The organism is Micromonospora sp. WMMD987 (assembly GCF_029581435.1).
Lineage (GTDB): Bacteria > Actinomycetota > Actinomycetes > Mycobacteriales > Micromonosporaceae > Micromonospora > Micromonospora rifamycinica.
On record NZ_CP120861.1, the window covers coordinates 2127058 to 2183737 of the forward strand.

The 56680-nt window shown below is 73.8% G+C and carries 53 protein-coding genes and 1 pseudogene (2 of these 54 running past the window's edge); 24 read left to right on the forward strand and 30 right to left on the reverse strand.

Annotated features, from left to right (window positions below; all coding sequences use genetic code 11):
* Window positions 1-129, forward strand: the 3' portion of a protein-coding gene (locus O7612_RS09350) for a VOC family protein (RefSeq protein ID WP_282272269.1). 258 nt of this gene lie to the left of the window's left edge; the window shows 129 of its 387 coding nt (coding positions 259-387); its start codon lies beyond the left edge, outside the window; the stop codon is at window positions 127-129.
* A gap of 148 nt (window positions 130-277) precedes the next feature.
* On the opposite strand, the gene O7612_RS09355 is transcribed toward O7612_RS09350, so the two are convergent.
* The 6 genes from O7612_RS09355 to O7612_RS09380 all read right to left on the reverse strand — a co-directional run bounded on the left by O7612_RS09355 (window position 278) and on the right by O7612_RS09380 (window position 8078).
* Entirely contained in the window at window positions 278-994 is a 717-nt protein-coding gene (locus tag O7612_RS09355) for a hypothetical protein (RefSeq protein ID WP_282272272.1), read from the reverse strand.
* A gap of 103 nt (window positions 995-1097) precedes the next feature.
* The gene (locus O7612_RS09360) at window positions 1098-2309 is read right to left on the reverse strand and encodes a hypothetical protein (RefSeq protein WP_282272274.1); all 1212 of its coding nucleotides are present in this window, start codon (window positions 2307-2309) and stop codon (window positions 1098-1100) included.
* A 167-nt stretch (window positions 2310-2476) separates the two neighbouring features.
* On the reverse strand, window positions 2477-4543 hold the full coding sequence (locus tag O7612_RS09365) for a 3-hydroxyacyl-CoA dehydrogenase NAD-binding domain-containing protein (RefSeq protein WP_282272276.1): 2067 nt from the start codon (window positions 4541-4543) through the stop codon (window positions 2477-2479).
* On the reverse strand, window positions 4540-5736 hold the full coding sequence (locus tag O7612_RS09370) for a thiolase family protein (protein WP_282272278.1): 1197 nt from the start codon (window positions 5734-5736) through the stop codon (window positions 4540-4542). The genes O7612_RS09365 and O7612_RS09370 overlap by 4 nt, the downstream gene beginning before the upstream one ends.
* Window positions 5737-5948: 212 nt before the next feature.
* Window positions 5949-7265 carry a ribonuclease D gene (locus tag O7612_RS09375; protein WP_282272280.1) on the reverse strand — a complete coding sequence of 439 codons (1317 nt, stop codon included), beginning with the start codon at window positions 7263-7265 and terminating at the stop codon, window positions 5949-5951.
* A gap of 240 nt (window positions 7266-7505) precedes the next feature.
* A complete protein-coding gene (locus O7612_RS09380) occupies window positions 7506-8078 on the reverse strand; it encodes a DUF3000 domain-containing protein (protein ID WP_067307411.1) in 573 nt (190 codons plus the stop codon).
* 155 nt (window positions 8079-8233) lie between these two features.
* On the opposite strand from O7612_RS09380, the gene hemE reads away from it, so the two are divergent.
* The 3 genes from hemE to hemQ are packed head-to-tail and all read left to right on the forward strand — an operon-like array spanning window position 8234 to window position 11451.
* Entirely contained in the window at window positions 8234-9331 is a 1098-nt protein-coding gene (gene hemE / locus O7612_RS09385) for a uroporphyrinogen decarboxylase (protein ID WP_282272283.1), read from the forward strand.
* A gap of 3 nt (window positions 9332-9334) precedes the next feature.
* On the forward strand, window positions 9335-10741 hold the full coding sequence (gene hemG / locus O7612_RS09390; RefSeq protein WP_282272285.1) for a protoporphyrinogen oxidase: 1407 nt from the start codon (window positions 9335-9337) through the stop codon (window positions 10739-10741).
* Window positions 10738-11451 (forward strand): hydrogen peroxide-dependent heme synthase, encoded by a 714-nt coding sequence (gene hemQ / locus O7612_RS09395; RefSeq protein ID WP_282272287.1) that lies wholly within the window; start codon window positions 10738-10740, stop codon window positions 11449-11451. Before hemG ends, hemQ begins: the two co-directional genes overlap by 4 nt.
* 256 nt (window positions 11452-11707) lie before the next feature.
* Here the strand turns inward: hemQ and O7612_RS09400 are convergent, their stop codons facing one another.
* The 3 genes from O7612_RS09400 to O7612_RS09410 all read right to left on the reverse strand — a co-directional run bounded on the left by O7612_RS09400 (window position 11708) and on the right by O7612_RS09410 (window position 14152).
* Window positions 11708-12823: a lytic polysaccharide monooxygenase gene (locus tag O7612_RS09400; protein WP_282272289.1), complete on the reverse strand. Its 1116-nt coding sequence runs from the start codon at window positions 12821-12823 to the stop codon at window positions 11708-11710.
* A 420-nt stretch (window positions 12824-13243) separates the two neighbouring features.
* Window positions 13244-13690 (reverse strand): GNAT family N-acetyltransferase, encoded by a 447-nt coding sequence (locus tag O7612_RS09405; protein WP_282272290.1) that lies wholly within the window; start codon window positions 13688-13690, stop codon window positions 13244-13246.
* Window positions 13691-13894: 204 nt separating this feature from the next.
* A complete protein-coding gene (locus O7612_RS09410; protein WP_067307431.1) occupies window positions 13895-14152 on the reverse strand; it encodes a Prokaryotic metallothionein in 258 nt (85 codons plus the stop codon).
* Between the two features lie 156 nt (window positions 14153-14308).
* On the opposite strand from O7612_RS09410, the gene O7612_RS09415 reads away from it, so the two are divergent.
* Complete coding sequence (locus O7612_RS09415; RefSeq protein WP_067307434.1) at window positions 14309-14584, forward strand: isoamylase early set domain-containing protein; 276 nt, start codon at window positions 14309-14311, stop codon at window positions 14582-14584.
* Between the two features lie 29 nt (window positions 14585-14613).
* On the opposite strand, the gene msrB is transcribed toward O7612_RS09415, so the two are convergent.
* Window positions 14614-15024 carry a peptide-methionine (R)-S-oxide reductase MsrB gene (msrB, locus tag O7612_RS09420; RefSeq protein WP_282272296.1) on the reverse strand — a complete coding sequence of 137 codons (411 nt, stop codon included), beginning with the start codon at window positions 15022-15024 and terminating at the stop codon, window positions 14614-14616.
* Between the two features lie 47 nt (window positions 15025-15071).
* On the opposite strand from msrB, the gene ligD reads away from it, so the two are divergent.
* Entirely contained in the window at window positions 15072-16103 is a 1032-nt protein-coding gene (gene ligD, locus O7612_RS09425) for a non-homologous end-joining DNA ligase (protein WP_282272298.1), read from the forward strand.
* A gap of 273 nt (window positions 16104-16376) precedes the next feature.
* Complete coding sequence (locus O7612_RS09430; RefSeq protein ID WP_282272300.1) at window positions 16377-16532, forward strand: hypothetical protein; 156 nt, start codon at window positions 16377-16379, stop codon at window positions 16530-16532.
* A gap of 205 nt (window positions 16533-16737) precedes the next feature.
* Here O7612_RS09430 and O7612_RS09435 read toward each other — a convergent pair.
* A pseudogene (locus O7612_RS09435) lies at window positions 16738-16956 on the reverse strand (hypothetical protein); the annotation flags it as partial.
* 154 nt (window positions 16957-17110) lie between these two features.
* Between O7612_RS09435 and O7612_RS09440 the strand changes: the two are divergent.
* Window positions 17111-17299 carry a hypothetical protein gene (locus O7612_RS09440; protein ID WP_157517526.1) on the forward strand — a complete coding sequence of 63 codons (189 nt, stop codon included), beginning with the start codon at window positions 17111-17113 and terminating at the stop codon, window positions 17297-17299.
* Between the two features lie 19 nt (window positions 17300-17318).
* Here the strand turns inward: O7612_RS09440 and O7612_RS09445 are convergent, their stop codons facing one another.
* From O7612_RS09445 to O7612_RS09455, 3 genes are all read right to left on the reverse strand, one after another.
* Window positions 17319-17504 (reverse strand): hypothetical protein, encoded by a 186-nt coding sequence (locus O7612_RS09445; protein WP_282272305.1) that lies wholly within the window; start codon window positions 17502-17504, stop codon window positions 17319-17321.
* Window positions 17501-18604: an XRE family transcriptional regulator gene (locus tag O7612_RS09450; protein ID WP_282272307.1), complete on the reverse strand. Its 1104-nt coding sequence runs from the start codon at window positions 18602-18604 to the stop codon at window positions 17501-17503. The genes O7612_RS09445 and O7612_RS09450 overlap by 4 nt, the downstream gene beginning before the upstream one ends.
* Window positions 18605-18687: 83 nt before the next feature.
* A complete protein-coding gene (locus O7612_RS09455; RefSeq protein ID WP_282272309.1) occupies window positions 18688-18981 on the reverse strand; it encodes a hypothetical protein in 294 nt (97 codons plus the stop codon).
* Window positions 18982-19128: 147 nt separating this feature from the next.
* Here O7612_RS09455 and O7612_RS09460 point away from each other — a divergent pair, with 147 nt between their 5' ends.
* Genes O7612_RS09460 through O7612_RS09475 form a run of 4 tightly spaced genes read left to right on the forward strand, consistent with a single transcriptional unit; the run spans window position 19129 to window position 26749 of the window.
* Complete coding sequence (locus O7612_RS09460; RefSeq protein WP_282272311.1) at window positions 19129-22308, forward strand: FtsX-like permease family protein; 3180 nt, start codon at window positions 19129-19131, stop codon at window positions 22306-22308.
* A gap of 43 nt (window positions 22309-22351) precedes the next feature.
* On the forward strand, window positions 22352-25036 hold the full coding sequence (locus tag O7612_RS09465; RefSeq protein WP_282272312.1) for an FtsX-like permease family protein: 2685 nt from the start codon (window positions 22352-22354) through the stop codon (window positions 25034-25036).
* A 1-nt stretch (window position 25037) separates the two neighbouring features.
* Complete coding sequence (locus O7612_RS09470) at window positions 25038-26036, forward strand: ABC transporter ATP-binding protein (RefSeq protein WP_282272314.1); 999 nt, start codon at window positions 25038-25040, stop codon at window positions 26034-26036.
* The gene (locus tag O7612_RS09475) at window positions 26033-26749 is read left to right on the forward strand and encodes an ABC transporter ATP-binding protein (RefSeq protein WP_282272316.1); all 717 of its coding nucleotides are present in this window, start codon (window positions 26033-26035) and stop codon (window positions 26747-26749) included. Before O7612_RS09470 ends, O7612_RS09475 begins: the two co-directional genes overlap by 4 nt.
* A 76-nt stretch (window positions 26750-26825) precedes the next feature.
* On the opposite strand, the gene O7612_RS09480 is transcribed toward O7612_RS09475, so the two are convergent.
* Window positions 26826-27278 (reverse strand): GNAT family N-acetyltransferase, encoded by a 453-nt coding sequence (locus O7612_RS09480; RefSeq protein ID WP_067307460.1) that lies wholly within the window; start codon window positions 27276-27278, stop codon window positions 26826-26828.
* A 74-nt stretch (window positions 27279-27352) separates the two neighbouring features.
* Here O7612_RS09480 and O7612_RS09485 point away from each other — a divergent pair, with 74 nt between their 5' ends.
* Entirely contained in the window at window positions 27353-27850 is a 498-nt protein-coding gene (locus tag O7612_RS09485) for a potassium channel family protein (RefSeq protein WP_282272319.1), read from the forward strand.
* A 24-nt stretch (window positions 27851-27874) separates the two neighbouring features.
* On the opposite strand, the gene O7612_RS09490 is transcribed toward O7612_RS09485, so the two are convergent.
* The gene (locus tag O7612_RS09490; RefSeq protein ID WP_282272321.1) at window positions 27875-29455 is read right to left on the reverse strand and encodes an alpha/beta hydrolase; all 1581 of its coding nucleotides are present in this window, start codon (window positions 29453-29455) and stop codon (window positions 27875-27877) included.
* Window positions 29456-29487: 32 nt separating this feature from the next.
* Window positions 29488-30603 (reverse strand): ATP-dependent DNA ligase, encoded by a 1116-nt coding sequence (locus O7612_RS09495; RefSeq protein ID WP_282272323.1) that lies wholly within the window; start codon window positions 30601-30603, stop codon window positions 29488-29490.
* A gap of 272 nt (window positions 30604-30875) precedes the next feature.
* On the opposite strand from O7612_RS09495, the gene O7612_RS09500 reads away from it, so the two are divergent.
* Both O7612_RS09500 and O7612_RS09505 read left to right on the forward strand, forming a co-directional pair.
* Window positions 30876-31298: an SRPBCC family protein gene (locus O7612_RS09500; RefSeq protein WP_282272325.1), complete on the forward strand. Its 423-nt coding sequence runs from the start codon at window positions 30876-30878 to the stop codon at window positions 31296-31298.
* Between the two features lie 126 nt (window positions 31299-31424).
* Complete coding sequence (locus O7612_RS09505) at window positions 31425-31922, forward strand: DUF1990 domain-containing protein (protein ID WP_282272327.1); 498 nt, start codon at window positions 31425-31427, stop codon at window positions 31920-31922.
* Window positions 31923-32035: 113 nt separating this feature from the next.
* Here the strand turns inward: O7612_RS09505 and O7612_RS09510 are convergent, their stop codons facing one another.
* The 10 genes from O7612_RS09510 to O7612_RS09555 all read right to left on the reverse strand — a co-directional run bounded on the left by O7612_RS09510 (window position 32036) and on the right by O7612_RS09555 (window position 43721).
* Window positions 32036-32956 (reverse strand): DNA-3-methyladenine glycosylase 2 family protein, encoded by a 921-nt coding sequence (locus O7612_RS09510; RefSeq protein WP_282272329.1) that lies wholly within the window; start codon window positions 32954-32956, stop codon window positions 32036-32038.
* Between the two features lie 503 nt (window positions 32957-33459).
* A complete protein-coding gene (locus tag O7612_RS09515; protein ID WP_282272331.1) occupies window positions 33460-34128 on the reverse strand; it encodes a hypothetical protein in 669 nt (222 codons plus the stop codon).
* A 208-nt stretch (window positions 34129-34336) separates the two neighbouring features.
* Complete coding sequence (locus O7612_RS09520; protein ID WP_282272333.1) at window positions 34337-35119, reverse strand: zf-HC2 domain-containing protein; 783 nt, start codon at window positions 35117-35119, stop codon at window positions 34337-34339.
* The gene (locus O7612_RS09525) at window positions 35116-35820 is read right to left on the reverse strand and encodes a sigma-70 family RNA polymerase sigma factor (protein WP_282272335.1); all 705 of its coding nucleotides are present in this window, start codon (window positions 35818-35820) and stop codon (window positions 35116-35118) included. The genes O7612_RS09520 and O7612_RS09525 overlap by 4 nt, the downstream gene beginning before the upstream one ends.
* 82 nt (window positions 35821-35902) lie before the next feature.
* Window positions 35903-36760, reverse strand: a complete 858-nt coding sequence (locus O7612_RS09530) for a fused MFS/spermidine synthase (RefSeq protein WP_282272337.1) — start codon at window positions 36758-36760, stop codon at window positions 35903-35905.
* 52 nt (window positions 36761-36812) lie between these two features.
* A complete protein-coding gene (locus tag O7612_RS09535; protein WP_282272339.1) occupies window positions 36813-37781 on the reverse strand; it encodes a hypothetical protein in 969 nt (322 codons plus the stop codon).
* Between the two features lie 133 nt (window positions 37782-37914).
* Window positions 37915-40389: an SMC family ATPase gene (locus O7612_RS09540; RefSeq protein ID WP_282272340.1), complete on the reverse strand. Its 2475-nt coding sequence runs from the start codon at window positions 40387-40389 to the stop codon at window positions 37915-37917.
* A complete protein-coding gene (locus tag O7612_RS09545) occupies window positions 40389-41537 on the reverse strand; it encodes an exonuclease SbcCD subunit D (protein WP_282272343.1) in 1149 nt (382 codons plus the stop codon). Before O7612_RS09545 ends, O7612_RS09540 begins: the two co-directional genes overlap by 1 nt.
* Window positions 41538-41550: 13 nt before the next feature.
* Window positions 41551-43311 (reverse strand): ATP-binding protein, encoded by a 1761-nt coding sequence (locus tag O7612_RS09550; protein WP_282272345.1) that lies wholly within the window; start codon window positions 43309-43311, stop codon window positions 41551-41553.
* Window positions 43312-43493: 182 nt separating this feature from the next.
* Window positions 43494-43721, reverse strand: coding sequence for a hypothetical protein (locus O7612_RS09555; RefSeq protein ID WP_282272347.1), 228 nt, complete (start codon window positions 43719-43721; stop codon window positions 43494-43496).
* 32 nt (window positions 43722-43753) lie between these two features.
* Here O7612_RS09555 and O7612_RS09560 point away from each other — a divergent pair, with 32 nt between their 5' ends.
* A complete protein-coding gene (locus O7612_RS09560) occupies window positions 43754-45295 on the forward strand; it encodes a M4 family metallopeptidase (RefSeq protein WP_282272351.1) in 1542 nt (513 codons plus the stop codon).
* A 233-nt stretch (window positions 45296-45528) separates the two neighbouring features.
* Here the strand turns inward: O7612_RS09560 and O7612_RS09565 are convergent, their stop codons facing one another.
* Window positions 45529-46314, reverse strand: coding sequence for a pyrimidine reductase family protein (locus O7612_RS09565; RefSeq protein WP_282272352.1), 786 nt, complete (start codon window positions 46312-46314; stop codon window positions 45529-45531).
* Window positions 46315-46464: 150 nt separating this feature from the next.
* Between O7612_RS09565 and O7612_RS09570 the strand changes: the two genes are divergently transcribed.
* The 6 genes from O7612_RS09570 to O7612_RS09595 all read left to right on the forward strand — a co-directional run bounded on the left by O7612_RS09570 (window position 46465) and on the right by O7612_RS09595 (window position 53071).
* On the forward strand, window positions 46465-47010 hold the full coding sequence (locus O7612_RS09570; protein ID WP_282272353.1) for a plasmid pRiA4b ORF-3 family protein: 546 nt from the start codon (window positions 46465-46467) through the stop codon (window positions 47008-47010).
* Window positions 47011-47272: 262 nt separating this feature from the next.
* A complete protein-coding gene (locus O7612_RS09575; protein ID WP_282272355.1) occupies window positions 47273-48565 on the forward strand; it encodes an extracellular solute-binding protein in 1293 nt (430 codons plus the stop codon).
* 115 nt (window positions 48566-48680) lie between these two features.
* The gene (locus O7612_RS09580; protein WP_282272357.1) at window positions 48681-49649 is read left to right on the forward strand and encodes a sugar ABC transporter permease; all 969 of its coding nucleotides are present in this window, start codon (window positions 48681-48683) and stop codon (window positions 49647-49649) included.
* Between the two features lie 10 nt (window positions 49650-49659).
* The gene (locus O7612_RS09585) at window positions 49660-50502 is read left to right on the forward strand and encodes a carbohydrate ABC transporter permease (protein WP_282272359.1); all 843 of its coding nucleotides are present in this window, start codon (window positions 49660-49662) and stop codon (window positions 50500-50502) included.
* Window positions 50499-51932, forward strand: a complete 1434-nt coding sequence (locus tag O7612_RS09590; RefSeq protein WP_282272360.1) for a GH1 family beta-glucosidase — start codon at window positions 50499-50501, stop codon at window positions 51930-51932. Before O7612_RS09585 ends, O7612_RS09590 begins: the two co-directional genes overlap by 4 nt.
* A 92-nt stretch (window positions 51933-52024) precedes the next feature.
* Window positions 52025-53071, forward strand: a complete 1047-nt coding sequence (locus O7612_RS09595; protein ID WP_067310851.1) for a LacI family DNA-binding transcriptional regulator — start codon at window positions 52025-52027, stop codon at window positions 53069-53071.
* Between the two features lie 103 nt (window positions 53072-53174).
* Here O7612_RS09595 and O7612_RS09600 read toward each other — a convergent pair whose 3' ends face one another.
* Window positions 53175-54386 carry an acyl-CoA dehydrogenase family protein gene (locus O7612_RS09600; RefSeq protein ID WP_282272362.1) on the reverse strand — a complete coding sequence of 404 codons (1212 nt, stop codon included), beginning with the start codon at window positions 54384-54386 and terminating at the stop codon, window positions 53175-53177.
* Window positions 54386-55468, reverse strand: a complete 1083-nt coding sequence (locus O7612_RS09605) for a phosphotransferase family protein (protein WP_282272363.1) — start codon at window positions 55466-55468, stop codon at window positions 54386-54388. Before O7612_RS09605 ends, O7612_RS09600 begins: the two co-directional genes overlap by 1 nt.
* 152 nt (window positions 55469-55620) lie before the next feature.
* On the opposite strand from O7612_RS09605, the gene O7612_RS09610 reads away from it, so the two are divergent.
* Both O7612_RS09610 and O7612_RS09615 read left to right on the forward strand, forming a co-directional pair.
* Complete coding sequence (locus tag O7612_RS09610) at window positions 55621-56322, forward strand: amino acid-binding protein (RefSeq protein WP_282272364.1); 702 nt, start codon at window positions 55621-55623, stop codon at window positions 56320-56322.
* 89 nt (window positions 56323-56411) lie between these two features.
* Window positions 56412-56680, forward strand: the 5' portion of a protein-coding gene (locus O7612_RS09615) for a GNAT family N-acetyltransferase (protein WP_282273858.1). It continues 856 nt past the right edge of the window; the window shows 269 of its 1125 coding nt (coding positions 1-269); the start codon lies at window positions 56412-56414; the stop codon falls past the right edge of the window.

The following is a 56680-nucleotide window of genomic DNA, read 5'->3' on the forward strand; positions in this document are numbered from 1 at the left end:
GTCGGTGCCGTCCAGGTCGACGACCAGCGTCGGGCGGACGGCACCGGCTGGGTGGTGCTGGCCGACCCGGAGGGCAACGAGTTCTGCGTGCTGCGCAGCGCCGCCGAGCGGGCCGCCCCGACCGGCTGACGGCGCTACCCGCGCCCACCGGCAAGCTGACGCACGGGCCGCGTCCACCGGCAAGCTGACGGCGCTACCCGCGCTCACCGCGCGGCGTGACGGCGCAGGCCCCGCCCACCGAGTGGCGGGCGGGGCCTGTCCGGTCGACCGGGGTGGGTCAGCCCTTGTTCTCGATCTGCCCGCGCATCGTGACGAACTCGGACTTCAGGTCGGCGGCCGACTTGTAGTACTGCACGATCAGGCCGACGCTGCCCTTGTCGGCCCAGACGCAGACGCCCAGCGGGACGCTCTCGCTCTTGCCGTCGCCGCACCGGGCCTCGCCACCGAGCGGGCCGGCGTCGACGCTGGCCATGTTGGTGACGTTCAGTTCGGTGGTGATGCCCTTGACGGCGTCGTCCAGTTCCTTCTTCGGGTCGGCCATCACACCGGACGCCGCCGCGATCATCAGCAGGTCCTGCTTGGTGGGGTCGCCGTAGAAGGCGCCGGCGGTGCTCGTCTCGCCCTGCACGGACTTCTTCATCTCGGTGACCAGCCCGTCGGCGACCGCCTTCAGGGCCGGGTCGGTGACCTGCGGGCGGCCGGCGAGGGTGGCCGGGGCGGAGACCGTCGTGTTGGCGGCGGCCACGACCTCCTTGACGTCGTCCTTGAGGGCGAAGGCGGCGATGGCGGCGCCGCCGAGGCAGAGCACCAGCAGCACCGCGAGCACGATCAGCACGATCTTGCCGGTGGACCGCTTCTTCGCCGGGGCGACCGGCGGCGGTCCCGCGTACTGCGGTGCGCCGACGGCGTCCGGCTGCTGCGGTGACGGGTGACCGCCCTGCGGCGTACCGCCGTCCGGGGCGGAGGCGTACGGGCTGGTCGGGGGCTGGGACATCAGGTCTACTCCAGAAATTCGTGGGTGAGGCCGGATGATCTTAGCCAGGGCGACCGACATCCGCCGCTCCGCGCCGGACGGCCGCCCACCGTCGTACGCCGGATCAGTCCCGCTTCTCGATCTGGCCCCGGAGGGAGGCGAACTCGGACCGCGCCTTGGCCGCCGAGGAGAAGTACATGACGATCATGCCGACGCTGCCGTGGTCGGCCCAGACGCAGACGCCGAGCGCGATGCCGGACGCCTTGCCGTCACCGCACTTGGCCACCCCGCCCAGCGGTCCCGGCTCGATGGTCGACATCTTGGTGACCGCCAGCGAGGTGCCCAGACCCTTGACCGCGTCGTCCAGCTCCTGTTCCGGCAGGATGACCGGGCCGGACGCGCCCGCCATCATCACCATGTTGCGGCCGGCCGCGCTGCCGTAGAAGGCGCTCACCGCGCCGGTCTCGTTGCGTACCTCGGACTTCATGTCGCGGACCATCTGGTCGGCGATCCGACGCAGCTCCGGGTCGGTGCTCTTGGCCCGGCCACCGAGGGTGGACGGCGTCACCAGCCGGATCGGGCCGGGGTCGTCGACCTCGTCGGACGGGGTGGGCTCGGGGGTCGGGCTGTCCGTCTCGACGGGGGTGGGGGTCGGGCTGGGCGAGGTCGCCACGGTGGGCGAGGGCGTCGGATCGGTCCTCTTGCCCTGGTCGTCGTCGAGCGCCACCCAGACGAGGCCGCCGCCGCCGAGGCAGAGCACCAGCAGACCGGCCAGCCCGAGGGTGAGCAGCAGCGGCAGCTTCGACCGCTGCGGGGCCGGTCCGTGCGGAGGGCTGAACGGCGCACCGGCGAAGCCGGCGTACTGCTGCTGGGCCGGATCGGGGTAGCCGCCGGCACCGGGGCCACCCGGATAGCCGGGCTGCGGGGCGCCCGGGTAACCGGGCTGCTGCGGGGCACCGGGGTAGCCGGGCTGCGGGGCACCCGGGTAACCGGACGCCCCGGGGTAGCCCGACGGCGGGGTGCCGGGCGGGCCCGAGTGCCCGACGCCGGGGTAGCCGCCGCCCTGACCCGGGTCCGACTGCGACCAGCCGCCGTACTGCGGGCCGGGGTAGGCCTCGGCCGGTGGCCCGGACTGCGGGTCGACCGGCCAACCACCGGGCTGGCCGGAGGGTGCCGACGGGTACGGCGTGGTGGGCCAGCCGCCGCCCGGTGGCGGGGTGTGCTGGCCGCCTGCCGGGGTGGGGGTGTGCGGACCGTCGGACGGGGGCGGGTAGTGACCGGTGGGCGAGCCGTGCTCCGGCTGCCCGGACCAGGGATCGACCGGCGGTGTGGTCATCAGATCAGCTCCAGGCGAGGGTGAGAACGCGTGATCGTAGCCAGCCGGGGCACGGCCGTGCAGCCCCCCGAGTCTGACGAGGGTACGCAAACGACGATCGCGGTGGCCACGATAGTCCCGGGGGAGGACATCGTCGGCCACCGCGATCGCGGGGGAGCGGGGACGGTTCAGGCGGGCAGGCTGGCGACCCCGTGGGGCAGGAAACGCCGCCCGGTGACCCGCTCGGCGGTGCCGGTCCGGTCCAGGTAGGGGGTGATCCCACCCAGGTGGAACGGCCAGCCGGCACCGAGGATCAGGCACAGGTCGATGTCCTGCGCCTCGGCGACGACACCCTCGTCGAGCATCAGCCGGACCTCCTGCGCCAGGGCGTCGAGCGCGTTCTGTCGCACCTGCTCGGCGGTGAGGGGCCGGTCACCGACCACGAGTAGCTGGGCGACCTCGTCGTTGATCCGGTCTTCGACGACGATCGGTCGGCCCGACTCGGCGATCCGGCGGAGGTTCTCGCTGACCGGGTACCGGTCCGGGTAGGCGGCGTGCAGGGTGCCGCCCACGTGGTAGGCCACCGCCGGCCCGACCAACTGGAGCAGGGCGAGCGGACGCATCGGCAGACCCAGCGGGTCCAGCGCGCTGTCCGCCACGTCCAGCGGGGTGCCCGCGTCGACGGCGGCGAACACGGTGCCCAGGAAGCGGGTGAGCAGCCGGTTGACCACGAACGCCGGAGCGTCCTTCACCAGCACCGACGACTTCTTGAGCTGCTTGCCCACGGCGAACGCGGTGGCCAGGGTGGCGTCGTCGGTCCGCTCGCCCCGGACGATCTCGAGCAGCGGCAGCACGGCGACCGGGTTGAAGAAGTGGAAGCCGACGACCCGCTGCGGGTGCTCCAGGTCGGCGGCCATCGCGGTGATCGACAGCGACGAGGTGTTGGTGGCGAGCACCGCCTCCGGCGAGACGATCTTCTCCAGCTCGGCCCAGACCTGCTTCTTGACGTCCAGGTCCTCGAAGACCGCCTCGATGACGAAGTCGGCGTCGGCGAAGGCGGACTTGTCGACCGAGCCGGAGACCAGGCCGTACAGCTTGGCGGCGGTGCCCTTGTCCATCCGGCCCCTGCTGACGGCCTTCTCGATCTGGGTGTGCACGTAACCGACGCCGGAGTCGACCCGGGACTGGTCCAGGTCGGTCAGCACGACCGGCACCTGGAGACGACGGGCGAACAGCAGCGCGAGCTGGCTGGCCATCAGGCCGGCGCCGACGATGCCGACCTTGGTGACCGGGCGGGCCAGGCCCTTGTCCGGTGCGCCCGCCGGCCGCTTGGCCCGCCGCTGCACCAGGTCGAAGGCGTACAGGCCGCTGCGCAGCTCCTCCGAGAAGATCAGGTCGGCCAGCGCCTCGTCCTCGGCGGCGGTGCCGGTGGCGAAGTCCGCGTCCTTCGCCGTCTCCAGCAGGTCCAGCGCCTGGTAGGCGGCCGGGACCGCGCCGTGCAGCCGCTGGTCGAGGGTCTGCCGGGCGAAGTACAGCACGCCCGCCCACATGTCCTTGTCGACCTCGGGACGGGTGACGGTGACCTCGCCCCGGACCACCCCGGCGGCCCACTCCAGGGACCGCTCCAGGAAGTCGGCCGGCTCCAGCAGCACGTCCGCGATGCCCATCTCGGCCGCCTGCTTCGGCTTGAGCATCTTGTTCTGCATCAGCGGGTTCTGGATGACGACCTGCGTCGCGGCCGGGATGCCGATCAGGTTCGGCAGCAGCTGGGTGCCGCCCCAGCCGGGCACCAGGCCGAGCGAGACCTCGGGCAGGGCCAGTGCCGCCGCGCCGCCGGAGAGCGTCCGGTAGTGGCAGTGCAGGGCCAGTTCCAGGCCGCCGCCCATCGCCGCGCCGTTGACGAAGGCGAAGGTGGGTACGGTGCTGTCCCTGAGCCGGGCGAAGACCCGGTGGCCGAGCCGGCCGATCTCCAGCGCCTGCTCCCGGTCCGCCAGCGCGGGCAGGCTGGTGATGTCCGCGCCGACGCAGAAGATGTACGGCTTGCCGGTGACCGCCACGAAAGCCGGGTCCGCGGCCAGCGCGGTGCTGATCGCCTCGTCGAGGCTGGCCAGCCCGGCCGGGCCGAAGGTGTTCGGCTTGGTGTGGTCGAGGCCGTTGTCCAGGGTGATCAGGGCGGCGGGCCGGTCCAGCCCCGGCACGGTCACCTGACGCAGCAGCGCCCGGGTGACGACCTCGTTCGGTGCGCTGAGGCTCATTTGTCTGCACCCTCCCAGTTGGGGTTCTCCCAGATGACCGTGCCGCCCATGCCGATGCCGATGCACATGGCGGTGAGGCCGTAGCGCACCTCGGGGTGCTCGACGAACTGCCGGGCGAGCTGGGTCATCAGCCGTACGCCGGAGGAGGCGAGCGGGTGACCGATGGCGATCGCGCCGCCCCACGGGTTGACCCGGGGGTCGTCGTCGGCGATGCCGAAGTGGTCGAGGAAGGCGAGCACCTGCACGGCGAACGCCTCGTTCAGCTCGAACAGGCCGATGTCGTCGATGCTCAGGCCGGCGATCCGCAGCGCCTTCTCGGTCGACGGGATCGGGCCGACCCCCATCACCTCGGGCTCGACCCCGACGTAGCCGTACGACACCAGCCGCATGGCGACCGGCAGGCCCAGCTCACGGGCGGTGGCCTCGTCGGCGAGCAGGCTGGCGGTGGCGCCGTCGTTCAGCCCGGCGGCGTTGCCGGCGGTGACCCTGCCGTGCGGGCGGAACGGGGTCTTCAGGGTGGCCAGCTTCTCCAGCGAGGTCTCCCGGGGGGCCTCGTCGGCGGTGGCCAGGCCCCAGCCGCCCTCGTCGTCGCGGATCGCCACCGGCACCAGGTCGGCCTGGAGCTTGCCGTCGGCGTACGCCTTGGCGGTCTTGACCTGCGAGGCGAGCGCGAACGCGTCGGCGCGCTCCTTGGTGACCTGCGGCACCCGGTCGTGCAGGTTCTCGGCGGTGGCCCCCATCACCAGGGCGGACGGGTCGACCAGCTTCTCGGCGACGATCCGCGGGTTGGGGTCGACGCCCTCGCCCATCGGGTGCCGGCCCATGTGCTCGACGCCACCGGCGATGGCGATGTCGTACGCACCCATGGCGATGCCCCCGGCGACGGCGGTGACGGCGGTCATCGCGCCGGCGCACATCCGGTCGACGGCGAAGCCGGGGACGGTCTTGGGCAGCCCGGCCAGCAGGGCGGCGGTGCGGCCGATGGTGAGGCCCTGGTCGCCGATCTGGGTGGTGGCGGCGACGGCCACCTCCTCGACCCGGTCCGGCGGCAGCTGGGGGTTGCGGCGCAGCAGCTCACGGATGCAGCGGATCACGAGATCGTCGGCGCGGGTGTTGGCGTACATGCCACCCGCCTTGCCGAACGGGGTACGGACACCGTCGACGAAGACGACATCCCGAACTTCTCGGGGCACTTGGAGCCTCCTTATCGACCACGACCCGGCCGACGCGCCGCGGGGGCGGCGCGGGCCGGGTGAGGGTCGGCCGGCACTGGCGTTTCCCGAGGAATGCTACTCGCCAGTAACCACAGCCGTCACCACCCCCGGTGTGGCCCACCCCACACTCGCGGGCGGGGTGAGCCGGTGGTGGCGGCGCACCCGGGTCGCCGGCGGTGCGGGGCGGTGGCTCAGGCCCGGGGCGCGGGCAGCAGCGCCTCGGCGAGCGCGGGCAGCAGGAGCGAGAGCTGCCACCGGCGCGCGCCGTAGCCGCGCAGCACCTCGGTGACGGTGTCCACGGTGATCTCTTCGGGGGGCTGCCAGGCCAGCCGGCGGACCGAGTCGGGGGTGATCAGGTTCTCCGGGGGGAGCCGGTGCTCACCGGCGACCCGGACCACCACCTCGCGGCAGCGGGCCAGCCGACCGGCCGCCACCGGGTCGCGTTCCGCCCATCGGTGCGGCGGGGGCGGCCCCTCCACCGTCGGGGTGACGGGCAACGCGTCGTCGGTCAGCTGGCGGGCCTCCTCGAGCGCGGTCAACCAGGACCGGGCCAGCCGGCGCACCGACCGGCCCCCGAATCCGGGCAGGGTCAGCAGGGTCTTCTCGTCCTTCGGGTCCAGCTCGGCGGCGGCGATGATCGCCGAGTCGGGGAGCACCCGACCGGGCGCCGCGTCCCGGCGGACGGCGATCTGGTCCCGGGCGTACCACAGCGCCCGGACCCGGGCCTGCGCCCGTGCCCCACGTACCCGGTGGATGCCGGAGGTCCGCCGCCACGGCTCCGCCCGCACCCGCGGCGGCCGGGCCGACCAGGCGATCAGCGCGGCGAACTCCTCCGCCGCCCACGGGGACTTGCCCTGCGCGTCCAGCTCGGCGTCCAGCGCGTCCCGCAGGTCGACCAGCATCTCGACGTCCAGCGCGGCGTACGTCAGCCACGACTCGGGCAGCGGCCGGGTGGACCAGTCCGCGGCCGAGTGGTGCTTCTCCAGCGTGTAGCCGAGCAGCTGCTCGGTCAGCGCGGCCAGGCCGACCCGCTCGAAACCGGCCAGCCGGGCGGCCAGCTCGGTGTCGAACAGCCGGCGCGGGCGCAACCCCACCTCGGCCAGGCAGGCCAGATCCTGGCTCGCGGCGTGCAGCACCCACTCGGTGTCGCCGATGGCCTCGTCGAGGGTGCTCAGGTCGGGCAGCGGCAACGGGTCGATCAGCGTGGTGCCGGCCCCGGCCCGGCGGAGCTGCACCAGGTAGGCCCGCTGGCTGTAGCGGTAGCCGGAGGCGCGCTCGGCGTCCAGGGCCACCGGACCGGAGCCCGCCGCGAAGCGGGCCACGACCTCCGTCAGCTCGGCGGGGGTGGTCACCGGCGCAGGGGTGCCGTCGCGGGGCGCGGTCAGCGGAACGGGCCCGCCGGTGGGCTGCTCGGTGCCCGGGTCCGCCGGCTCCGTGGGGGCCGGGGGCGGAACGTCTGCCGTGCGGCTTTCGGCGGCCCGACGGCGCAGGGGTGGTTCGTCGGTCACCTGACAACCCTAGTGCGCCGGGGCGACATGGTGTGCGTAGCCGGTCCGGTGTGTGTCGTCCGGGTGTCCGGCAGTGGGCCGGACGACACGGACGTACACCTCGCGCCGGGGACATCCGTTCCGGTCCGGGACGTCCCTCGGATGCTCGGGACATCTACTTGTGGCCGGGCGTGTCGCAGCGGGCGGCGTCCGACCGGCCGGGCCGTCCCCCGCCCGGTGCCGCCCGGTGGCCCGGGACGGTCAGGCCGCGCCGGCCGGACGACGCTCGGAGAGCGCGGTGACCCCGGGCGGCGGCAGCCCCGCAGTGGAGGCGAGCAGGGCGCACCAGGCCGACAGGTGGGCGGCCAGGTCGTCGCCGAGCGGCGTCCAGGAGGCCCGGATCTCCACGTCCCCGGCGGCGGGTGGGCCGGCCAGCTCGCCGAACCGGGTCGACACCGTCTGGGTGACCGTGCCGCCGGCCGCCCGGTACCGGGCCTCGTACGCCTCCAGCGCGTCGGTGAGCCAGGTCCAGCCCACCCCCGGCAGCAGCGGATCGGCGGCCAGGTCGACCTCCAGCTCGGCGGTCACGTAGGTGACCAGCCGCAGGGTGCCCTGCCAGGCGTCGTGCCCGGCCGGGTCGTGCAACAGGATCAGCCGTCCGTCGGCCACCTCGTCCTGGTCGCGCAGCACGGTGGCGGAGAGGGCGAACGCGTACGGGGCGAGCCGCTGCGGTGCGCCGACCTCCTCCAGGACGATCTCCTCCCGGGGGGTGACCGACCGCAGGCCGGCGACCGCGCGGGCGAACGTCTCCGGGAGCGCGATCGGGGGGGCCATGACCGGCAGCCTATGCCGCCGCGCCGTCGCCTGCCCGGACGGCACGCCGAAGCGGCACCCCCGCGGAGCCGGTCGACGCCGACCGGGCGGGGCGCGGGTCACAAATGGCGGCGCTGCCGGTCCGTGTCGACCGGATGCGTGGCACGATTGCTGTGATGACCATCGACACCACGGGCACTGCCGCCCGAGACGGAGAATCCCGCCGGGGCGGGCCAGCCGACTCGACCTTCGTCCGGGCCTGCCGCCGGGAGTCCGTCGGGCACACCCCGGTCTGGTTCATGCGCCAGGCCGGCCGGTCCCTTCCGGAGTACCGGGAGATCCGGGCCAACGTGGGGATGCTCGACTCCTGCCGCCGGCCGGACCTGGTCGCCGAGATCACCCTCCAACCGGTCCGCCGGCACGGCGTCGACGCGGCGATCCTGTTCAGCGACATCGTCGTCCCGGTCGCCGCGGCCGGCGTCGACCTGGACATCGTCGCCGGCACCGGGCCGGTGGTCGCCGAGCCGGTCCGCACCGCCGGGGACGTGGAACGGATCCACCGGATCGACCGCGCCGACGTGTCCTACGTGGACGAAGCGGTCCGGCTGCTCGTCGCCGAGCTGGGCGACACCCCACTGATCGGCTTCGCGGGCGCCCCGTTCACCCTGGCCAGCTACCTGGTCGAGGGCGGGCCGTCGCGTACCCACGCCAGGACCAAGGCGATGATGCACGGCCAACCCGAGCTGTGGCACGCGCTCTGCGCAAGGCTCGCCGAGGTGACCCTGGCGTTCCTGCGGGTCCAGGTCGACGCCGGGGTCTCCGCCGTGCAGCTCTTCGACTCCTGGGCGGGCGCGCTGTCCGAGGCCGACTACCGCCGGTTCGTGCTGCCGCACTCCACCACCGTGCTGTCCGGGCTCGCCGGCACCGGGGTGCCCCGCATCCACTTCGGGGTGGGCACCGCCGAGCTGCTCGGCGCGATGGGGGAGGCCGGGGCCGACGTGGTCGGGGTGGACTGGCGTACCCCGCTGGACGTGGCGACCCGCCGGATCGGCCCGGACCGGGCGGTGCAGGGCAACCTCGACCCGACCGTGCTGTTCGCCCCCTGGCCGGTGATCGAGGCGGAGGTCCGGCGGGTCGTCGAGCAGGGTCGGGCCGCCCCCGGCCACGTGTTCAACCTCGGCCACGGCGTGCTGCCGGAGACCGATCCCGAGGTGCTGACCCGGGTGGTCGCGCTGGTGCACGAGGTGTCCGCGCACCGGGCCGGGCAGGGCTGAGCGGTGCGGCCGTGGCGGGTGGCGGTGGTCGGCGGCGGGATCACCGGCCTGGCCGCCGCGGTCCGGCTGCGCGACCGCGCCCCCGCCGGCACCGAGATAACCGTGTACGAGCAGTCCGGCGCGCTCGGTGGCAAGCTGCGCACCGGTGAGCTGGCCGGGCGACCGGTGGAGTTCGGCGCGGAGTCGTTCCTGATGCGGGATCCGGCCGGCGGCGAGTCCGCCGCGGTGACCCTGGTCCGCCGGCTCGGCCTGGCCGGGCGCATCGTGCACCCGACCGTCGGGCAGGCCGCGCTCGTCGTCGACGGGGAGCTGCGCCCGGTGCCGGGCGGCACGCTGGTCGGCGTACCCGGGGATCTGGCGGCGGTGGCGACGGTCGCCGAGCCCACGGCGGACGCCGACCGCGACGGCGGCCGGCCGTTGCTCGACGCGGACCAGGACGTCTCGGTCGGCGCGCTGGTCCGGGCCCGGTTCGGCGACCAGGTGGTGCAGCGGCTGGTCGACCCGATGCTCGGCGGCGTCTACGCCGGCCGGGCCGACGACCTGTCCCTGGTCACCACCATGCCGGCGCTGGCCCGTACGGCCCGGGTGGAACACACCCTGGTCGGCGCGGTCCGGGCCGCGCAGGCCGCCGCGCCGCGCGCCCCCGGCGCACCGGTCTTCGGCACCCTCGCCGACGGGCTGAGCACCCTGGTCGGGGCGGCGGCCACGGCCAGCGGCGCGACGATCCGCCGCAACGCGGCGGTCCGCGAGCTGACCCCGGTCGGCGACGGCTGGCGGCTGACCGTCGGGCCGACCCGCGACCCGGAGCGGGTCGAGGCGGACGCGGTGCTGCTCACCGTGCCGGCCCGGCCCGCTGCCCGGCTGCTCGCCGGGTTCGCCGCGGCGCAGGCGACGACCGTCGGCGGGCTGGACTACGCCAGTGTCGCGCTGGTCACCCTCGCGCTGCCCGAGCCGGCCCTGCCCCGGCTCTCCGGCTTCCTGGTGCCGGCCACCGAGGGGCTGCTGACCAAGGCGTCCACCTTCTTCACCACCAAGTGGGGGCACCTGGCCGCGCCGGACGGGCTGGCCCTGGTCCGCGCCTCCGTCGGCCGGTACGGCGAGGAGACCTCGCTCCAGCTCACCGACGACGACCTGCTCGCCACCGTGCACCGGGAGCTGACCCGGGTGCTCGGGGTGGCGTTGCCCGCGCCGGTCGCCGGTCACGTGCAGCGCTGGGGTGGTGCGCTGCCCCAGTACCCGCCCGGCCACACCGACCGGGTGGCCGCCGTCCGGGCGGCGCTGCGCGCGTCACACCCCACCCTGGCGGTGGCCGGGGCGGGTTTCGACGGGGTCGGCATCCCGGTCTGCGTCCGCTCCGGCGAGAGCGCGGCCGGGGAGATCATCGAAGCACTGGGAGGATCGGGTCCATGACCGAGCAGAGCACCGAGCAGACCAACGCGGCCCGGCTCAGGGAGCTGAACGCCACCGTCCGCTACACCATGTGGTCGGTGTACCGGGCCACCGGTGCGCTGCCGGCGCTGCGGGAGAACGTCACCGGTGAGGTGGAGTCGCTCTTCGAGGAGCTGGCCGGCAAGGACGTCGTGGTCCGGGGCATGTACGACGTGGCCGGGCTGCGCGCCGACGCGGACGTGATGATCTGGTGGCACTCGTCGTCCAGCGACGCCCTCCAGGACGCCTACCTGCGGTTGCGCCGGACCACCCTGGGGCGGGCGTTGACCCCGGTGTGGTCGCAGCTGGCGCTGCACCGGCCGGCGGAGTTCAACAAGAGCCACATTCCGGCCTTCCTCGCCGACGAGGCCCCCCGCCCCTACCTGTGCGTCTACCCGTTCGTGCGGTCCTACGAGTGGTACCTGCTGCCGGACGCCGAGCGGCGGGAGCTGCTGGCCGAACACGGCAAGATGGCGCGCGGCTACCCGGACGTGCGGGCCAACACGGTGGCCTCGTTCGCCCTCGGCGACTACGAGTGGATGCTCGCCTTCGAGGCCGACGAACTGCACCGGATCGTCGACCTGATGCGGGACCTGCGCGCCTCCGGAGCGCGCCGGCACGTCCGCGAGGAGGTCCCGTTCTACACCGGCCGGCGTCGTTCGGTCGCCGACATCGTCAACTGCCTGGTCTGACGGGGCTGACCCCCGATCGTCGTGCCCCGGCGGTCAGGACCGTGCCCGATCGTCGTGCCCCGGCGGTCATGATCGCCCGATCGCGGTGCCCCGGCGGTCATGATCGTGCCCGGATCGCGGTGCCCGGGCGGTCATGATCGCCCGATCGCGGTGCCCGGGCGGTCATGATCGTGCCCGATCATGGAAATAGTGGCCTCCCGCGCGGCGGGAGGCCACTATTTCCTTGTTGTTGCGTGTGCTGTGCTGTGCCGACCGGTCAGACGGTCGCGGTGCAGACCGGGGTCGGGCTGGTGCCGCTGCTGCCCGAGGCGAGGAAGCCGAAGGTGGTCTTCCCGCCGGCGGCCAACGCGCCGTTGTAGTTGACGTTGCGGACGGTCACCGCCGACCCGCTGCTGGTCAGTGTGGCGTTCCACGCCTGGCTGATCTGCTGGCCCCCGGAGTACGTCCAGTTCACCGTCCAGCCCTTGATCGCCGAGTTGCCGGCGGTCACGTCCACCTCACCCTGGAACCCGCCGTTCCAGGTGGAGGTCACCCGGTAGGTCGCGGTGCAACCACCGGTCGCCGGCGGCGTGGTCGGCGGGACGGTGGTGGGCGGCGGGGTGGTCGGCGGGGCCGTGGTGGGCGGCGGGGTGGTCGGCGGCGCGGTGGTGGGCGGCGGGGTGGTCGGGTTGGTACCGCCGCCGAAGTCCACGTCACTGCACAGGTAGTACGACTGGTCCAGGTGGCTGGCCTGCCACACGGTGTAGACGATGTGCCGACCGGTACGGCCCGGCGCGTTCACCGGGACCTGGATCGACACGCCACCGGTGTCCTTGTCCCACTGGGAGGCCGGCGTGTTGCCGATCTGCCCGGCCAGCTCCAGGTTGTTCCAGCCCAGGGGCGTGTTCAACGCGTTGAAGCCCTGCTTGGTCACGTACACCCGGATGTAGTCGGCACCGTGGCTGGCCTGGTCGAAGAACTTCAGCCGGAAGCTGTTCGCCACCGACGTGGTCTTCCAGGCGCCGAGGGTGTCCAGGGCGTTGTAGCGGCCGTTCTGGGTGCGTCCGCCGCTGCACAGCTGGCCGGTCGGGATGGCACCCTGGTGGTTGCCGGCGACACCCTCCCGGAACAGGCCGTTCCAGTTCCACATGGCCTGCGGGTCGGCCTGCCAGGCCTGCCAGCACATCGGGTCCTCGGTGGCCATTCTCGGGTTCTGGAACTCGGCACCCCAGCGCTCCCAGCAGCTGTAGGCGCGGAAACCCGGGTTCACCACCGCGCCGTGCGCGGACGCCGAGTTGGCCAGGGCGGTGGTGAGCAGCAGCGCGATGATCGCGCCGACGGTGAGCAGCGACCCCGCGATGGCGGTGGGTCGTCTGCGTAGGACGGTGGACATGGAGCCTCCGAGGTGAAGGGGTCGGTCGAACGACGCCCGGACGGCCAGGAGTTGCCCCTCCCGTGCCTGCTGTACGGCTCCCACGACGGCTACTCACGCAGGCTTGCACAAGAAAGAGTTATCCGTCAATGTCGGAGTGGGGCGGTGGGCGGTGCCCCGGCGTTCCCGCGCGCCCCCGCCCGGTCCGACGCCGCCCCGCCCGGTCCGACGCCGCCCCGCCCGGTCCGACGCCGCCCCGCCCGGTCCGACGCCGCCCCGCCCGGTCCGACGCCGCCCCGCCCGGTCCGGTCCGACGCCGCCCCGCCCGGTCCGGTCCGATGCAGCCTCGGTCGGTTCTGTTCCGGTCGACCCTGTCCTGGTCTGTTCTGTTCCGGTCGGTCCTGTCTCGGTCGGCCCTGTCCTATCCTGGTCGCGGGCCGGTCAGTTTCCCCGGCGCATCGGCAGGTGCGGGATACCGTCCTCGACGTACTCCGGCCCGGTCACCGTGAAGCCGTGCCCGGCGTAGAAGCCGGCCAGATGGGCCTGGGCCGCCAGCACGCACGGCCGGTCGCCGACCAGCCGGAGCGCCTCGGTCATCAACCGGCCGGCGAGTCCGCCACCCCGGGCCGCCGGGGCGACCACCACCCGACCGATCCGCGCGACGCCGCCCGGGTCGGCCAGGATCCGCAGGTACGCCAGGACGGCCCCGTCGCGGGCCAACCAGACGTGCCGGGTGTCCGGCTCGACGTCCCGACCGTCCAGCTCCGGGTACGGGCAGTCCTGCTCCACCACGAACACGTCGATGCGCAACCGCAACAGGTCGTGGAACGTGTACGGGTCCAGGTCGGCGAACCGGGCGACCTGGACGTCGACGGGGTGCGGTGCCATCCCGCGATGGTAGGCGGACCCGCTCCGGCAGTCGTGACGGGCTGGCTCGGTCGTGACCGTGACGGGCTGGGTCGGTCGCAACGGGGCTGGCTCGCAACAGGGCTGACTCGCAACAGGGCTGACTCGCAACAGGGCTGACTCGTGACGGGGCTGGCTCGCAACGGGGCTGGCTCGTGACGGGCTGGCTCGGTCGGTCGGGTCAGGTCAGGCCGGGCGGGCGCCGACGGCGTCGCGGATCTCGGCGCCCAGGGCCTCCACCGCGCGGGCGCAGTGCGCGCAGCAGAAGAACCGGCCGCCGACCTCCACGCCGTGCCCGATGATCTTCACGTCGCAGTGCTCGCAGATCGGCGCGAGCTTGTGTGCCGCGCACTCGAAGGAGTCGAAGGTGTGCACGTCACCGCTGACCGTACGCACCTCGAACGCCATCCAGTAGTCGTTGCCGCAGACCTCGCAGGTAGCCACCTGTCGTACCCCCCGAATCAGAGCAATGGCCACCAGCTTGCGGCAGACGGCGGCGGTCCGGGGCGAAATGCCCCGGGTTGATCGGTTCGGACGGCGTTTCGCCCCGGCGTGTCGGGCGTTGGACCCGGTAGGACGCCTCGACCCCGGGAGGATCACGTGATCAAGCGCAGCAAACTCTTCGGCACCCAGACCCGGGTCACCTTCTGCCTGCCCCGGGACACCCCACCCGGCCCGGTCAGCGTGGTCGGCTGCTTCAACGACTGGCAGCCGGGCCGGCACGAACTGGTGGCCCGCCGGGACGGCACCCGTACGGTGACCGTCCGGCTCGGCCCCGGCGAGCACCGGTTCCGCTATCTCGGCACCGGGGGCGTCTGGCTCGACGACTCCTCCGCCGACCGGGTGGACGACGAGGGAAGCCTGCTGCTGCTCTGACGCCACCGGCCGGCTCGGCCGTACCCGGCTCAGCCCTGTTGCGGCTCCAGGCGGATCGACACCGAGTTCACGCAGTGCCGGGTGTCCTTCGGGGTGAATCCCTCGCCGTGGAAGACGTGCCCCAGGTGACTGTCGCAGCGGGCGCAGCGGATCTCGGTGCGGACCATCCCGAGGCTGCGGTCCTGGATCTCCCGGACCCGGCCCGGGATGGCGTCGTCGAAGCTCGGCCAGCCGCAGTGCGAGTCGAACTTGGTGTCGCTGGAGAACAGCTCCAGCCCGCAGGCCCGGCAGTGGTAGACGCCGGGGGTCTTCGTGTCGACGTACTCGCCCGTCCAGGGGCGCTCGGTGCCGGCCTCGCGGAGCACCCGGAACTCCTCCGGGGTCAACCGGACCCGCCACTCGTCCTCGGTGCGGGGCAGCTCGTTCTCGTCAAGACTCACCCGTCAACCGTACGTCGGATGTCGGGGGCATCGCATATGGTCGCGCCATGGCGAAGGCGACAGCGACCGAGGTCGAGGTGGCCGGGCGGCCGGTCCGGCTGAGCAGCCCGGACCGGGTGATCTTCCCGGAGCGCGGCTTCACCAAGGCCGACGTCTTCCACTACTACCTCGCGGTCGGCGACGGCATCATGCGTGCCCTGGCCGACCGACCGACGACCCTGCAACGCTTCCCCGACGGCATCGAGGGGGAGGCCTTCTACTCCAAGCGGGTGCCCACCCGGGGGGTGCCGCCGTGGGTGCGGACGGTCGGGATCACCTTCCCCAGCGGCCGGGGTGCCGACGAGCTGCGTCCGACCGACCTCGCCCACGTCGCGTGGGCCGCGCAGATGGGCACGGTGGTGTTCCACCCCTGGCCGGTCCGGGCCGCCGCCGTCGACCACCCCGACGAACTGCGGGTGGACCTCGATCCGCAGCCCGGCACCGACTTCGCCGACGCGGCCACCGCCGCCGCCGAGCTGCGCGGCATCCTCGCCGAGCTGGGCGTGACCGGTTGGCCGAAGACCTCCGGCGGTCGGGGGGTGCACGTCTACCTGCGGATCGCCCCGCGCTGGACGTTCACCGAGGTCCGCCGGGCCACCATCGCGCTGGCCCGGGAGCTGGAGCGGCGTCGCCCCGAGCTGGTCACCACCGCCTGGTGGAAGGAGGAACGTGGGCGGCGGGTGTTCGTCGACTACAACCAGATGGCCCGGGACCGCACCATCGCCTGCGCGTACTCGCTGCGCGCCAACACCCGGGCCACCGTCTCCACCCCGGTCGACTGGGACGAGTTGCCCGGCGTCGACCCGGACGACTTCGACCTGCGTACGGTGCCGGCCCGGTTGGCCGAACGGGGTGACCCGCACGCGGGTATCGACGACACGTCGTTCGACATCACGCCCCTGCTCGACTGGGCGGAGCGGGACGCCGCGCAGGGGCTGGGTGACCTGCCCTATCCACCCGACCATCCGAAAATGCCCGGGGAGCCGAAACGGGTGCAGCCGAGCCGGGCGAAGCGTCCGGCGGGCGACCCCGCCGACTGAGCCGGGAAAGCCGGCGGCCGGCGTTGTGCCGGCGGGGTGCGAATCATCTGCGTCCAGTGCCACTCCCACGCGTGAAAATTGCTTTCCGCCGCACTCTTTCCGGTACTGATGATTGCGCTCGCGCCGCTGTCACGCCTACGGTCGAATATGAAAGGTGGGATGCGCGGAAGGTGGCTGCACTCGTATGACCAGGGCATATGCCCTCGGTCAATGGTGGGGTTGACCGGCTCCGACTCATCCGACCGGGCACGCGTACCGGACAGGGGTTTCACCATGGCGGCCACGACGAGGAAAACGCAGCGGATCGGCGGAACCCGGGGCCAGCATTCGGTGATCCTGGAATACCTCAAGATCCTGCCGGCCGTGCTCACCGGCGTGGCGGCGGTGCTCGTCGCGCTCACCGGACTGCTGACGCTGATCGTCAAATAGCGTCCGGAACCCGGTCGTCCCCACGATCCCCACTCGCGGCCGGTGTGGGCATCCGGTCGGCTTCGGATCGGCATTCCGCTCCAGGGTGGGTTTCAGGTCCCGGAGCCGGTTCCGGTTCGTGTTCCGGGCTCGGGCCCGGGTTGCGGCCCGGGTTCGGATCGTGCTCGTCGGCTGGCGTAGGTGCGCTCGCGGCTCGGGCGGGTGGCCGGGCCGTCCAGGCCAGGAAGCGGTCGAACAGTTCCGTCGGGGACGGGGCCGGGTGCGGGTTGAGCCGCACCAGATCGGCGGTGGCCTCGAACAACTGGCTGGCCAGGTAGATCGAGAGCGCCACCCGGTCCCGTCGGTACTCCCTGGTCAGCAGTAGTCGGGCGGGTTGGCACGGCCAGGGTGCGGCACACGTCCGGCACCGCCAGAGCGGACGCATCGGCTGGTGGGCGGCCCGGGGCCGTGGCTTCCGGTCATGAACAGGCGAGGTGTTCGGCTTGGTCACCACGCCATCGTTGCGCTGTCCGTTGTCTGTGTCAACAGTCTGCGTAGTTGTCGGAGTCGAGTGGGCTTCATGCTGCCATCGTCAACCCGTGGACCTCGTTGGCGTGTCGGAGATCAGGACGATGCTCGGGAACGTCTCCCGGCAGCGCGCGTCCGTGATCGCCAACCAGCGGAACTTCCCGGAACCCGTGGCGGTGCTGGCCATGGGCAAGGTCTGGCGGAAGGCCGACGTCGAGGCGTGGATCCGCGAGCACCGACCGGAGCTGACGAAGGACTGAGCGGGCCGACTACAGCAGGTTATGTCGGCGCGTAGGGGTGCTCGGCGGCGCCCGCCCTCAGTTCCTCCAGCACCACCTGCGTCGTCCAGCAGTCCGTGCCGACCAGCAGATCCTGGAGGACGTCGAGCCGGTCGGCGAGGGTGAAGTGGGCCAGGACCATGGTGTCGAGCACAAGGATCGGCTCGCGCTGCACCGGCAGATTCACGGGGCTAGCTCCCCGTCGTCCTGCTCGGGGAGGTCTTCGTCGGTGAGTTGGCCGTACATCAGCTCGATCGCCCTGGCCCTGCTGATCCGGTTGGTCCGCCACGCCGTGAAGACCGCGTGCGCGTAACTCGGCGACACCCGCACCGCGGCAAGATCGGGCTGGGGCGTCCAGCCCAGTGCCTCCAGGAACTCCGCCCGGGTGGGCCGGAGATGGCTCCAGGCGCGACGAGTCGTACCGTCGATCACCTCCGCCTGCTCGGCCTGCCGCAACGCCAACAGCCACGAGGTGCGGTAGTCGGCGGCATACCTGATCAGTTGGTCCCGGCTCGGCTGGCCGCCGTCGGCACGGGCACCGGCCAGGGCGTCGACGGGCAGCAGAAGTTCGGCGGCGAATGCGTCGATCACCGCCTCCCGGGCCGTGCGGGAGGTGCTGACCCCCAGGTCGGTCGAGTACTCGTCACCGATGATCAGGTGGCCGAGCTCGTGGGCGGCGGTGGCGCGGCGGCGGCCCGGATCCCCCTGGGTGCTGACCACCGCGACGGCCAGGTCCCCCTCGGCAAGCGATGCGCCGTCACCCGGCAGGTCGGTGACGAGCACCCACTGCCCGGCCCGCTCGCAGAGGTCCACGATGCTGTCGATCGGCGCGGTCCCCAGGCCGGTCTCCTGCCGTAACCACCGGGCGGCCCCTCTCGCCTCGGCTTCGGACGACACCGTGCCGGGGTACCGCAGTGGTGGGCCGCTGCGCAGCACACCGAGGTCGACAAGCTGCCGCACGTCGTGCAGCCACTGCACCAGAGCGATCTCCAGTCGTTCGGACGACCGGGCGGCCTCGGTGTCGGTCTCCTCGGTCAACAGGGCGGTGCGGTGCGACAGCACCGAGGGTCGGGGCTCGACCAGGTACTCCATCGACACCTTGAGCCTACGGGCCAGGCGGGCCAGCTCGACGCCGTCCAGGCGTCGGGTGCCGGCCTCGATCTTGGCGAGCATGGTCCTGTCGAGGCCCACCCCGTCGGCGAGCTCCTGCTGTGACACGCCCATCGACAGGCGGGCCAGTCGTACCTGCTCACCGATGCGACGCCAGTCCTGCTGCTCCCCGGCCATGGTGCGATAATCGCACGTCTCGAGTCGGGACGGGACGACGTCGCGATGCGTCCTCGAGGTGGATCGGCCTCGAGGTGGGCTGGTCAGCGGCCGGCGGCGATCGCCTCGACCGCCTCCTTGGCGGTGCGCAGATCCGTGCCGGTCGCCTCCCGGTACGCCTTGATCGCCTTGATCTTGTCGCCCCGGGCCAGGTGTTCCCGCACCCCGGGCAGCGCCGGCCCCCGGTCCACGATGCCGAGATGATCCATGATCAGCCGCTGCCGCCGCTCGATCTCCGTCAGCCGGAACGACACGGCGCCGCGGTCGTCCCGGCGGGGGAGCTGCGCCAGCAGGGCCAGCACGAGGGCGACGGTCGACAGGACGAGCGCGGTTTCCATGCCGCCGATCCCACCAGATCACCACCGGCCGGCCAACCAGGGGGCGTCAGAGTAACGATCACGTAACGGGTGCCAACCTTTCCCGTCGGGTCGGCGCTCTTGCTCTCCGTCGGCCCGACCCGGGCCGGTTAGCGGGGAGGCGGCACGATGACGCTGGTGTGGAGGCGGGCCCGCGAGGCCCGCGGCCTGCTGCTCGCGGCGGTGGCCGCCGCGCTGGTCGCGGTCGCCCTGGTCACCGGGCTGGCCGACTACAACCGGCGGGCCGTCGACGCCGGCCAGCGGGCGCTGATCGCCGCCGCCCCCGTCGAGGAACGCAGCCTGCTGGTCAGTGGCTCCGGCGGGCGTGACCCCGCCGAGTACGCCGACCGGGACCGGGCCGTCCGGGACGGGTTCCGCACCGCCCTCGCCGGCACCCCGGTCCGGGTGGCCGCCGCCCGCTACGGCACCGGCCGGGAACTCACCGGCGACCTCGGCCCCGTCGTCCGCACCGGAACCGACCCGGTCTTCGCCACCCTGGCCACCCTGGACGACCTGCCCCGGCACGCCGACCTCGTCGACGGCGGCTGGCCGACCGCCGGTGCCGGCCCACTCCAGGCCACCCTGCCGGAGAAGGTCGCCGGCGCGCTGGGCCTGCGGGCCGGCGACCGGGTGCCGATGCGTGACCGCAGCGCCGACCGGCGTACCGAGGTGCTGATCTCCGGCACCTGGCGGCCCCGCGACCCGGCCGACCCGTACTGGCGGCTCGCCCCCGGGCTCGTCGCCGCTCCCGGGGCCGACGCCGCGCGCGGACCGTTCGTGCTCGACCCGGCCGACTTCGCGGCGACCTTCCCCGGCTCGGTCTCCGCCGCCTGGGTGGTCGCCCCCGACCTGGCCGCCGTCGGGGCGGACCGGCTGCCCGCGCTGCGCCGGGCGATCACCACCGCCGCGACCGAGGTCCCCGAGGCGGCCGGGCTGGGCTCCTCCGCGCAGGCGGTGACCGCGCTGGACCGGCTGATCGACCGGATCGGCCGGGCCGACCTGGCCGGCCGCTCGGCCCTGGCCACCCCGCTGCTGCTGATCGTGGTGCTCGGCGGGTACGCGCTGGTGCTGATCGCTGCCCTGTTGCACGAGGACCGCCGCGCCCAGACCGCCCTGCTCCGGGCGAGAGGTGCGGCCCGCCGCCAACTCGCCGGCCTGGCCGCCCGGGAGGCGACGCTAGTGGTCGTCCCGGCGGCCCTGCTCGGGCCGCTGCTCGCCGGTGGGGCGCTGCACCGGCTCGCCGCCGACGGCCCGGTCGACCCGGGTGGTGCCGGCAGCGGCGGGGTCTGGGCGGTGGCGTTGGCCACCGCGGTCGGCTGCCTCGTCGCCATGGTCGCGCCCACCCTGCGGGGCGCGGACAGCTACGTGGGTGACCTGGCCGCCCGGTCCCGGCCCGACCGGACCGGCACGATCAGCCGCGCCGGCCTCGACCTGGCCCTGGTCGCCTTCGCCGTGCTGGCCTGGGTGCAACTGCGGAGTTACTCCTCCCCGCTGGCCGGTGCCGGCAACGACCTCGGCGTCGACCCGCTGCTGGTGGCCGCCCCGACGCTGGGCGTGCTGGCCGGTGCCGTGGTGGCGCTGCGGCTGCTCCCTCCGGCCACCCGGTTCGCCGAGCGCTTCGTCGACCGGCGACCGTGGACCGCGACCATCTTCGGGATGTGGCAGGCCGGCCGGCGTCCGCACGCCGGACCGGTGCTGCTGCTCGCCCTCGCCGTCGGCGGCAGCACCCTGGCCTGGTCGCTCGTCGCCACCGGGGAACGGTCGCAGGCGGACCAGGCCGACCACACCGTCGGCGCGGACCTGCGGCTGGTCGAACGCACCGGGACCGCCCCCGTCGACCGGGCCGCCGCGCTCGCCGCGCTGCCCGGCGTCGACCGGGCGCTGCCGGCCTGGCGGGACGACGTGCGGGTCGGCCGGGACGACCGGCAGGCCACCGTGCTGGGCCTGGACACCGCGCACGCCGCCGAGGTGGTGACGTTCAGCGACCGGCTCGCCGACCGGCCCGCCCGGGAGCTGTTCCCCCCGCTGGCCGCCGCCCGGGGACCGGCCGCCGGGGTGCCGCTGCCGGCCTCCGCCAAACGCCTCGCCGGCACCGTCCGCACCCCCGTCGCGCAGCCGGTCGGCCCGCACCGGATCGCGGTGGCGGTGCTGCTCGCCCGCGACGACGGGCTGGCCTACCGGCTGCCGGTGGCCAGCGCCGGCAGCGACGGGCGGGCCGTCGCCTTCACCGTCGACCTGCCGGCCGGCGACGGGCTGCGACTGGTCGGCTTCGAGGCCGACGGCGGGGACGTGGCCGGTAGCGAGTACGCGCTCCAGGTACGCGACCTGCGCGTCGTCGGCCCGGACGCCCGGTCGACCGCCGTCGCGCTGACCGGCCGGTGGCGGGTGGTCGCCGCCGAGTCCACCGAGCAGAGCGGCGTCACGGTCGCCGACGCCGGACTGACCGCCGACCACCCGGTCGGGCTCGTCGCGGGCGGCCGGTACGCGTTCCAGCCTTCCTCCCGCTTCGCGGTGGTGCCGGACGGCCCGAAGGCCGCCGTGCCGGCGTTGATGACCCCGGCCGTACGGGCCGCGCTCAACGTGCGCACCGGCGAGACCGTGGTGCTGGAGCTGTCCGGGGTGTCGCTGCCGGTCCGGCTGGTCGGCGAGGTGACCGCGCTGCCCGCCACCGCCGGGGACGGGGTGCTGCTCGACCTGCCCGCCGCGACCGACTGGCTGATCCGCGACTCGGGCACCGTCCGGGCGGTGCCCGAGTGGTGGCTGCGGGTCGACCCCGCCGGCCGGGCCGAGGCGACCCGGGCCGCCGCGGCGCTGCCCGCGGTGACCCTGCTGGACCGCCGGCAGGCCGCCGTGGTGGCCGCCGCCGACCCGTACTGGCAGGGCGCCCGGACGGGGCTGCTCGCCGCCGCCCTCGGCTCGGTGCTGCTCGCCCTGGTCGGCCTGGTGGTGGACGTCTGGGCCACCGCCCGGCACCGGGTCGGCGAGTTCGCGGTGCTGCACACCCTCGGCGCGTCACCCGGGCTGCTGGCGCGGGCGCTGCTCGCCGAGCAGACCTTCCTGGCCGGGATCGGCGTCGGGGTCGGCCTGCTGCTCGGCGCGGCCGTCGGGGCCACCATGGCGCCGCTGGTGGTGCTCACCCCGGCCGCCGGGCGGCCGGTGCCCGAGCCGGTGTTCGCCCTGGCCTGGACCCCGATCGGGGTGACCGTGGCCGGGCTGCTGCTGGCCGCGCTGGCGGGCAGCGCGGTGATGGCCGCCGGCCTGCGGCAGCGGGTCGCCGTCGCCCGGCTGCGCGGCGGGGACGACCGGTGAGGACACCGACGACCGGGCCGCCGCGCCCGGGGGAGGACCAGCGATGAGCATCGGCGCCGTGATCCGCCGGGTACGCGCCCACCGGGGGCAGTTCCTGCTGCTGGCCGTGTTGACAGTGGTGATCGTCCTGCTGGTCGGCGGGGTGCCCAGGGTGGTCAACCGGCTGGCCGAGCAGGGGCTGCGGGAGCACCTCGCCGCCGAGCCCGCCGGTCGCCGCGACCTCACGTACACCGTTCCGCCCTTCCTCGGTGCTCCACCGGCGAGCAGCCAGGCGGGCCAGCTCGACGTGCTCCAGCAGCAGATGCCGGCCGACGTCCGGGCCGCCGTGGCGGACCGCTGGTACACCGCGCAGACCACCGCCGAGCAGGTCACCGGCCCCGACCTGACCCGGGGCGACCACCTGGTGGAGCTGGGCCTGCGCGCCATGCCCGGGATCGAGGCGACGGCCACCCTGGTCGACGGGCGCTGGCCGGACGGGTCGGCCGCCGGGGACGCCCCGGTGCAGGTCGTCCTGCCCGCCGACCTCGCCGCCCGGTTCCAGCTCCGGGTCGGCAGCCGGCTCCTGCTCGCCGCCCCCGACCCCGGGAAGCCGGCCGTCCCGCTGACCGTGGTGGGGCTGTTCCGTCCCGTCGACCCGGCCGACGGCAGCTGGGACGCCCTGCCCGCGGTGCTGCAGGTGATCGAGCCGGAGGGGGACGCCGAGCCGTTCGTCCTGGTCGGAGTGGTCGCCATCGGCGCGCTGGACCGGCTGGCCGCCGAGGGGCGGGCGGTGTCGTTCAGCTGGCGGTACCGGCTCGACGCGGCGGCCATCGACGTCCGGCGGATCGACCGGTTCGTCGACGGCGTGCAGCGGCTCGCCCGGGCCGACGCCTTCCCGCAGGTGACCCAGGGGATCGACGTTCCACTGCGCGCGTTCGACCGGGCGGTCGACTCGGCGCGGACCGTGCTCGCCGTCATCGCCGCCGGGGTGCTGGCCACCCTGGCCGGGCTGGTGGTGCTGGCCGCCGCGTCGGCCGTGCGCCGCCGCCGCACCGAGTTCGTGCTGATCCGCGCCCGGGGCGGCGGGGTCGGCACCGGCCTGCGGCGCAGCCTCGCCGAGTCGCTGCTGGTCGTCCCGCCCGCCGCCGGGCTCGGCTGGCTGCTCGGCACCCTGCTGCCCGGTACGCCGGGCGGCACCGGGCCGCTCGCCGTCGGCGCGACCGTCCTGGTCACCCTGGCGTTGCCGGTGGCGACGCTGGCCGTACCGTCCGGAGTGGTCGGGCGGCGGGACCTGGGCCGGCTGCGGCCGTCGGCCCGGCGGGCCACCACGGAGGCCGCGCTGGTGCTGCTGGCCGGGCTCGCGGTGGCGTTGCTGCGGCGGCGGGGCCTCACCCCGGGCGAGATCGACCCCCTGCTGGTGTCGGTGCCGGCGCTGGTCGCGGTGGCCGTCTCGGTGCTGGCGCTGCGGCTGTACCCGTGGCCGGTGCGGCTGGTCGGGCGGCTCGCCGCGCGTACCCGGGGCAGTGTGGCCTTCCTGGGCACGGCCCGTGCCGGCCGGGCGGCGGCGGCCACCCCGCTGGTCGTGGTGGTGCTCGCGGTCGCCACCGCCGCGTTCTGCGCCGTGGTCGCCACCGGCATCGAGAGCACCCGGGACGACGTCGCCACCCGGGCCGTGCCGGCGGACGCGCTGATCCGGGGGGACCGGCTCGCCCCCGACACCGGCCCGGCGCTGGAGCGGCTGCCCGGGGTCGGGGCGGTCGCCGGGCTGGCCGACGAGCCGGCGCAGCGGCTGGCCACCGACGCCGACGGCACCGACTCACGGCTGCGCGACACCAGCGTGCTGCTGGTCGACGGCCCCGGGTTGGACCGCACCGTGCGGGCCGCCGGCCGGGACGTCCCGGTGCCCGGCCCGCTGCGCGACGCCCGACCGGGCGCCGGTCCGCTGCCGGCGGTGGTCTCCCCGGCGGTCGCCGCCGACCTGTCGGCCGCCGGCCTGCGGTCCGCCTTCGTCACCGTGCAGGGCCAGCGGTACGAGTTCACGCCCGCCCGGACCGTCGCCGACTTCCCGCTGGCCCGACCGGACACCGAGCGGTACGTGGTGCTGCCCTGGCAGGCGCTGCCCGCACGGAACAGTCCACCGGTGCCCACCGGCTTCCTGCTGGCCGGCGACCGCCTCGACACCGGGCTGCTGCGTCAGGCCGGGGACGAGGGCCAACACCGCTACCAGAGCGGTGGCGCGGTGACCGGCCGGGAACGGCCCCGGAGCGTGGCGGTGGAGACCTGGTCGCAGACCCGGCTGCGGCTGGGCGGCGGCGGCGCGAACGGGCTGCTGGCGTTCGGGTTCACCGCCGGTGCGGTGGCCGGCGGGGTGCTGGCGCTGCTCGCCATCGCCTTCACCGTGCTGTCCGGGGCCCGCGCCCGGGGCGCGGTGCTGTCCCGGCTGCGCACCCTGGGCCTGTCCCGCCGGCAGTGGCGGGGACTGCTGCTGGTGGAGCTGGCCCCGCTGGTCGGGGTGTCGGTGCTGACCGGCGCGCTGGTCGGGGTGCTGCTGCCGGTGCTGCTCACCCCGCTGCTCGGGCTCGCCGCGTTCACCAGCGGCGCGGCGGTACGGGTGGGCTTCGCGCCCGGTCTGGTCGCCGCCACGGTCGGGCTCGGCGCGGTCGCGCTGGGCTTCGCCATGGCGGTGGAGGCCCTGAACAACCGTCGGATGCGCCTCGGCGAGGTGCTCCGGCTCGGAGAGGAGAGCTGAGATGACCACGACCGCGGAGAATCCCGTCGTGCCCGACCTGGCGGAGCTGCAGCGCCGGGCGGCCGAACGGGCGGCCGACCGGGCCGGTGGGCAGGACCGGCTGCGGGGGCACATCGTCTGCGACGGCCTGGTCCGGATCTTCAAGACCGAAGGGGTCGAGGTGGTCGCCCTCCAGGGGCTCGACCTGGTGATCGACCGCGGTGAACTGGTGGCGATCGTCGGGGCCTCCGGGTCGGGCAAGTCGACCCTGCTCAACATCCTCTCCGGGCTGGACACCCCCACCGCCGGGATCGCCCGGGTGGCCGACTACGACCTGCTGGCGCTCTCCGCCCGCCGTCGGTTGCGCTACCGGCGGCACACCGTCGGATTCGTCTGGCAGCAGACCGGCCGGAACCTGCTGCCGTACCTGACCGCCCGGGAGAACGTGGAGCTGCCGATGCGGCTGGCCCGGCGCGGCGGTGGCGGCCCGGCGCGGCGGCGACGGGCCGATGAGCTGCTGGAACTCGTCGGGGTGGGGAGCTGCGCGGACCGGCGTCCCGGCCAGCTCAGCGGCGGTGAGCAGCAGCGCTGCGCGGTGGCGGTGGCGGTGGCCAACGACCCGGAGGTGCTCTTCGCCGACGAGCCGACCGGTGAGCTGGACGAGGCGACCGGTGCCGAGGTCTTCGCGGCGCTGCGCACCATCAACGCCGAGCTGGGCGTGACCGTGGTGGTGGTCACCCACGACCACGCCGTCGCCGGCCAGGTCCGCCGGACCGTGGCGATCCGCGACGGCCGGACCGCCTCGGAGGTACGCCGGACCGCGCGGATCGGCGCCGACGGCAGCACCGAGCTGGTCAGCGAGGAGTACGCGGTGCTGGACCGGACCGGCCGGATGCAGCTACCGGCCTCCTTCGTGGCGGCCCTGTCGCTGCGGGACCGGGTCCGCCTCGACCTCGAACCGGACCACGTGCAGGTCCGCCCCGGCGACCGGACGCCGGCGCAGGAGGGGAGTGAGGTATGAGCGAGCGGGTCTCCGCTGTGCGGGCCGGGGCGGTCACCGACGAGGTGGTACGGGTCGAGGGGGTGAGCCGGACGTTCGGCCGGGGGCGGCGCGCGGTGCACGCCGTCCAGGAGGTCTCCTTCACCGCCGACCGGGGCGAACTGGTGGCGGTGCGGGGCCGTTCGGGTGCCGGCAAGACCACCCTGCTCAACCTGGTCGGCGGCCTGGACCGGCCGGACACCGGCCGGGTGCGGGTGGCCGGGCAGGACGTGACCGGTGCCGGGGAGGCCGAGCTGTTGCGGCTGCGCCGGGGCACCGTCGGCTTCGTGTTCCAGACCTTCGGGCTGGTGCCGATCCTGTCGGCGGCGGAGAACGTCGGGGTGCCGTTGCGGCTGGCCCGGGTTCCCGCGGCGGAACGCGAACAGCGGGTGGCGGTGCTGCTGGAACTGGTCGGCCTGGGCGGTCACGCCCGGCAGCGGCCGTACGAGCTGTCCGGTGGGCAGCAGCAGCGGGTCGCCGTGGCCCGCGCCCTGGCCAACGAACCCGACCTGCTGATCGCCGACGAGCCGACCGGCCAGCTCGACTCCGAGACCGGCCGGGCGATCATGGATCTGCTCCGTGCCGTGGTGCACGCCCGGGGGATGACCGCCCTGGTCGCCACGCACGATCCGGCCCTGATCGAGATGGCCGACCGGACGCTGACCCTGCGCGACGGCCGGCTGGTGGAAGGCTGACGGTCGGCCCGACCGCTCTGCCGTCACCGCCGGCCCGGCCGACCGGCCGGTGCCGCCGTCGGCCCGACCTGGGCGCTCAGAGGGTGAGCTTCATGCCCTCGTGGCTGGCCACGAAGCCGAGGCGCTGGTAGAAGCGGTGCGCCCCGGTGCGGGACTTGTCGGTGGTGAGCTGCACCAACCCGCAGCCCCGCCGACGGGCCTGGTCGACCACCCAGCTCATCATCGTCTCGCCCACCCCCTGACCGCGCAGGTCGGCACGGACCCGGACCGCCTCGACGAGCGCCCGTTCCGTGCCGTGCCGCCCCAGCCCGGGGATGTAGGTGACCTGGAGGCAGCCGACGACCTCACCGGCGCGCTCGGCCACCACCTGCTGGTTGCGCGGGTCGGCGGTGATGTCGGCGAAGGCCCGTTCGTACGCCTCGTCCACCTCCGGGTGCTCGCGTGTCCGGCCGAGCACGTCGTCGGCGAGCAGGGCGAGGATGGTGGGCAGGTCGGCCCGGACCGCCTCGCGGAGGATCACGTCGGTCATGGCCGGGAGCCTGTCACAGCGATCCCGGTCGATCGACGGGCGGAGGTGGCGGCCGGGGGGCAGCATGATGCGGCATGGAGCCGTTGTTGTTGCCCTTCCGGTGGGTCTACCGGGGCCTGGTGTACTTCGCCAACTCGCCCCGGACGCTGATCACCTCGTACCTGTTGATGATCGTGGTGGCCGGCGTGATCTACGGCCAGGTGGAGCACCGCAGCGCCGCCGACGCCGTCTGGTGGGCCGTGGTCACCGCCTCCACCGTCGGCTACGGCGACATCTCGCCGACCAGCTGGCAGGGACGTACCCTGGCCGCGTTGCTGATCTCCACCATGGTGCTGCTGGTCATCCCGCTGATCACCGCGCACTTCGCCAGCCGCCTCATCGTCGACGACGACGCCTTCGAGCACGTCGAGCAGGAGGAGCTGAAGAACGACGTCCGCCGGATGCGGGCACTGCTGGAGGAGCTGGCCGCCCGGCAGGGCATCGCGCTGCCGGAATTGCCACCCGCCCCGGCTCCGCCGGACCACGCGACCCTGGTCCGGCAACGGCTGCGCGGTCGTCGCAACCGCCGCTGACCGGCCGCCGCCGTTGTGTCCCGGTCAGCCGGCGGGGCAGCGCAGCCCTTCCCGGGGAACGGTCAGCGAGATCAGGTACGCGTCCACCGCCGCGGTGATGCAGCTCGTCTGCGGGTAGGCGGTGTGCCCCTCGCCCTCCCAGGTGAGCACCCGGCCGACCCCCAGCATGTCGGCCAACCGGGCGGTCTGCTCGTACGGGGTGGCCGGGTCGCCGGTGGTGCCCACCACCACGATCGGCGGTGCCCCGTCGGCCCGCCCGGTGGGGTACGGATCCCGTCCGCCCGGCCACTCGACGCAGCCGAACATCCCCACCGCCAGGGCCGGACCGAACAGCGGGTACTTCTGCCGCCACTGGGACTGCAGGTCGCGGATCTGCGCGACGGAGGGCTTCTCGGTCTCGTCGGCGCAGTTGACGGCCAGGTTGGCGTCGAAGAGGTTGGAGTAGCGTCCGTCCTCGCCCCGCCCGGCGTACGCGTCGGCGAGCTTGAACACGTCGGCCGGGTCGCCCTCGTCGAGCCGGTCGATCGCGCGGGCCAGTTCCTGCCAGCCCGATTCGGTGTAGAGCGAGGAGATCACCGCGTAGAAGACCCAGCCCGAGGTCGCCTCGCGCCCGTCGGCCCCGCGGACGGGGGAGACCTTCGCCTTGTCGATCGCCGCGGTCACCGCGCCCCGGGCGTCCGGGGCGATCGGACACCGCCCGGCGTTCGCCGCGCACCACCGGTCGAAGTTGTCGAAAGCCCGCTCGAAGCCCCGGGCCTGGCTCTCCGACCCGGCCACCAGCTGCTGCCGGGGGTCGACCGCGCCGTCGAGCACCAGCGCCCGGACCCGCTGCGGGTAGAGCTGGGCGTAGGTCGCACCGAGCAGGGTGCCGTAGGAGTAACCGAGGTAGGTGAGCTTGTCGTCGCCGACGGCGGCCCGGACCGCGTCCATGTCCCGGGCGGCCTGCTCGGTGCCGTAGAGCGGGAGCTGGTCGCCGTACCGGTCACCGCAGCCCCGGCCGATCCGCCGGTTGAGCGCCTGGTAGCCGTCGAACGACTGCTGGCTGCGCGGATCGGGGTCGTAGCCGAAGCTGGCGTCGAGGTCGGCGTCGGAGATGCACTTCACCGGGCTGGACCGGGACACCCCGCGCGGGTCGAAGCCGACGATGTCGAACCGGTCGGTGATCGCGGTGGGCAGCCCGCCGAAGGACGGCCCGAAGGACAGGTAGACGGCGGTGTCCACACCGGACCCGCCCGGTCCGCCCGGGTTGATGACCAGGGAGCCGACCCGGTCCCGCTGCTTGCCGGAGCGGACCCGCAGCAGCGCGATCTCGAAGGTCTCGCCGCTGCCCGGCCCGGCGGTCGCCCCCGTGCCGGTGCCCCAGTTGCGGGGCACGGTGATCCGGGCGCACTCGTAGCGCATGCCCGCAGCGCCCCGACCGACCAGGTCGTCGGCGACCTCGGGGCAGGCCCGCCAGGTGGGTCCGTCGCCGGGGGCCGAGGCCGCGGAGTCCTCGGCGCGCGGGGCGAACGCCGGCAGCGTGCATCCGGTGGCGAGCAGCGCGCCCGCGAGCAGCCCGGCCAGGGTGAGCCGGATCCGGCGGATCCGGTGGGCAGTGCGGGTCACCAGCGAGCCTCCATGATCGTGTGACAGCCAGGCTACGCCGGGGCGCCGGCCTCCGGCGGCACGGTCGCCGCCGGGTCGCCCCCGAGCACCTGGTCGACGTCGAACCGCACCGGGCGGTCGAGCTGGTCGTAGCGGCAGGAACGGGGATCGCGGTCGGGCCGCCAGCGGACGAACCGGGCGGTGTGCCGGAACCGGTCGCCCTCCATCGCGTCGTAGCCGACCTCCATCACCAGCTCGGGCCGCAGCGGCACCCAGTCGAGGTTCTTGGTGCCCGTCCAACGGCTGACCCCGCCGGGGATGCGCTGACCGCGTTCGTGGTCGCCGTGCACCCACGGATGAGCGTCGACACCCTCCCGGTAGGGGGCCAGCTCGTCGAGCAGCTCCTGCCGGCGGGCCATGGTGAACGAGGCGCTCACCCCGACGTGGTGCAGCACCCCGGCGTCGTCGTACAGGCCGAGCAGCAGCGAACCGACCACCGGCCCCGACTTGTGCCAGCGGAAACCGGCCACCACCACGTCGGCGGTACGGGCGTGCTTGACCTTGGCCATCAGTCGCTTGCCCGGCTGGTAGGGCAGGTCGGCCGGCTTGACGATCAACCCGTCCAGCCCGGCGCCCTCGAACACCTCGAACCAGCGGCGGGCGGTCTCGGCGTCGGTGGTGACCTGGGTGACGTGCACCGGCGGCCGGACCCCGGCCAACGCCCGCACCAGGCGTTCCCGGCGGGCCGGGTAGGGCTGGTCGACCAGCAGCTCGTCGCCGAGGGCGAGCAGGTCGAAGGCGACGAAGTCGGCCGGGGTCGTCTCGGCGAGCAGGGCCACCCGGGAGGCGGCCGGATGGATCCGCTGGGCGAGCTGTTCGAAGTCGAGCCGGGGCTGACCACCCGGCCCGTCGCGCCGGATCACGATCAACTCGCCGTCGACCGCGCACCGCTCGGGCAGCTGCGCCCGGACCTGCGCCACCACCTCGGGAAAATACCGGGTCATCGACTTGCCGCCCCGGCTGGCCAGCTCGACCTCGTCGCCGTCGCGGAACACGATGCAGCGGAAACCGTCCCACTTGGGCTCGTAGGTCAGGCCGGGGTCGGTGGGCAGGCGGGCCACGCTCCTGGCCAACATCGGCTCGACCGGTGGGTTGATCGGCAGGTCCACGGCGACCAGTCAACCAGACGCCACCGACAGTGGTGAGCCAGATCACCACCGCCCCCGACCGGCGTGTCCCGTTCCGGTCCGGTCGTCCCCCGGCCACCGCAGCCCCTTGCGGTCCCCGTCGGGCCGCTGTGTCGTCGGGCCGGGAGCTTCGCGGGCCGGGAGCGTCCCCGTCGGGACGACGACGCAAGGGTGGACCGGTCACGATCGCTGCGGCAGCCTCGTCATGACCCGGGCGGTGCGGCGCGCGCCGCCGGTGGAGCCACGGAGGCGGCATGCGGTTCGAGACCACGACCGAGATCGACGCGGACATCGACACGGTCTGGGCGGTGCAGACCGACGTCGAGCGCTGGCCGGAGTGGAACGCCTCGGTGCGGACCGCCGGCCGGGGCGAGGCCGGGCCGCTGGCGCTCGGCGCGACCGCCCGGCTGGAGCAGCCCCGGCTCCGTCCGACGTACTGGCAGGTCACCGAGTTCGACCCGCCCCGCTGTTTCGTCTGGGAGTCCACCGCGCCCGGGGTACGCAGCCGGGGCGAGCACCGGATCGTGCCGTTGCCCGACGGTCGGGTCCGGGTGGAGCTGGTCCTGGTGCTCACCGGTCCGCTGGCCATGCTGACCGGCTGGCTCGGTGGTCGGCTGGTACGCCGCTACCTACGGCTGGAGGCTGACGGGCTCCGGCAGCGCTGCGAGGCCGGCTGAGCCGCTGCCGGGCCGGGCCGCCCGGCATCGGTGGCTGGCCGGGGTCACCGCCCGGCACCGGCCGCCGGCCGGGTCGCCGCCGGGCATCGACGGCCCTAGGCTGGGGGCGACCCCCAGGGAGGTGGGATGTCCGAGTTGACGTACCCCGAGGTGGGCGCGACCCGACGTGGGCCGCTGCCGGCGGGCTACCACCACCTGCGACACACCGTCCCGATGCCGCCCGGCCGGTTCCTGGTCGCCGCCGAGGCCGTGTTGAGCTGGCGGCTGCACCGGGCGGCCGGGGTTCGGATGCGCACCGACGCGCTGCGGGCCGCCCCCGGCGTGCGGGTCACCCCCGGGCTCGGGGTGGGACCGCTGCGGGTGTGGGGGCCGTGCGAGGTGGTCTGGACGGTCGAGGGCGACCGGGAGGCCGGCTTCGGCTACGGCACCCTGCCCGGCCACCCGGAACGCGGCGAGGAGGCGTTCCTGGTCCGGTGCGACGCCGAGGGCGGGGTCAGCTTCGAGGTCACCGCGTTCAGCCGGCCGGACCGCTGGTACCTGGCCGCTGCCGGCCCGGCCGGTCGCGCCGTCCAGCAGGGGTACGCCCGCTGGCTGGCCCGCACCCTGCGCCGGCTCTGCCGGTGACCCGCCGTCGGCCTCGCCGGTAGTCATCCGGACCGGCGCCCTCGCTGACCGCCCGGGGGCCGGCTCCGCCGGTGGCCGTACCGGGCCGGCTCCGCCGGTGGGGGAGACCCGGGTCAGAACCGGGCGAAGGAGCGGACCGGCATCCGGGGACCGAACCGGGGTGCCTGGATCCCGGCGGCGGCCAGCAGCAGGCAGACCCGGCCCCGGTGCCCCCGGAACGGGGCGAGCAGGGCGAGCATCCGGGCGTCGTCGCCCCGGGCCTCCCCGGCGAGCGCCCAGGCCACCGTGTTCGGCACGTGGTAGTCGCCGACGCTGACCGCGTCCGGGTCGCCGTACCCGATCCGGACCACCTCCGCGGCGGTCCACGGGCCGATGCCGGGGATCGCGGTGAGCCGTCGGGTCGCCTCGGCGCTGTCGGCGCAGCGTTCCAGCCGGTCGGCCAGGGCGGCCGCCCGGCGCAGCGTGTCGGCCCGGCGCTGTTCCACCCCGAACCGGTGGAACACCCAGTACGGCGTCGCCGCCACGGTGGCCGCGTCGGGCGGCAGCAGCAGCGGCCCGAACGGTCCGGGGGCGGGCTCGGCGAAGTGTCGTACGGTCGCCGCGTACGCCCGGTAGGCCTCCTGGCCGGTGACCTTCTGTTCGAACACCGCCCGGAGCACCCGGGGGAAGAGCTGCCCGGTGGCGGGCATCCGTAGTCCCCGGTGCCGGGCGGCCACCTCGGCCACCACCGGATGCGCGGCGGCCAGCTCGGCGAACCCGGTCAGGTCGTCGCGCAGACCGGCGACCGCGTCGGCCCGTTCGACCACCCAGTCGGCGCCCGGCCCGTGGCCCTCGGCGATCAGCTCCCCGCCCTCGGGGCGCAGGGTCAGGGTGGCTGCTCCGGCAGGGGTGCGGGTGGCCCACCAGAAGGTGCCGGCGGCGATCCGGGCACACGGGTCGTACGGGCTGAAGGTGAGCGCCCGGACGGAGGCGGTGAGCCGGTAGTCGGCCGGCGGTCGCAGCACCCGGCGTGCCGCCGGTTCGTCCCAGGTCACCCCGACACTGTGCCATGCCCCGGGCCGGCACCGGCCCTGCCCCGGCCGGCGTCCGCTGCCCGCCGGGACGCGCGGGGCGTGCGACCGGGACACGGCCGGGCGTGCGGAGCAGGACACGGCCGGGGCATGCCGACCGGGGCGTGCCGACCGGGACATGGCCGGGCGTGCCGACCGGGGCGGGAACGGACGACACCGCCGACGCCCTGCACGTCGGCGGTGTCTCCGTCCCGGGGCGGACCGGTCGCCCGAGCGACCGTTGGGTGCGAGGTTGGGGGGACCTTCGGTGCCGCGCCCGCTGGCGTGTGGCGCGGCACCGCCCTCGTCCGCTCCGGGGGCTGGTGGGGAGGTTCCGGCGGGTGGTGCCGCGACGCCGACCGGTGGGGCCGGCGTCGCGGCCGGACCGTAGGGACGTTGCCGGTACGTCGACGGTCCCGATTCATGACGGTGGCCGGTCACGCCCTCCCCGACTGCGACCGGCCACCGTGTCCTGGCTGACTACTGGGTCAGTAGGTGTAGTCCCCGCCGCCACTCGAGTCACCGGCCGCCGGCGGGGCGACCGCCTTCGGGGTGCCGGTCGGCAGGCAGGTCAGGTTCTTCTTGCCGTTCGGGTCCACCACGAACCAGGTGCCACCGACGCCCTGGCCCTTCCACTGGCCGGCCTTCTTGTCGCCGATGTAGCGGTAGACCGGCCAGCCACCGATGGTGATCTGGCGGGTGCCGTCCTGGCGGGTGACGGTGCCGACCTTGTCGTCGGAGACGCCCTGGAGCTGCGGGTTGCCGTCGGTCAGCGCGGGCGGCCAGACCTGCGCGCACTTGTCGACGCAGTTCGACGACGGCGGATCGTCGGAGTCCTTGTCGAAGCGGTAGAGGATGAAGCCCTCCTGGTCCACCACGACCTTGCCCATCCGGGCGATCTTCTTCCCGACGAGCTGGTCGGTCAACTGGACGTTGGCCGGCGGTGGCGCCTGGTCGGCGGCGGGGGCACCCGAGGCGCCGGGTGCGCCGGGCGAGGCCGAGGTCTCCGGCTCGACCGACGCGGTGGGCTCGGCCGCGGCGACGGCGACCGGCTCGGCGACGCTGGAGTTCGCTCCGTCGTAGCCTGCGGGAGCGCAGGCCGTAAGTGCGACCACCGCGCTCGCGACGATGACGGTCGTCCGCTTGATCTTTGCCACGTGCCCTCCTCATTCTTGGCGGTTCACCGAGTAGTACGGAGCGTCCACTGTCAAGGTTGAACAATCGACAGTGGGCCATTTCACATTTGACTCGTTGAACCGTTCCGGCGGGCCGTACGTATGCGCCAGCAGAGGCGACCCCCGGGCCGGAAACGCGAAACGGCGTCCCACCCGGACCGGGTGGGACGCCGTTTCGGCGGTCGACGACTCAGGGGACGACGGTGACCAGTGGGCTCGCCACCCCGTTGGCGTCCACCGACTGCACCTGCAACTTCGCGATCTCACCCCGGGGCGCCGAGGTGGACGCCTCCAGCTGGAGATTCTGCGGGTTGGCGGTGGTGCCGTACCCCGTCCCCGGCACCGCCCAGGTCGACACCACCTCGGTGGTGTCGTTCTTCCGGATCACCACCAGCCGGCAGGTACGTGGACCGGGCAGCCGGGTCAGGTTGAACCCGATCCAGGTGCCGTACTCCTTGCTGTCCAGCCACATGGTGGCCTTCACCCCGGTGCTGCCGTCGGTGGCGTCGAACTGGTCGCCCTCGATCTCGGTGCCACCCACCGCCGGCCCCGTCCGGGTCGGCTGCGGGCTCGCCGGCCCGTCCACCGGCGCGGAGCGGCTCGGCTCGGCGATTACCGGGCCGTCGCCGCCGCCCGTACCGCCGAAGGTGGCCACCCCGACACCGCTGAGCGCGCCGACCGCCACCACCGCGGCGGCCATCGACAGCACCTGCCGGAACCGCGCCTTGCGCCGGTGGGTGCGGACCGCGACCAGGGTACGGTCCAGCAGCCGCGGATCCGTCGCGGTCTGCTCCATCGCCATCATCGTCTCGCCGTCGATGTCGGAGAGCAGCCCCACCACCGGGACCATCGTCTCCAACTCGGCGGCGCAGGCCCAGCAGGTCGCGAGGTGTTCCTCGAACCGTTCGGTGTCCTGCACGTCCAGGACGCCGAGCGCGTACGCGGCGACATCCATGTGGTCGGCCCGGCTCATTCCGTCACCCCCCTCTCCTGTAGGGCCGTGCGCAGTGCGCGCAGCGCGTAGTAGACCCGCGACTTGGCGGTGCCCAGCGGCAGGCCCAGCTCCTCGGCCGCCTCCGGCACCGTCCGGCCGCGGAAGTACGTCGCCACCAGGATCTCCCGGTGCGACTGGCTCAACGTGCGCAGGGCGTCCGCCACCGTCATCGTGCGCAGCACCCGGTCGGTGCTGTCCGCCTCGGCGAACGCCGTCAGATCCCGGTCGTACGTCTCCGGCGGGCGGGCCTGCTCGCTGCGGTGCTCGTCGATGGCGATCCGCCGGGCCACCGTGACCAGCCAGGGGCGCAACGAACCCTGACCCTGCACCCCCAGCCGGTGTGCGTTGCGCCAGGCCCGCAGCAGCGTCTCCTGGACGATGTCCTCGGCGCGTTGCCGGTCACCACCGGTCAACCGCATCACGAACATCAGCAACGGGCCGGCGTGCTCCGCGTAGAGCAGCCGGACCAGCTGGTCGGAGTGGCTCGCCTCCGGCGTCGTGGCCGGAGCCTGGTGCCGTCCGGGCGCCGGTCGCGGAGTCACCGGGCCATTCTGGCGATCGGTGGGACCGGCGTCGACCCCCCGGCTGGACCTCGAGGCACGTGACTGCGGCTGCGCCCGGGCGAACATCCACCCTGGCCTGACCACTTCTCCGTGCAAGCCGGCCGCGACCGCACTCATCCAGACCTCCTGCTGTCCACCGACATCAGCGGGCCCACGGGGAGGGCGCCGACCGTTGATACGGACCGCTCTTCCCTGCGGATCAACGGCGGACCGAAAAAATTCCGGGCGGGGGCGGCGTCGAGCCGGTGGCGTCCGCGTCGGTGACCACCGCGGCACCGGCCACGAACCGGTCCAGCTCGTCGCCGGCCAGCACCCGGCCCGGGAACCAGTCCCCGGCCGCCCGCCGGGTCAGCTCCGGCACCGGAGGCTCGCCTCGCCCCGCCACCAGCACCAGGTTGCCGTGCCGCCGCCCGCGCAGCACCGCCGCGTCGCCGACCAGCACGGCCCGGGGGAGCACCGATCGGACGGTCGCCACCTGGGCACGGGTGTGCCGCAGCGGCGGCCCGTCGGCCAGGTTGGCCAGGTACCAGCCGGTGGGGGCGAGCACCCGGGCCACCTGCCCGGCGTACTCCGCGCTGGTCAGGTGCGCGGGGGTACGCGCACCGGCGAAGACGTCGGCGACCACCACGTCGTACCCGGCGTCCCGGCTCGACTCCAGGGTGACGCGGGCGTCGGCGACCCGCACCCGCAGCAGGGGGTCGGCCGGCCAGGGCAGTTCCCGGCGGACCAGCTCCACCAGCGCGCCGTCCACCTCGACGACCCGTTGCGTCGACCCCGGCCGGGTGGCCTGGACGTACCGGGGCAGGGTCAGCGCGCCACCGCCCAGGTGCAGCACCCGCAGGGGAGCGCCGGGTGGGGCGATCAGGTCCAGCGCCGCGCCGAGCCGCCGGACGTACTCGAACTCCAGGTGCGTCGGGTCGGCCAGATCGACGTGTGACTGCGGGGCGTCGTCGAGCAGCAGCGTCCAGGAACGGGGCCGGTCCGGATCCGGCACCAGCTCGGCGCGGCCGGTGTCCACCGGCACCACGATCCGGTCGTCGCCACGGCGGCGGCCCATCAGCGGCCTCCCCGGTGACCGTGACCCGACAACTCCGCACGATCATGACGCATCAGCGGTGTACCCCGCTGCTCCGGGTGGCCATGGTCAACGCCCGGTGCAACAGCCGCGCGTCGCCCAGCAACCCGCGCAGCCGCCGCTCCAACCCGGCGATCGGCACCAGGTTCTGTGGCGCCCGCGGATCCTTGTACGGCGAGGAGGCGAACCGCGGCAGGGTGACCAGGGACAGGTCGGCCAACGCGATCGCGTCCTGCGGCGGCAGGTCGGGCGAGCACTCCAGCCGGACGATGCCGGCCCACGGGGAGCCCGCCGCCACCGGCAGCCGCAGGTACCACGACCAGCCACCCCAACTGGTGCCCAGCCGGAACACCGGGGACCGCTGCCCGGAACCCAGGCCGGTGACCACGGCGGTGAGCCGGGCGTCGAGGTACTGGCTGTGCTGGGTCTTGATGTACCCCAGGGTGCGCGGCAACTGCCGGCGGGCGCGCAGCGGACCGTCCACCACCAGCAGGTCCCCGTCGGTGCGGACCGCGTCGGAGACGGCCACCTCCAACGCGGTCAGCGGGGCCTGCACCGCCGCCGGCAGCTTGCTCAGCTCACCGGTGCCGCCGACCCGGTGCACCGGGTAGCGCACCTGCCCGCACCGCACCTCCTGCGCCGACGGGCTGGCGGTGAACAGGCCCCGGCCCACCCGCGCCCCGGCCAGCTCCGCCGCGCCGCGTTCCAGGTCGCAGCGGACCACCCCGGCCGCATACGAGGCGGCGATCCCCGGGTACGAGGCACCGTCCTCCTCGGCCGTCCACACGCTGGCGTCGATCCGGCGCACCCCGTCGACGAGCAGCACCACGTCCGGGGCGGTCAGCCCGGGGCGCGGACCGATCGCCCGCCAGTCCGTCGCCGGCAGCTCCACCTCGGCGTCGACCTGGGTGCTGCTCGGTGCCGCCGGCCCGCCCGGGGTCGCCTCGAACGACGCCCCGTAGGACGGATCCCAGGCGTCCACGAAGAGCTGCGGCCCGGTCACGTCACCGCCCCGCTCACTGGTCGGTCCGTTCGTTCGCGAACTGCGGGGCTCCGCTGCGCTGCACTCCTCGCGCTCACTGGTCCGATCGTTCGTTCGCGAACTGCGGGGCTCCGCTGCGCTGCACTCCTCGCGCTCACCGGCCGGTCCGTTCGATGTGGGCCGTGCGGGCGTCCTTGCGGACCTCGAAGCGCACCGGGATCCGTTCGGCCAGCGCCGGCACGTGGGTGACCACGCCGACCATCCGGTCACCCCGGGCGGCCAGGCTCTCCAGGGTCGCGGCGACGATGTCCAGGGTCGCCGCGTCGAGGGTGCCGAACCCCTCGTCCAACACGATCGACTCCAGGCTGGCCGCCGTGGTGGACATCCCGGCGAGCTGCTCGGACAGGGCCAGCGCCAGGGCCAGCGACGCCTGGAAGGTCTCCCCGCCGGACAGCGTCCGCACCCCCCGGCGCAGCCCCGCGTCGTGGTGGTCGACGACGAAGAACTCGCCCTTGTCGTGGACCAGGTCGTACTGCCCCTGGGACAGCTCCCGCAGGATCCGGGAAGCCCCGTCGACCAGCAGGTCCAGCGCCTCGGCCAGCAGCCACCGCTCGAAGTTGTTGGCCCGCAGGTGCCCGGCCAGCGCCCGTGCGGTACGCGCCTGCCGCTCGTGTTCGGCGTGCTGTTCCCGGAGCTGGTGCGCCTGCGCACGGCGTTCGGTGATCCGCCGCAGGTCGGCCTCGGCCCGCTCGGCGGCCACCGCGACCGCCTGCGCCGGGTCGTCGGCGGGGCGTAGCCCGGCGGCGTCGAGCAGGGCACCGAGGCGTTCCTCGACCGCCTCGGCGGCCGACTGCGCCGCGTGCACCGCGTCGACCAGCCCGTCCCGGTCGGCCCGTCGTCGCCCGGCCTGCGCGCTGGCCCAGTCGACCAGGGTCGTCCACGCGGCGGCCACGTCGTCCCGGTCGGCGGCCGGCGGAGCGAACCGGGCCAGCCCGTCCCGGGCGCTGTCGAAGTCCCGCCAGGCGGCCCGCAGCCGCTCCTCGGCGGCGTCCGCCGCACCCCGGGCCCGGCGGGCGGCGTCCCGGCCGCCACGTACCGCCGCCGCCGCCTCGTCCAGCGCCTGCCGCAGCCGGGCGTGCTCGGCGAGCTGTCCGCGTAGCGTCGCCGGGGTGGCCGCCCCGGTGAGCTGTCCGGCCAGCTCGGTGAGCCGGCCCCGCAGCTGGTCGTGCTCGGCCCGGATCCGGACCAGCGCCCGCTCCCGCTCGCGGGCCGCCGCGTCCCGCTCGTCGACCAGCGCCTGGGCGGCCCTGCTGGCCGCGCGGGCCGCCTTGCCGGCGGCGGTCGCCGCGGCCACCGCCGAGCCGGCCGGCACCGCCGGCACCCGGGGCACCGGCTGCTCGCAGACCGGGCAGGTCGCGCCGTCGACCAGGTGCGCCCGCAAGGCGACCGCCTGGTCGGTGGCCTTGGCCTCCTCGTGCGCCCGGAACGCCGCCTCCAGCTCGGCCTCGGCCCGCACCGCCGCCTCCCGGGCCGCGCCGAGCGCCGCCACCGCCCGGTCGTGGTCGGTCTGCGCCGCCTCCAGCGCCGCCCGGACGGTGTCCGCCTCGCCGGTCAACCGCTCCGCGTCGGCGTGCGCCCGCAGCAGCAGCCGCAGCGCGCTCTCGTCACCCGCGCCGGCCAGCTCGCCGCGGAGCTTCTCCTCCCGCTCCTCGGCCAGCGCCACCGCGCGGCCCGCCCCGTCGACCGCCTCCCGGGCGGTGCTCACCGCGCGGGCCACCTCGGCCACCCCGGCCGGTGCGCGCACCCCGGCCAGCCCGGCCAGGTCGGCGTCGAGCGCGGCCAGCGTCGCCGTGGCCTCGCGCGCCGCCGCCCGGGCCCGGTCCCGCTCCGGTACGGCCGCCGCGACCGCCCCGGACAGCTCCCGGATCCGGTCGACCCGGGCGGACGCGGCGGCCAGCGTCGCGTCGTCGACGTCGGTCAGCCCGTCGAGCACCCGGGCGACCGCCGTCAGCTTCGCCTCGGCCTGCCCGGCCCGCTCGGTGGCCCGCTTCTGCACGTCCTCGTAGACCCCGAGGCCGAGCAGGTTGACCAGGATCTGCTGCCGGGTGGCCGGCTTGGCGTGCAGGAAGTCCGCGAACTGACCCTGCGGCAGCACCACGCAGGAGGTGAACTGCTCGTACGGCAGCCCGACCGCCTCCAGCACGGCACCGTCCATCTCGGCCGGTGTGCCGGCGAGCACCTCGCCCAGGTCCTCCGGGCTGAGCCCGGTGTCCAGCTTGGTGATGTCGAACCCGGGCGGCATCAGCTGCAACCCCGCGTTGGCGGTCTTGACCGCGCCCCGGCCGTCCCGGCGGACCACCCGGGTCGCCACGTACCGGTCGCCGGCCGACTCGAAGACCAGCCGGACCCGGGCCTCCACCGCCGAGGGGGCGAGCGCGTTGGCCAGCCCCCGGGTACCGCCCCAGCGGGGTACCGAGCCGTAGAGGACGAAGCAGATCGCGTCCAGCACCGTCGACTTGCCCGAGCCGGTCGGCCCGACCAGGGCGAAGAAGTCGGCGTCGGTGAAGTCGACGGTGGTCTCGTCGCGGAAGACGGTGAAGCCGGCCAGGTCCAGCCGCATCGGTCGCATCAGCGCTCCACCTCCTCCAGCAGCTCGTCGAAGAGGTCGCGGACCCCGTCGTCGTCGTGGCCCCGGCTGCCCAGGTAGTCGGCGAACAGCTCGCGGGGGGAGCGGCCGGCCCGCTGGGCGACCCGGGTGCCACTGCCCGGGGCCGGCAGCAGTTCCGGGTCGATCCGGATCTCCAGTGCGCGGGGGAACAGCTCCTGCACCTCCTCCCGCAGGCCGGCCCGGGGCTGCTCGCGGACGAACACCCGCAGCCAGCCCTCCGGCGGGGTCGCCTCGGCGAGCTGGGCGAGGGTGCCGCGGACCGTGCGCAGCGGCACCGCCGCCGACACCGGAACCTCCCGGATCCGGGCGGCGGAGTGCGCGCCCACCTCGACCAGGGTCACCGAGCAGACGTTCTCCTGCTCGCCGAAATCGACCGCGAGCGGGCTGCCGCTGTAACGCACCGGGCAGGGGCCGATCACCCGCTGCGAGCGGTGCAGGTGGCCGAGGGCCACGTAGTGCGCGGTGCCCGGGAAGACCGACGCGGGCACCGCGTACCCGAGGACGGTGTGCGCGTCCCGTTCACCGCCGCCGGTGCTCGCGCCGACCACGGTGAGATGGGCGGTGACCAGGTGCACCCGGTCCGGCTCGGTGAAGCCCTCGGTCAGCTTCGCCAGCACCCGGCCGAGGTGGTCGGCGTACGTCTGGGTGGCCTCGGCGGCGGTCAGCTCGTACATCTCCACCGCGCGGACGGCGTACCGCTGGGAGAGGAAGGGCAGCGCGGCGAGCTGCCACCGCTCACCCCCGGCGGTCACCCCGTCGATGACGTGCTCGGCCGGGTTCTCCCGGACCCCGCCGCGCAGGGTGATGCCGGCCGCCTCCGCCCAGGGACGCAGCGCGTCGAGGGCCTGGCCGTTGTCGTGGTTGCCGCCGATCGCCACCACGTCGGCCCCGGTCCGCCGCAGCGCGGTCAGCGCCCGGGTGACCAGCCGGGTCGCCTCGGGGCCGGGGGCGGCGGTGTCGTAGAGGTCACCGGCGACGATGACCAGGTCGGGGCGTTCGGCGTGGGCGATCTCGATCACCCCGGCGAGCACCTGCTTGTGCTCCTCGGCCCGGGACTGTCCCTTGAGTACCTTGCCGACGTGCCAGTCGGAGGTGTGCAGGATCTTCATGGCTGTCGGCCCCCTAGAACGGGATGTCGTCGTCGACGCCGCCCGAGCCGACCACCGCGAACGGATCGACCGAGCCGGTGATCGAGCGCAGTGTCTCCGACGGTGCCCGCCCGGCCTCGGAGACCCGGGTCGCCCAGGCCGGGAAGGGGAACTCCAGGCAGAGCGGGACCGGGATGTCCGGCTGGTTGACGAACATCGTGCCGGGCTTGGCCAGCAGGGCGCGTTGCCGCTGGGCCGGCGGCAGGAAGCCGTACTCGGGGCGGGAAGCCTCGGCCGGGTCGAGCCGCCCCACCACCCGGATCGCCGAGTTGGTGACGATCCGGCGCTCCACCTCGCTCGCGGTCTGCTGCGCGCCGACCAGGATCACCCCGAGCGAGCGGCCCCGTTCGGCGATGTCGAGCAGCACCTCCTTGATCGGGGAGGAGCCCTCCCGGGGGGCGTACTTGTTCAGCTCGTCGAGGACGACGAAGAGCAGCGGCTTGGCGGTGCCGGCCTTCTCCTTGCGCTCGAACTCGCCGCGCAGCGTCACGCCGACCACGAAGCGCTGCGCGCGGTCCGGGAGGTTGTGCAGGTCGACCACGGTGACCTGGGCGCTCTCGGCGGTGTTGATCGCGTGTGGGCGGCGGGTGGCCAGGTCGCCCCGGATCAGCCGACCGAGGTCCTTCTTGCTGCCGATCAGCCGCCGGGCGAAGGCGTTGACCGTGCCCAGGCCGACCGCGCTGCCCGCCCAGTCGCCCCGGGTCTCGTCGTCGTTGAGCTGCTCGACGACGTGGTCGACCAGGTCGGCGTAGGAGCCGAGGCGCACCCCGTCGACGCTGACCCCACCGTCGGCGGGCTGGGCGTGGCGGGCCAGGTGGGCGGTGACCGAGTGGACCACCATCGTGTACTGCTGGCGCTCGTCGTCGGCGTCGGCGAAGACGTACGGCAGGAGGCGGTCGGCGCAGAACTCGCTCAGCGTCCAGTAGAAGGCGTCGACGCCGGTGAGCCGGCTGCTCACGTCGGGGGTGCCGGTGGGGTCGCCGACCCGGGGCGGGGCGTACACCCGCACGTCGGGGAAGGCCCCGGCGGCCAGCCCCAGCTTCGCGTACGCGGCCCGGGTGGGCTCGTCGAGGCGGGCGTTGGGGTGGTCGAGGAAGAGCAGGTCCTCGCCCTTGACGTTGAAGATGAGCGCCTTGGCGTTGACCGCGTCGCCGCCGAGCACGCCGGAGCGGAAGACCGAGTAGAGCAGGAAGGTGGCGAAGCTGGTCTTGGTGGCCACCCCGGAGATGCCGGAGATCGACACGTGCGCGCCCCGGCTGCCGTCGAGGAAGTCGGCGTTGAGGTAGACCGGCACGCCGTCGCGTCCCATCCCCATCGGGATCCGCCGTTCCATCCGGTCGAAGTGCAGAGCGCGGGCCCGGGCGTCGCCCTCGGCCCGGTGCACGGTGGCGCCCGGCGCGGGTGGCACGTACAGCTCGGGGTCGACCCGGGTGGTGGTGATCTCGGCGGCCTCCTGCACCTGGGCCGGGAGGGTGCCGTCGGCGATGGCGAAGACGTCCGACTCGAACTGGGCGCCCTCGTGCCGGGCCCGGACCTGGGTGACCACCCCGGCGATGGTGACCGGTTCCCGGTCGGGCAGCTCACGGCGGGTGACCACCACGTCGTCGAGTTGGAGGTAGCTGCCGGGCGAGACGGCCGTCCAGAACTGCAACGGGGTGGCGTCGGCGGTGCCGAGCACCCGGCCGACGGGCTCGCCGGGGCTGTCGATCCGGCCGTCGATCCGGTCGTCGGTCATCCGCGGGCTCCGGTCAGCTGGTCGTCTCGGTCAGGGCGCACGCCCTGCATCCTGCCCGAGGAGTGCGACAGGTTGCCACGCGACGCGGCGTGCGCCACCGGCGGGCCGGCGGTCCGGTCCGGCGGGTGGCGACGCCGACGAGGCCCTCGGTGACCGCCGGGGAGCGGGCGGTCACCGAGGGTTCACCCGTCGGTGGTCGGTGGCGGTGTTTCGGCAGGTGGCGGCGGCACCCGGAAATTCGTCGAAAAATTCCTCACCTTGGGCGTGACGGAAACCGGCCGACTGGGCTCAGAATAGCCACAGTCGACATCGAGGATCTTCTGTCCTTCGATGTTGACCGCCACGCCCGTAACCTGCGGACACGTGGCCGGCCCGCGGTCCATCACCGCCGGGTCCTCGTCAGTCGGCACCCCCCCGACTGTCCCTGTGGAGGCAGAACCCGATGCGTCGAACCCCCCTGATGAGCGGCCTCGCCACGGCCGCTCTCCTGGCCACCGCCGTCACGGTCCCCACCGCGGCCAGCGCCGCCCCCGCCGCCCCCGCCGACCCGTTCGGCCGCGCGGTGGCCCAGATCGAGGCCCACTCCGGTGCCGCCCTCGCCACCGACGGGCAGACGTTCACCCCGCGTGGCGTGGTGACCGACGACGACGGCACCCGGCACGTCCGGCTCAACCGCTACTCCGACGGCCTGCCCGTGCTCGGCGGCGACCTGGTCGTCCGGCTGGGCAAGGGTGACGTCTGGCAGGGTGTGACCCACCGCCTCGCCGAGGCCCCGCAGCGCGCCCCGAAGGCCAAGCTCAGCGAGGCCGCCGCCGGCAAGATCGCGTACGCCGCCTCGACCGCCACCGGCCGGTCGGTCGCCGGCGCCCAGCTCGTCTTCGACGCGGGCGACACCGCGACCGTCCTCGCCTACGAGGTGGTGGTGGGCGGCACCCACGCCGACGGCACCCCGAGCGAGCTGCACGTGCTGGTGGACGCCACCACCGGCGCGGTCCGCGACTCGTGGGAGGGCGTGCAGCGGGAGGGCACCGGCAACACCTTCCACTCCGGCACGGTCTCGGTCGGCAGCACCCAGTCGGGCAGCACCTACCAGCTCGCCGACCCGGCCCGGGGCAACCACCGCACCTATGACCTCAACGGTCGGACCTTCGGCACCGGCACCCTGGTCGCCAGCACCACCAACGTGTTCGGCGACGGCACCCTGAGCAACCGGCAGACCGCCGCCGCCGACGCCGCCTTCGGTGCGCAGAAGACCTGGGACTACTACAAGAGCGCGCACGGCCGCAACGGCATCCGCAACGACGGCGTCGGCGCGTACAGCCGGGTGCACTACAGCAGCAACTACGCCAACGCCTTCTGGCAGGACTCCTGCTTCTGCATGACCTACGGCGACGGCGGCTCCGGCTGGTACCCGCTGACCTCGCTGGACGTGGCCGGGCACGAGATGACCCACGGCGTCACCAGCAACACCGCCGGGCTGCGGTACAGCGGCGAGTCGGGCGGTCTCAACGAGGCCACCAGCGACATCTTCGGCACCCTGGTCGAGTTCTACGCGGCCAGCGCCAAGGACCCGGGCGACTACCTGATCGGCGAGAAGCTGCGCAGCACCGGCGCACCGCTGCGCTACATGGACAAGCCCTCCAAGGACGGCAAGTCGGCGGACTGCTGGAGCAGCTCGGTGGGCGGCCTGGACGTGCACTACTCCTCGGGCGTGGCGAACCACTTCTTCTACCTGCTCGCGGTGGGTAGCGGCACCTCGTCGTACGGCACCAGCACGACCTGCAACGGCACCACGGTCGCCGGCATCGGCAACACCAAGGCCGGGGCGATCTGGTACCGGGCGCTGACCCGCTACATGACCTCCACCACCAACTACAAGGGCGCCCGCACCGCGACCCTGTCGGCCGCCACCGACCTGTACGGCAGCACCAGCACCGAGTACAAGGCGGTCGCCGCGGCCTGGGCGGCCGTGAGCGTCAGCTGATTGCCCGGCCGGTGTCGACGGCCGCTGCTGGCGTCGACACCGGTCCGCTCGTCCGAGGGGCGTGGCCACACCGGTCGGTGTGCCACGCCCCTCGCCGTGTGCGGCACCCGCACGGCGGGCCGATGGTCGTCGGGTCGACGGCGGTGCCCCGCACGGCGGGCCGGTGGCCGTCGGGTCGACGGCGGCATCCGGCGGCGGGCCGGTGACGCCGGGTCGGACCACCGACGGCGGGGTCAGCCGGCGGGCGCGGCCCCGGCGGGCGGCGGACCGGGCACGTCGCGGGCGTAGCGCAGCATGAGCACGCCGTCCGCGGCGGCCAGGGTGTGTCGCAGCGGCAGCGACCGGGGTGTGCTGCCCGGACCGGCCGTGATCCGTCCCGGACCGGCCCCGGCCAGCACCGGCGCGACGGTCAGGCAGAGTTCGTCGACGAGGTCCGCCGAGGTGAGCGCGCCGAACAGGTGCGGTCCACCCTCGCAGAGCAGCTGCCCCAGCCCGCGGCGGCGCAGGTCGGCCAGGCCGGCGGCGAGGTCGACGGTGTCCCGGCCGACCCGGACCAGGTCGACGGCGGCGGTGAGGCCGGGCGGCGCGACGGCCGTCTCGGTGGTCAGCACCACCGGGCGCACCGGGGCGTCGGCGAAGGCGGCCTGGGCCGGGTCGAGCCGCAGCGACCCGGAGACGACCACCAGGGTCGGGTACTCGGCCAGGCCGTGCGCGCGTCGCCAGGCCCGGCGCGGTTCGCTCAGCCGCACCGCCCGGTAGCCCTCGTGACGCAGCGTGCCGGCGGCCACCAGCAACCCGTCGCAGAGCATCCGGAGCAGCCCGAAGACCCGTTTGTCCGGCGGCCCGGAGAGCCCGGCGGAGTAGCCGTCGAGGGTGACCGCCCCGTCGGCGCTGGCGACGAAGTTGACCCGCAGCCAGGGGGCGTCGGCGCGGGCGTAGAGCGCGGTCAGTTCGGCGTCGTCGAGCGGGCCGCTGGCCGGCGCCGGCCAGATCCGCCGGACCGGGGTTCCGTCGTTCATCCGTCGGCCGGACCGGTGACCACCGGGGTGGGTGCGGGGGTACGGTGCTGACAGTCGCACCACTGCCGGCCGGGGCACTCGTCGTGCCGCTGTCGTCGGCACGCTCGACAGATCATGCGGGCAGCCTATGCGGTGGGTGGAGGGGTCAACATGCCACGTCGGATCTTCCAGCTGAAGGTGTCCCTCTGCGGGGTCGACCCGTCGATCTGGCGGCGGGTGCTGGTCCCCGGCGGCTACACCCTGGACCGGTTGCACCGGGTGGTGCAGCACGCCATGGGCTGGCGGGACTGTCGCCTGCACGCGTTCGAGATCGACGGGGTGCAGTACGGCGAACCCGACCCGGACGCCGAGCCGGCGGTCCGCGACGAGCTGGACACCCGACTGGACGCGGTGGCCGGCCGGGGCAGCCGGTTCCGTTACCTCTACGACTTCGGTGACTGGTGGGAGCACGACCTGGTGGTGGAGGACGTCCTCGCCGCCGACCCGGGCGAGCGCTATCCGAGCTGCCCGCAGGGGGAGCGGGCCGGGCCGCCGGAGGGCGTCGGCGGGCCGGCCGGGCAGGCGCTGCTGCTGGCCGCGCTGACCGATCCGCACCATCCGGAGCACGCCACGATGCGGGACTGGGTGGGCGGGCGGTACGACCCGGCGGCCTTCGACGCGGCCCGGACGACCGTGCTGCTGCGCCGGTTCTGCTGACCCCCGCCGCGCGGGTGCGGACGGCGGTCATCGTGCGGAGTGGGATAAACGCCATAGCTGGTAACGATATGGGAACGCTCCCAACGGTCTATTGACACCCCCGACACCTCCCGGCAATCTCATGGGAGCGTTCCCAAGGGCGTGGTGCGGATCACCCGAGACCACCTCCGACGGACCGGCGGTGGACGTCGGACCGGCCCGGGACGCACAGCGGCACCCCCCACCACACACCACCCAGCCTCACCATCGAAAAGGGGTCAGGATGAGCGTCACCACGCGGCGTAACCGCTTCGCGGTCGCCGCCCTGGCCGCGGTCACCGCCATCGGCGGTCTCGCGGCCTGCGGCAAGGACGACGAGCCGAAGCAGTCCGGCGAAAAGCCCAGCAAGCTGGTCGTCGACACCTTCGGTGAGTTCGGCTACGACGAGATCGTCAAGCAATACGAGAAGGACACCGGCATCAAGGTGGAGCTGCGCAAGACCGCGCAGCTCAACGAGTACCGGCCGAAGGTGGTCCGGGCGCTGGCCACCGGCAAGGGCGCGGCGGACGTGACTGCGCTCGAAGAGGGCATCCTCAACGAGTTCAAGACCAACCCGGCCAACTGGGCCGACCTGACGCCGCTGGTGGCCGACCACAGCAAGGAATACCTGCCGTGGAAGTGGGAGCTGGGCAAGGCGGCGGACGGCCGGCTGATCGGCCTGCCCACCGACGTCGGCAGCCTCGGCGTCTGCTACCGCAAGGACCTGTTCAAAGCGGCCGGTCTGCCGACCGAGCGGGACCAGGTGGCGGCGCTCTGGCCGGACTGGAACGCCTTCATCGAGACCGGCAAGAAGTACCGGCAGGCCACCAACAAGGGCCTGATCGACTCGGCCACCACCGCGGCCAGCGCGGTCATGGTCCAGCAGGGCGGTGACCTCTTCTACGACAAGGAAGACAACGTCATCGCCGACAAGAGCGCCGCGGTGAAGACCGCGTGGGACACCGCGGTCGCGATGTCCGACGCGAAGATCTCCTCCAAGAGCGCCACCTGGTCGCCCGAGTGGTCGGCCGGCTTCAAGCAGGGCACCTTCGCGGCCACCTTCTGCCCGTCGTGGATGCTCGGTATCGTCGCCGACAACTCCGGCCCGGAGAACAAGGGCAAGTGGGACCTGGCGCCGGTTCCCGGCGGCGCGGGCAACTGGGGCGGCTCCTGGCTGGCCGTGCCGGCCCAGAGCAAGTACCAGAAGGAAGCGGCCAAGCTCGCCGAGTACCTGACCAACGCGAAGAGCCAGGTCGAGGCGTTCAAGCTCAAGGGCCCGCTGCCGACCAACCTCGAGGCGCTGAAGAACCCGGACTTCACCAGCTACACCAACGAGTACTTCAGCGGCGCGCCGACCGGCAAGATCTTCGGTGAGAGCGTCGAGAAGATCCAGCCGCTGCACCTCGGCCCGAAGCACCAGGCGATCAAGGAGAACGCGTTCGAGCCGGCCCTGCGCTCGTACGAGAACGGGCAGTCCCCCAAGGACAAGGCCTGGGAGCAGTTCCTCAAGGACGCCAAGACCCAGGGCGCCTTCTGATCACTGCACCACCACCGGCGGTGGCGTCCGGGCATGTCCCGGGCGCCACCAATGGCGTCCCGTTCCACGTACCGCCCGCCTCACCGGCCCCGCCGGAGCCGGGAAAGGACCCCGCATGAGCCTCTCGGCCACGACGGCGCCGCCGTCGCCCAGCGCACCACCCCCCACACCTCCCCGGCGGCGCAGCCGGGCGATCACGCTGAACCGCCTCGACCTGAAGGTCTCCCCGTACCTCTACATCGCCCCGTTCTTCGTGGTCTTCGGCATCTTCGGGTTCTACCCGATGCTGCGCACCGCCTGGATGTCGCTGCACGACTGGGACCTCATCGGCGACCACACCTTCATCGGTCTCGACAACTACACCCGGTTGTTCACCGACGAGTACTTCTGGAACGCGACGATCAACACGTTCGGCATCTTCATCCTGTCGACCGTTCCGCAGTTGCTGCTGGCGCTGTTCCTGGCCACCATGCTCAACCGCACCTTCCTGCGGGCCCGGACGCTGTTCCGGATGGCCATCTTCATGCCCAACGTGGTCTCCGTCGCCGCCGTGGCGATCGTCTTCGGCATGCTGTTCCAGCGCGACTTCGGCCTGATCAACTGGGCACTCAGCCTGGTCGGCGTCGACGCGGTCGACTGGGACGCCCAGAAGTGGAGCTCCTGGACGGCCATCGCCTCGATGGTCAACTGGCGGTGGACCGGCTACAACACGCTGATCCTGCTGGCCGGCATGCAGGCCATCCCGAAGGACCTCTACGAGGCCGCCGCGATCGACGGCGCCAACCAGTGGAAGCAGTTCTGGCGGATCACCCTGCCGATGCTGACCCCGACCTTCGTCTTCGTGGTCACCCTGTCCACCATCGGTGGACTCCAGCTCTTCACCGAGCCGCTGGTCTTCGCCAACGGCAACATCATCGGTGGCGACCAGCGCGAGTTCCAGACCCTGGCCATGTACATGTACGAACTCGGCATCGAGAACCTCAGTTCCGCCGGCTACGGCGCCGCGGTGGCCTGGGCCATGTTCGTCATGATCGCCCTGGTCTCGCTGGTGAACTTCCTGCTCGTCCGCCGTTCGGTGAAGTGAGGACCGCGCCGTGAACAAGGCATCCCAGCGCCTCTGGCGCACCAGTCCGCTGCTCTACATCGCGCTCGTCGTCGCGGTGCTCTTCTCGGTCTACCCCTTCTACTACATGGTGGTCATCGCCACCCGTAGCCTCGACCAGATCAACGACGTGCCACCGCCGTTCACCCCCGCGGGCGAGTTCGGCGCGAACTTCGGCCGGGTGCTCGACAACGACGCGGCGAACTTCCTCACCGGCCTGCTCAACTCGGTGATCGTCTCCGCGGTGGTCACCGTCTCGGTGGTGATCACCGGTTCGCTGGCCGGGTTCGCCTTCGCCAAGCTGCGGTTCCGGGGCCGCAACGCCCTGCTGCTGACGATCATCGTGACCATGATGATCCCGACCCAGCTCGGCCTGATCCCGCTCTGGGGCATGATCCAGGACTTCGGCTGGTACGACACCCTCCTCGCGGTGACCGTGCCCTTCCTGGTCAGCGCCTTCGGCGTGTTCATGATGCGGCAGTACGCCATCCAGGCGATCTCCGACGAGCTGATCGAGGCCGGTCGGGTCGACGGCGCCAGCACCTTCCGGATCTTCTGGAACATCGTGCTGCCGGCGCTGCGCCCCGCCGCCGCCGTGCTCGGCCTGCTCACCTTCATGGAGACCTGGAACTCCTACCTCTGGCCGTACGCCGTGCTCACCCCCGAGAACCCGACCCTGCAGGTGTCGCTGGCGTTCCTGTCCTACGCCTACTACACCGACTACTCGCAGGTGTTCGCCGCGACCGCCATCGGCACCGTGCCGTTGGTGATCGTGTTCATCCTGTTCGGCCGCCAGATCATCGGCGGCATCATGGAAGGTGCCGTCAAGTCGTGAGCAACCCGACCCACCCGCCCGCCGTCGGCGTACTCGACCAGGGGCCGGAACCGACCTTCCCGCCCGGCTTCCTGTGGGGCGCGGCGACCGCCGCGTACCAGATCGAAGGGGCCGCCGCCGAGGGCGGCCGGACCCCGTCGATCTGGGACACGTTCAGTCACACCGAAGGGCGGGTGGTCGGCGGGCACACTGGCGACGTGGCCTGCGACCACTACCACCGGATGCCCGACGACGTCCGGCTGATGGCCGAGCTGGGCCTCAAGTCGTACCGGTTCTCCGTCTCCTGGCCGCGGGTGCAGCCGGGTGGCTCCGGCGCGGCCAACCAGGAGGGCCTGGACTTCTACCGGCGGCTCGTCGACGAGCTGCTGGCCAACGGCATCGAGCCGTGGCTCACCCTCTACCACTGGGACCTGCCCCAGCCGCTGGAGGACCTCGGTGGCTGGCCGGTGCGGGACACCGCCGCCCGGTTCGCCGACTACGCCGCCCTGGTCGCCGACGCCGTCGGGGACCGGGTGAAGTACTGGACCACGCTCAACGAGCCCTGGTGCTCGGCCTTCCTCGGCTACGGCTCCGGGGCGCACGCCCCCGGCCGGTCGAACGGGGCGGACGCGGTCCGGGCCGGGCACCACCTCATGCTCGGCCACGGGCTCGCCGTGCAGGCACTACGGGCGACGCTGCCGCAGGCCCAGCTCGGCGTCACGGTCAACCTCTACCCGGTCACCCCGGCCAGCGACGCGCCCGCCGACGTGGACGCCGCCCGTCGGATCGACGGGTTGGCCAACCGGTTCTTCCTCGACCCGATGCTGCGGGGGTCGTACCCGACGGACCTGGTCGACGACCTGAGCAAGGTGACCGATTTCGGACACGTCCGCGACGGTGACCTGGAGATCATCTCCACCCCGCTGGACCTGGTCGGGATCAACTACTACAGCCGGCACGTGGTGGCCGCGCCGGTGCCCGGCGAGGAGCCGGAGAAGTACTGGCGGGCGCCGTCCTGCTGGCCGGGCAGCGAGGACGTCCGGTTCGTCACCCGGGGAGTCCCGGTCACCGACATGGACTGGGAGATCGACGCCCCGGGCCTGGTGGAGACGCTGCGCCGGGTGCACGAGGAGTACACCGACCTGCCGCTCTACGTCACCGAGAACGGCTCGGCGTTCGTCGACACGGTGCAGGACGGTCGGGTCGACGACGTCGACCGGTTGGCGTACTTCGACGCCCACCTGCGGGCCTCGCACGAGGCGATTGCGGCAGGAGTGCCCCTGCGGGGCTACTTCGCCTGGTCGCTGATGGATAATTTCGAGTGGGCCTGGGGTTACACCAAGCGCTTCGGGATGGTCTGGATCGACTACGACACCCAGGACCGTATCCCCAAGTCCAGCGCCAGGTGGTACGCCGAGGTGATCCGACGCAACGGTCTGGCCGCACAATAGGCAGAGGCCAGCCAGTATTCCGGACGGCCCCGCCGTGCCGCCCGCCCCCGGGGGCGGCCGGCGGGGACCGTCCGACGTCGGAGGAGCAGACGATGACAACGCAACGCACCCGGTCACTCGGGCGCCCGACCCTCGACGCGGTCGCCGCTCGCGCGGGTGTCGGGCGGGGCACGGTCTCCCGGGTGGTCAACGGCTCACCCCAGGTCAGTCCGGAGGCGCGGGCCGCCGTCCAACAGGCCATCGCCGAGCTGGGGTACGTCCCGAACCGGGCGGCACGGGCCCTGGTCACCCAGCGGACCGACTCGGTGGCCCTGGTGGTCTCCGAGTCGGGGGAGCGGGTCTTCACCGAGCCGTTCTTCGCCGGCATTGTCCGGGGCGTCAGCTCCGGCCTGCTGGAGACGCCGCTGCAACTCTGGCTCGCCATGGTGCAGTCCCCGATCGAACGGGAACGGGTGGAGAACCACCTGACCAACCAGCACGTCGACGGGGTCCTGCTGCTGTCGCTGCACGACTCCGACCCGCTGCCCACCCTGCTCGAGGAGCGCGACCTGCCCACCGTGCTGGGCGGTCGACCGGCCCGGATGCTGCGGCCCGGCGCCCGGCCGTCCTGGTTCGTCGACGTCGACAACGTCGGTGGCGCCCGCAAGGCCGTGGAGCACCTGGCCCGGCGGGGGCGGCGGCGGATCGCCACCATCGCCGGCACCCAGGACATGGGCGTCGGTCTGGCCCGGCTGGTCGGCTACCGGGAGGCCGTGGAGGCCACCATCGGCGGACTCGACCCCCGCATGATCGCGTACGGGGACTTCAGCGAGGGCAGCGGCGCGGCCTGCATGAGGCGACTGCTGGACGCCTGCCCCGAACTGGACGCCGTCTTCGTCGCCTCCGACCTGATGGCGTTCGGCGCGCTGCGCACGCTGCGCGAGGCGGGCCGTCGGGTGCCCGAGGACGTGGCGATCATCGGGTTCGACGACTCCCCGGTCGCCCAGCAGGCCGACCCGCCGCTGACCACGGTCTTCCAGCCGGTGGAGGAGATGGGCCGGCAGATGGCCCGGTTGCTGGTGGCCCGGATCCGGGGCGACGACGTGCCCACCCCGCACCTGCTGCTGGACACCGAGCTGATTCAGCGTGCCTCCACCTGAAGCGCTTCGACAGCCCCCGCGGGCGCGCTCGACCCGGCCGCCGCTGTCGCGCCGGCCCGCAAGCTCCGACAGGTAGACCGGCCGACCCGCCGGGACAGCCGGGTCAGGACCAGCGACGCAGTTCCCGTTTGGCCAGCGACGACCGGTGCACCTCGTCGGGGCCGTCGGCGAGCCGCAGGGTGCGGGCCTGGGCCCACAGCCCGGCGAGCGGGGTGTCCTGGCTGACCCCCGCGCCGCCGTACCCCTGGATCGCCTTGTCGATCACCCACTCGGCCATCGCCGGCGTGGCGATCTTGATGGCCTGGATCTCGGTGTGCGCGCCCTTGTTGCCGACCGTGTCCATCAGCCAGGCGGTCTTGAGCACCAGCAGCCGGGCCTGCTCGATCCGCACCCGGGACTCGGCGATCCACTCCCGGACCACGCCCTGCTCGGCCAGCGGCCGGCCGAACGCGACCCGCTGGTTGGCCCGTCGGCAGAGCAGTTCCAGAGCCCGCTCGGCCATCCCGACCAGCCGCATGCAGTGGTGGATCCGGCCCGGTCCGAGCCGGGCCTGGGCGATGGCGAACCCGGCCCCCTCGACACCGATCAGGTTCTCCGCCGGCACCCGGACGTCGGTGAAGTCGATCTCGGCGTGGCCGCCGTGCGGGGCGTCGGAGTAGCCGAAGACGGTCATCCCCCGGCGGACGTGCACCCCGGGGGTGTCCCGGGGGACCAGCACCATGCTCTGCTGGCGGTGCCGGTCGGCGGTCGGATCGGTCTTGCCCATCACGATGAAGATCTCGCAGCGCGGGTCCATCGCCCCGGACGACCACCACTTGCGTCCGTTGATCACGTACTCGTCGCCGTCGCGGACGATCCGGGTGGCGATGTTGGTGGCGTCGGACGAGGCCACCTCCGGCTCGGTCATGCAGAACGCGGAGCGGATCCGGCCCGCCAGCAGGGGGGTGAGCCACCGTTCCCGCTGGGCCTCGGTGCCGAACTCGGCCAGCAGCTCCATGTTGCCGGTGTCCGGGGCGGCACAGTTGACCGCCTCCGGGGCCAGGTGCGGGCTGCGTCCGGTCAGCTCGGCGAGCGGGGCGTACTGGAGGTTGGTCAGCCCGGCACCGTAGCGCGGGTCGGGCAGGAAGAGGTTCCACAGGCCGCGTTGACGGGCCTCGACCGTCAACCCGTCGAGCACCGGGGACCGCGCCCACGGGTCACCCGCCGCGGCGACCTGCTCGGCGTGGACCGGCTCGGCCGGCAGGACGCACTCGTCCAGGAACGCGCCGAGCCGTTCGCACAGCTCGACGGTGCGCGCGTCGTACCCGAAGTCCATCAGTGCTCCCCGATCGCCCGTAGGCCGTGTGCGACCAGCGGCGGCACCATGTCGCCGATCCGGTCGAACCCACCGCCGAGGGTCTGCCCGAGGGTGTGCCGGTAGTGGATGCCCTCGCAGATCACCGCGAGCTTGAAACAGCCGAGGGCCAGGTGCCAGTGCAGCGGCCCCACGTCGACGTCGCTGCGCCCGGCGTACCGCTCGATCAGCTCGCCGCCGGTGGGGAAACCCGCGCGCGGGCCGAGCCCGTCGGCGACCGGGTTGCCCTCGGCCAGGTCGCTGTCGCCGAGCACGTCCCAGTAGGTCAGCAGCAGCCCCAGGTCGGCCAGCGGGTCGCCGAGGGTGGCCATCTCCCAGTCCAGCACCGCCCGGACCGACACCGGGTCGACGGTGGTGAGCAGGTTGTCCAGCCGGAAGTCGCCGTGCACGATCCGCCCGGCGTTCACCCCCTCGGGCACCGAGGCGGCGAGCGCGTCGCGCAGTTCGTCCACCCCGGGCAGCTCCCGGCTGCGGGACCGGTCGAGCTGGCCGCCCCAGCGCCGCACCTGCCGGCCGAGGTAGCCCTCGGGGCGGCCGAAGTCGGCCAGCCCCACCTCGCCGGGGTCGACGGTGTGCAGCGCGGCGAGGGTGTCCATCATCGCCCAGGCCAGGTCGCGGCGCTGCCGGTCGGTGAGCGGGTCGGTCTGCGCCCGGGTGCGCAGCACCTCGCCCGGCACCCGCTGCATCAGGTAGAACGGTGCCCCGATCACCGCCGGGTCGGCGCAGCTCAGCAGCGCCTCGGGCACCGGTACGGCGGTCGGCGCGAGCGCGGAGATCACCCGGTGCTCCCGGGCCATGTCGTGCGCGGTGGCCAGCACGTGCCCCAGCGGTGGGCGACGCAGCACCACCTCGCGCGCACCGCAGCGCAGCAGGTAGGTCAGGTTGGACTTGCCGCCGGTGATCAGGCTGGCCCGCAGCGGCCCGTCGGCCAGCTCCGGCCGGTGGACGGCCAGCCAACCGGCGAGCCGGTCGAGGTCCAGCCCCGGCGGCGACCCGGCCGGCGGCGCACCGTCGGCGGACGCGTCGACGGCCGGCTCGGTCATCCGGATAGTTGATGGCAGGTCAGCCCGGTTGTCAAGGTCAGCGATTTTCCGCCCGGGACATGCCGCGGCAACAGGGGCGAAATGGTCAACCGGCAGGCTGGGAACCAGCCTGCCGGCCGTGTGCGGCCGGTCCGCCGAGCGGAGGGACAGACATGTTGCTGAGAGTTCGGGTGACCCTGCCGGACCGACCCGGGACACTCGGCCAGGTGGCCCGCACGCTCGGCGTCTCCGGCGCCGACATCGTCCAGGTCGTGGTGCTGGAACGGCTCGGTGGCCGGGCGGTCGACGACTTCACCGTGGTCTGGCCGGGCGCCGCCCGGGTGGAGGGCCTGCTCGCCGGGCTCGCCGCCATCCCCGGGGTACGCGTCGACGGGGTCTGGCGGGCGATCGGCGCCCCGACCACCACGGGCCAGGACGCCGAACTGCTCGCCCAGGTGGCGGCGAACCCCACCGACGGGGTGGCCACCCTGGTCGACGCGGTTCCCGGGCTGCTCGCCGCGGACTGGGCGGTGGCCGCCGTCGTGCCGGTGGACTGGGCCTCGCGGGCCGGTGCCGGAACGGCGACCGTCGGCCACGCCAGCTGGCGTGCCCCCGAGCCGCCCCGGCTGCCCGAGGTGACCCCGCTGCGGGCGCGCACCCTGACCATGGCCGACGGCACGCACTACGCGATCGCGCCGTTCGGCCGGGCCGGGCTGGTGCTGGTGGTCGCCCGGGACCACACCGAGCCGCTGACGGCCGCCGGGTTCCACGCCACCGAGGTGGACCGGCTCGCCCAGCTCGTCCGGGCCAGTGCGGTGATCCTCGGCGACCGGCTCGACCTGGTCGGCCCGCGGTCGGTGACCACCGTCACCTGACCTGGACGGATGGTTGCCGGTGGGACACCGCCGGGCAACGCCACGGCAACAGGCGCCGGGCAGGGTTCATGGTGGCGAAGGGAGTGGACATGGCGCTGTGGCGGATCCGGGCGACCGTGGACGACCGGCCGGGCTACCTGTCGGTCCTCACGGCCAGCCTCGCGTTGCGGGGGGTCAACATCCTCACCGTGCAGGTGCACACCACCGAGGTCGGCGCGGTGGACGACTTCCTCGTCGATGCGCCGGACACGATCGGCGAGGCGGATCTGATCGCCGCCGTCGAGCGGGGCCGGGGCCGGGACTGCTGGGTGGCGCGCACCGAGGCGCGCGGCCTGGTCGACCAGCCGACCCGGGCGCT

Coding starts and splice junctions, on each gene's coding strand:
- O7612_RS09355 (WP_282272272.1), bottom strand. CDS start 994: ATGTCCCAGCCCCCGACCAGCCCGTACGCCTCCGCCCCGGACGGCGGT.
- O7612_RS09360 (WP_282272274.1), bottom strand. CDS start 2,309: ATGACCACACCGCCGGTCGATCCCTGGTCCGGGCAGCCGGAGCACGGC.
- O7612_RS09365 (WP_282272276.1), bottom strand. CDS start 4,543: ATGAGCCTCAGCGCACCGAACGAGGTCGTCACCCGGGCGCTGCTGCGT.
- O7612_RS09380 (WP_067307411.1), bottom strand. CDS start 8,078: ATGGCCCCCCCGATCGCGCTCCCGGAGACGTTCGCCCGCGCGGTCGCC.
- hemE (WP_282272283.1), top strand. CDS start 8,234: ATGACCATCGACACCACGGGCACTGCCGCCCGAGACGGAGAATCCCGC.
- hemQ (WP_282272287.1), top strand. CDS start 10,738: ATGACCGAGCAGAGCACCGAGCAGACCAACGCGGCCCGGCTCAGGGAG.
- O7612_RS09400 (WP_282272289.1), bottom strand. CDS start 12,823: ATGTCCACCGTCCTACGCAGACGACCCACCGCCATCGCGGGGTCGCTG.
- O7612_RS09405 (WP_282272290.1), bottom strand. CDS start 13,690: ATGGCACCGCACCCCGTCGACGTCCAGGTCGCCCGGTTCGCCGACCTG.
- ligD (WP_282272298.1), top strand. CDS start 15,072: ATGGCGAAGGCGACAGCGACCGAGGTCGAGGTGGCCGGGCGGCCGGTC.
- O7612_RS09430 (WP_282272300.1), top strand. CDS start 16,377: ATGGCGGCCACGACGAGGAAAACGCAGCGGATCGGCGGAACCCGGGGC.
- O7612_RS09450 (WP_282272307.1), bottom strand. CDS start 18,604: ATGGCCGGGGAGCAGCAGGACTGGCGTCGCATCGGTGAGCAGGTACGA.
- O7612_RS09455 (WP_282272309.1), bottom strand. CDS start 18,981: ATGGAAACCGCGCTCGTCCTGTCGACCGTCGCCCTCGTGCTGGCCCTG.
- O7612_RS09460 (WP_282272311.1), top strand. CDS start 19,129: ATGACGCTGGTGTGGAGGCGGGCCCGCGAGGCCCGCGGCCTGCTGCTC.
- O7612_RS09465 (WP_282272312.1), top strand. CDS start 22,352: ATGAGCATCGGCGCCGTGATCCGCCGGGTACGCGCCCACCGGGGGCAG.
- O7612_RS09470 (WP_282272314.1), top strand. CDS start 25,038: ATGACCACGACCGCGGAGAATCCCGTCGTGCCCGACCTGGCGGAGCTG.
- O7612_RS09475 (WP_282272316.1), top strand. CDS start 26,033: ATGAGCGAGCGGGTCTCCGCTGTGCGGGCCGGGGCGGTCACCGACGAG.
- O7612_RS09480 (WP_067307460.1), bottom strand. CDS start 27,278: ATGACCGACGTGATCCTCCGCGAGGCGGTCCGGGCCGACCTGCCCACC.
- O7612_RS09485 (WP_282272319.1), top strand. CDS start 27,353: ATGGAGCCGTTGTTGTTGCCCTTCCGGTGGGTCTACCGGGGCCTGGTG.
- O7612_RS09500 (WP_282272325.1), top strand. CDS start 30,876: ATGCGGTTCGAGACCACGACCGAGATCGACGCGGACATCGACACGGTC.
- O7612_RS09505 (WP_282272327.1), top strand. CDS start 31,425: ATGTCCGAGTTGACGTACCCCGAGGTGGGCGCGACCCGACGTGGGCCG.
- O7612_RS09520 (WP_282272333.1), bottom strand. CDS start 35,119: ATGAGCCGGGCCGACCACATGGATGTCGCCGCGTACGCGCTCGGCGTC.
- O7612_RS09525 (WP_282272335.1), bottom strand. CDS start 35,820: ATGAGTGCGGTCGCGGCCGGCTTGCACGGAGAAGTGGTCAGGCCAGGG.
- O7612_RS09530 (WP_282272337.1), bottom strand. CDS start 36,760: ATGGGCCGCCGCCGTGGCGACGACCGGATCGTGGTGCCGGTGGACACC.
- O7612_RS09540 (WP_282272340.1), bottom strand. CDS start 40,389: ATGCGACCGATGCGGCTGGACCTGGCCGGCTTCACCGTCTTCCGCGAC.
- O7612_RS09545 (WP_282272343.1), bottom strand. CDS start 41,537: ATGAAGATCCTGCACACCTCCGACTGGCACGTCGGCAAGGTACTCAAG.
- O7612_RS09550 (WP_282272345.1), bottom strand. CDS start 43,311: ATGACCGACGACCGGATCGACGGCCGGATCGACAGCCCCGGCGAGCCC.
- O7612_RS09560 (WP_282272351.1), top strand. CDS start 43,754: ATGCGTCGAACCCCCCTGATGAGCGGCCTCGCCACGGCCGCTCTCCTG.
- O7612_RS09565 (WP_282272352.1), bottom strand. CDS start 46,314: ATGAACGACGGAACCCCGGTCCGGCGGATCTGGCCGGCGCCGGCCAGC.
- O7612_RS09570 (WP_282272353.1), top strand. CDS start 46,465: ATGCCACGTCGGATCTTCCAGCTGAAGGTGTCCCTCTGCGGGGTCGAC.
- O7612_RS09575 (WP_282272355.1), top strand. CDS start 47,273: ATGAGCGTCACCACGCGGCGTAACCGCTTCGCGGTCGCCGCCCTGGCC.
- O7612_RS09580 (WP_282272357.1), top strand. CDS start 48,681: ATGAGCCTCTCGGCCACGACGGCGCCGCCGTCGCCCAGCGCACCACCC.
- O7612_RS09595 (WP_067310851.1), top strand. CDS start 52,025: ATGACAACGCAACGCACCCGGTCACTCGGGCGCCCGACCCTCGACGCG.
- O7612_RS09600 (WP_282272362.1), bottom strand. CDS start 54,386: ATGGACTTCGGGTACGACGCGCGCACCGTCGAGCTGTGCGAACGGCTC.
- O7612_RS09605 (WP_282272363.1), bottom strand. CDS start 55,468: ATGACCGAGCCGGCCGTCGACGCGTCCGCCGACGGTGCGCCGCCGGCC.
- O7612_RS09610 (WP_282272364.1), top strand. CDS start 55,621: ATGTTGCTGAGAGTTCGGGTGACCCTGCCGGACCGACCCGGGACACTC.